Raw genomic sequence first — 43886 nt, forward strand, 5'->3', positions numbered from 1 at the left:
CCAAATATCTATTAATCTCTCATTATATAAGGATCTATCGGTCATACGGGCGTATTTTCCGAAAAGTGGGGGTGTGTGATGTGAGTTAAGGAGAGGTCAGGAGAGGGGGTGCTGACCTGTTACCTCACGCAATTGTCCTGACAATCCGCTCTTTTGAGAGCTTTCCTGCCCATCTCCTTCCAGACAGAAGCAGCACGATCCCGAGAACCAAAAAGAAGAGTTCGGTCTGGATTGTGATCCCGCCTTCGGGGGAGATGAATGCCTGGAGCGAAAAGATCAGGAAGATGAAGAGAAAGACAAAGCCCATCCCGAGGAACTGGTTCTCCCGCATCCCGAGGTAGAGCTGTGCAGATCCGATTATGCCAGCGGATGCTCCGGCATATAGAGGGAGGATGATTACGAGATGCACCAGAAGAAGCCAGGGAAGGGTGATCCCGATAGGTGAGAAGGCGAAGGCGACTGCGAAGGTGATCAGGACAGAGAGGAGGGTCATCCCATATGCAGCTGTTGCGACGCCGAGGACTTTCCCCTCCCAGATCTGCCGGAGGGAGACGGGGGCACAGAGGAGGGTCAGGATTGTTCCGTCCTTCTTCTCGCGGAAGAAGGCGTCTGAAGAGAAGAGGTATCCCATAAAGATCGCAAGCACAACAGAGAGATTTGCGAGATGGCCGGCAAGCGCCGTGCCGGGATCGCCGGAGATGCCCGCCAGAATACCAAGGGTGGTGAAGACCGGGAACCAGATCGCAAAGATGAACGCAGCAATCAGTACCCCTTTGTTGGTGATCGCCTGGAAGAACTCCTTCCGTGCGATCGTGCGCAGTTCGTTCATGATGCCTCCTCCCCCGAATGGACATACCTGAGATAGATCTCCTCAAGGTTCGCAGATCGCTTCTTTGCCTCCTCGATCCGGTACCCCGCCGCAACCAGGGCGGAGATGAGATCGGCGGCACTCCCCTCTCCGGTTAGGGTGCAGGTGACTCCTCCGTCTTCGGGATCTGCCCTCCGAACCACCGGGTTTGACCGGATGGACGCAAGGGCATCACCAGGTACCACTCCCCCTTCAAAGGCGATCCAGACAGTACGCTCCTTTCCGGAGGCAGTGAGCCGTGCAATAGAATCCTCTGCCCGGATCCGCCCTCTGGCAAGGATCGCGACACGGGTGCAGATCCGCTGCACCTCGTCGAGATGATGCGAGTTGATAAAGACGGTCATCTGATCCGATTCAGAGAGGGAGAGGATCAGGTCACGCACCATCCGCTGGGCATCCGGGTCGAGGCCGGATGATGGCTCGTCAAGGAAGAGTACCTCGGGCTTGTGGAGGATCGCACGCGCGATCCCGAGCTTCCGCTTCATCCCGGTTGAGAATGTGCCAACCGGATCATATGCACGGTCGCTCATGCCGATCATCCCGAGCAGCTTATCGATCCTCCCCTCAGGATCTTCGATCCCATAGAGATTCGCAAAGTACCTGAGGTTCTCGTAGGCACTCTGCCGTTCTGAAAAGCCGTTATTCTCAAAGAGCACCCCGATCCGCCGCCGCGCCTCGTCATCAGAACCGAGGTCGGCGCCGTTTACCGTAGCGGTCCCGCCATCGGGGGTGAGGAGTCCGAGGAAGAGATTGATCGTGGTTGTCTTTCCTGCACCGTTTGGCCCGAGATACCCAAAGATCTCTCCCTTCTCAACAGAGAATGATACATTGTCCAGAACCGCCCGTCCATCAAAGGATTTGGAGAGGTTCTCTGCCCTGATCGCCTGCATGGTGCACCTTGATGTAAAAAAGTATTTACATTATTTCATTATGAATTCATCGGATCTGGTGCTTTCAATAGTGTCCCGCAGGGTTTGGAGCAGCACAGCCGCACCACTTTTATCGAGCGGCTGATTGTCGTTCCCGCACTTTGGCGAGAAGATGCAGGCGGGGCAGCCGTCTATGCACCGGCACTCGCTTAGAATCGCTTCTGCAAGTGAGACGACCCGGAAAACGAGATCATATGCCTTCTGAGAGAGCCCTGCTCCCCCGATGTAGCCGTCATAGATGATGATCGCAGGCCCTCCGGTTGCAGGGTGGCAGGCAGTAGAGATACCGCCGATATCATACCGATCGCAGATAACAACACCCGGCATTGCCGCAATCAGTGTGTGTTCGGCTGCATGGAGGGTGCCATCAGGATCACCGATGCTTCCATCTGCTAAGATATTCTCATCAATTTCGATCAGAAGCCCCTGTGTCGGGAAGGAGAGAGGGGGTGCATCGACCTCGGCAGATCCGATCACCCGGTCATACCTGACGATCCGGTAGCCATAGAGCTCTTCGGTGACGGTCACTTCGGCAGATGAGATCGTGAAGCCTCGGTATGAAGTGCTCCTTTCGATTGTACCGACGTCGACACTTTTCTTCATCAGGGGGCGGGTATGATAATCGACATCGGCTGCCTCAACCCGGATCAGGCGATCCTCATGGTTCACCGACCGCACGATGTAGCTCTCTCCCTGGTGGAGGATGATCGCACCCGGATATCCCTCGCGATATGCCTGTGAATCATCCATCGTCTCGATCAGATGCCCGTTATGGGTGATCCGGTATCCCCCTGATGCCGATCCCGAGAGGGAGACGAGCTCAGATGCCCGTGATGATCCGGCATAGACGATCCCACTCTTCGTTTTTGCCAGGATCTCCTGAGCAGTAAGGGCTGCAAGATAGTCGTTCATTTCTGCTCCGAAATACCGGCTGTCAGAGTCCCGTATCGGCACCTCCGCTGCCGCACAAAGGAGATGTCCCGAGAGGGCGATCGGGTTTCTACAGTCGATTGCCGCATGCTCATATGCGCTCTCAAAGAACCGTTCCGGGTGGTGCATGTAGTACTGGTCAATTGGATCATACCGGGCTACCATCGCAACGATGCTCTCCTTCCCGCTCCTTCCTGCACGGCCCGCCTGCTGCCAGAAGGAGAGGGTGGTTCCGGGGTACCCTGCCATCACCACCGAGTCGAGTGTGCCGATATCCACGCCGAGCTCAAGTGCATTTGTTGATACAATGCCCCTGATCTCACCATTTTTTATTGCAGCTTCCATCTCCCTCCGCTCTTCAGCAAGATACCCTGCACGGTAAGCACAAACCGCCGTCCCCTGAGATTGATCTGCCGTGAACTCCTCACGTGCCCTCAGTGCGATCACCTCGGCAAGCCGCCGGGACGGTGAAAAACAGATCGTCTGGTATCCGTGCCGGATTGAGGCTGAGAAGAGATCCTTTGTCTCGGAAACAAGAGATGCTGTCGGATCGCGGGCATAGGGGTTATAGAAGAGGATTGTACGCTCATTCTGCGGGGAACCGTCCTCGGCGATGAGGCGGCAGGCTCTTCCGGTCAGCTGCTCACCGAACTCCTCCGGGTTTCCGAGTGTGGCTGTTGCCAGGATGAATGCGGGATCTGCATCATAGAATGCAAGGACACGCAGAAGACGCCGGATCAGGAGGGCGATATGCGAGCCAAAGACGCCTCTGTACCGGTGCGCTTCATCGATCACAATGAAGGAGAGCCCTGCGAAGAAATCGGCCCACTGCCGCCGCCAGGGTAGGATATGGTGTATCTCATGCATATTCGAGATGATGATACGCGAATGTGCCCTGATACCGGGACGGGCATCGCGCGGAGTATCGCCATCATAGACTGCGGGCCGCATCCCCGCTCCTGTTGCCGAATCGATCTCCTGAAATGCCCTGAGCTGATCGCGGGCAAGCGCCTTTGTAGGATAGAGCAGAAGGGCACGGGCGTCGGAATCGGTGAGGAGGCGGTCGATGATCGGGAGGGCAAACGCGAGGGTCTTGCCTGATGCGGTTGGTGTGGCAAGGATGATATCCTCGCCATCAGCGAGGGCATCATATGCAAGAGCCTGGTGGATATAGGGTTTGATCCCCGATCCGGCAAGATACTCTTTCAGGCGGGGGTGAAGCCGATGTGGCACCTCCGCATACTGCGCCTCCCGTCCCGCCAGCGTTTTGATGAAGAGTGCATCATCCGGGTACCCGTACCGTTCCTGAAAGGATCTGAGGAGCGGGGATGTACTCACCCTGCCATCTCCCGGTAGAATCGGAGGAGTTCGATGAGCGAGAGGACATCCTGCCGGTTATGTTTCAGCACCGGGAGAAGGGGGCCCGGATTCTTTGTCCTCCGGTAGATGTCGTAGAATTCGGGAACAAGCGCCCCCGGAAGATCAGATTCCCTGCATATCCCGAGCACCTCCTCTTCAACAGTGGCGAGGCGGCAGTCGGTAAGCCAACTCCTGTGTAGCCTTCGGGTGATATGGAGGAGATCGATCTGATCGGAAAAGATCCCAGAATCGATCCCGTAATAGGCGAACCGGTCTGCCAGGTACGGAAGGTCAAAGGATCTCCCGTTATAGCTGATGATAGTCGCATCCGGGGGTACCGAATCTCTCCAGGCAAGGAGAGCAGGGAGTTCCTCATCGATATCGCGGGCAAGGAACTGGTGGAAGCGGATCTGCCCACATGTCAGCTCAGCCGATCCGATCAGAAAAACCGGACGGGAGAAGACCCCGAGCGTCTCGATATCCAGAAAACAGAACCGCTCATCCGGCGAGAAGGCGGATGCCGTGATGATATCGGGGTGTGCCCGCCCCATCCGCCCTGCAATCAGTGCTGCAACAGATCCAAAGTCGCATCCTTCGATTACCTGAAGCACCTCTCCCGCACTTTTCTGAAACCGCCTGATATGGAGGAGATCATGGATTGTCCTGCACCCCTTCCTGAAAAGCAGCCGCTCTGTGGCAGGCCCTATTCCTGGCACGAGCCTGAGCCTTCTGATCAACACCCCTTCTGCCTCTTCCGGCTTCAGAGGGAGCTGCCGATGTTCCCGCTCTTCAGTGATCCTGAGGCATATCCCCTCTTCTGTCTCCACCTCGGTTCCATGGCAGATATCCGTAAGCGCTGATCCGGCATAGGTATGCATGAGCGTGTTGCGAGCGTCGATACAGTTCTGGTATGCGGATGCAAAGACCGAAGATCGCGCGACATTCGCCCGGAACCGGTTATCATGTCTGATGACAGAATAGCCGGGTGCGTCATTGATCCTCTGCCGCCAGAAGGTACCTGCATCCAGAAAGGCCCCCGCAGATCGTCCCATATGTACTCATCCGGGTGATCTCAGATAAATCCCGTGAGCGGAGCGTGAAAGTGAACGGGAAACGGCTTATTGGAGAAGAGGGAAAGAGTATCTTCATGGCATTTCTCATCTCTTTCCGTGAACAGAGAGGTACAGGGGGTATTTCATGCCTATACAGGCACTTCTCATAGATATTGACGGGGTGCTGGCAGTTGGCGGAGTGCCGATCCCCGGTGCACCCGGAGCGATCCGGTGGATTGAAGATCAGGGAATCCCTCATCGTTTTGTCTCAAATTCAACCCAGCGGAGCAGGCGGCAGATTGCGGAACGGCTCAACCAGGCAGGCTTTGCAATCAGCGAGGATCAGATCACAACACCGATCGTTTCTGCGCTACGGCTTCTTGAAGAGAAAGGTATCAGCGTATGCCGCCTCCTGATGACTGATGCCGCCAGATCGGAATTTTCTGAAGCGGGTATCACCGAATCTTCGGGTGGCGCAGAAGCCATCATCATAGGGGATGCGGGATCGGGTTTCACCTTCAGCGTGCTGAATGAGGCGTTCCGCCAGATCAATGACGGCGCCCTCTTCATCGCCCTTGAGCGGGATCGGTACTGGATGTCTGGAGATGGCCTTACTCTTGCTGCCGGGCCGTTTGTCGCGGCACTTGAGTACGCCACCGGAAGAGATGCGGTGGTTCTGGGGAAGCCCTCGCCTGACGCCTTCCTTTCAGCCTGTGCGATGATGGGTGTAGAGCCGGAACATACTGCAATGATCGGGGATGATATCAGGACAGATGTTGGGGGTGCACAGGCTGCGGCCCTCGTCGGGGTGCTGGTGAAGACAGGCAAGTATTCCTGGTCCGCCCTGAAAGAGTCAGGGGTCAAACCGGATATGATCCTGCCTTCAATAGCATCTGTGAGAGAGTTATTCGGGTGATTAGTCCTATAAAATAGTATATATACTCAACTCTCCTTATCCCTCATCATGCCCGGTGATGTCTCAGGCGTTCCACAGGTCTGCATGAGCTTAGTCCTTCGACATCAGCAGCTTGTGGATTCCCCTCATGCCAGAAGAGTGGTGAAGAGAGGTGAAAAAGATCCTTCTCCATTCCCTTCCCAGGATGAAGAGAGACGGATCCGGCACCTTTCGGCCTCCTGCTATACACCGGCAACAGAATGCCTGATCCGGATGATGGATGAAGGCTTCAGCTGTGGCCTGCTGTTATCCGGTGTCCTCCTTGAATGCCTGGAGGGATATGAGCCGGATCTCTATGATCTTATCCGTGAGGCAGCCACCCACAGGCATGCAGAACTCCTTACCGAATCGTACTTCTGCTCAGTTGTAGCTCTATTCGGGGAAGCTGAGGAGTATCAGCACCAGGTTGAGATGCACCAAAGAGCGATGGAGGATCTCTTCGGGCGAAGGCCTTCGGTCCTGGTTGCAACCGATTCGATATTCAACTGGACTGTGATCACAGCAGCACGGAAGATGGGCATCTCCGCTGTCTATACCGATGTGTTTGGGAAAAATACTCCCTTAATAAATCCCCTGAAGAGCTACCAGGCAGGCGGTCTGCCAGTTTTCATCAGGCACTGCGAACTCTCCGATGATATTGCCCTTCGGTACGGGGAAGTGGACTGGGTACATCACCCTCTCTCTCCTGGCACCTATGCCGGCTGGCTCTCTGCAATCAGGGATGGCATCGCCCATGTTATGATCAATATGGAGGTTTTTGGCGGCCGTTTCCATCAGGAAACCGGTATATTGTCATTCCTTGAAGGCCTGCCCGCTGCATTCCATGATACTGGCGTCTGCAGTATCCTGCCTTCTGAGGCGGCCGTACAGGCCAGTTCACCTGATCAGATCCCGGATGAACTGATCGAAAGCGCATCGGCTGCATGGCCGGTGAATATGATGCAATGCACGGCTCTTGAGGCTCTCAAGGCAGCGGGACGGTGGGTTCCGGACAGAACAACCCTCCGGCGTTTCCAGGCACGGGATCACTTCTCGCAGATGGCAGCCACATCAGGATCATGCGGGATGCTGACAGATTACAGGACACAGTCAGATGCATACCAGTACTTCTCTGATTATTTTGCGGCTCTTTGCAGGTTTGAGGGTGATCAGATCGGTTCTGTCAGGGCAAAGAGCGCAGCCCGAATTCTCCGCTGCATTCCCCCAAAACTTGCATTCCATTTCTGCACTCCTTATCACAGGGAGGGATTCTCTGCCCATTCACTGGAAGAGTTTGTCAAGCTTCTCAATGTGGCAACTGATGAATGCATTCTCCACCATTGCAAACGCCTGGATTTTGAACACTGGATACGGGATGTAATCAATGATCCAAAACTTGCTGACGAGATTCACCCCCTGACGGATCGTGAGGATATACAGAAAGCAGTTATAAAGAGGGTTCAGTTCTTATGGAATCGCTTAAAATAGCTTTTTTTGCCTGGGAATCCGTGTATACGGAGAAGGTTGGGGGGCTTGCTCCGGCTGCAACATACCTTGCCGAAGAGCTCGCTAAGACGCACGAGGTTCACTACTTTACAAGGGGTAAAGAGGATTTTACAAGGAATGGCGTACACTTCCACTGCCTCTCCCCTGAACAGACAGAAATCCTCTCTCTTTGCAATGAGATGAGCGAAGAGGCAATAGGCCGGTTTCACGAGTTTGACGACCCCCCCTTTGACCTGCTCCATTTCCATGACTGGCATTTTTACCTGGCACTTCGGCAGTTCCAGGATCGCGTAACTGTTCTCACGTTCCATTCAACAGAGTATGGAAGAAATGGGGGTTATTATGGCGAATGGAAGGAATTTATTGAGATATCCGGGATCGAACGTTCGATGGCAGCCCTTGCCCGCGAGATCATAACCGTCTCAAAAGTGATGAAAGTGGAGCTGATGTGGCTCTATGATGTTCCTGATTGGAAGATATCTATCATCCCGAATGGAACAGATCCTTCTCTGTACATGCTGGATGTCGCACCCGGGCTTATCAAGAAACGGTATGGAATTCATAAGCTTGCTCCTCTCGTCCTCTTTGTCGGCCGGATTGGATGGCAGAAAGGCCCTGACATCCTGCTTGATGCAATCCCGCATGTGCTTGCCAGGAGGGAGGATGTGCGGTTCATCTTCGCAGGCAAAGGCGATATGCTGGCTGCCCTGCAGGAACGATCACGTGGGCTTCCGGTACAATTCACCGGCTATGTCTCTGATATAGAGCATCTTGAACTCCTGAATGCAGCGGATCTGATCTGTATCCCGAGCAGAAACGAACCCTTTGGTCTCGTGCTCACCGAGGCATGGAGTGCTGGCAAAGGAGTGGTTGCGTCTGATGTGGGCGGGCTCTCGATGAATATCGAGAACCTTGTCGACGGGATCAAGGTCCCCCCGGCACCCGAGCCGATTGCATGGGCGATCTGCTACTCACTCAACAACCCGGACTTCCTAACTTCAATGGGGATTGCCGGCAGGCAGAAGGTGCTGGATCAGTTTAACTGGAAGAAGGTTGCAGAGAAGCTCAATCATGTCTATGTGAAGGTGCTCAAGCCTCCACTCTGCTGATCCTGGGAGGACTATGGTCATGGACGGGAGAAACCTGACCGATTATGATATCTACCTCTTTAAGGAGGGATCACATGCACGCATCTATGAGTGCCTCGGCTCTCACCCCTCACAGGATGGGATGCACTTTGCCGTCTGGGCTCCAGAAGCCCGTAGTGTCTCAGTTGTAACAGATAAGAACAGCTGGATACCCGGGATTGATCCCCTTTTCCCTCGCTGGGACAGCTCGGGAATCTGGGAAGGTTCTGTTGATGAAATTGAGATCGGCTCGACCTACAAGTATGCAATAGAAACGCCCTCCGGGAACATGCTCTTCAAAGGCGATCCTTTCGCGTTCCAGTGGGAAGAGCCCCCAAAGACTGCTTCCAGGATCAACACCCTCTCCTATGTCTGGGGGGATCGGGCATGGATAGAGGAGCGCATCTCCGCAAATGCTCTTGATGCACCCCTCTCAATCTATGAACTCCATATTGGATCATGGCGGCGTGTTCCCGAAGAAGGTGGGCGGATGCCAGGGTACCGGGAGATTGCCCCTCTTCTTACTGACTATATCCATGAGATGGGTTTTACCCATGTCGAGTTCCTGCCGGTAATGGAGCATCCGTTCTATGGATCGTGGGGATACCAGACAACCGGATACTTCGCGCCAACAGCCCGATATGGCCCACCCGAGGATCTGATGTACCTGATTGATATCCTTCACCAAAACAGAATCGGCGTCATTCTGGACTGGGTGCCATCTCATTTCCCTTCGGATTCACATGCCCTTTCCCTCTTTGACGGGTCACACTGTTATGAACATGCCGACCCGAAACAGGGTTTCCACCCGGAATGGAAGAGCTGCATCTTTAATTATGGCCGGAACGAGGTTCGCTCGTTCCTCCTCTCCAGTGCCGGATTCTGGCTTGACTGCTATCATGCGGATGGCCTGAGAGTGGATGGGGTTGCATCCATGCTCTACCTCGATTATGCCCGGCCTTCAGGCGAATGGGTGCCGAATACCTTTGGCGGAAAGGAGAATCTGGAGGCAATCCGGTTTCTGCGATCACTGAATGAGACGATCTATGCCGCGTTTCCTGATGTACAGGTGATCGCTGAGGAATCAACTGCATGGCCGATGGTCACCCGTCCAACCTTTGCAGGGGGGCTTGGGTTCGGCCTGAAATGGAATATGGGATGGATGCATGATACGCTTCAGTACATGAAGCGAGATCCGATCCACCGGCGGCACCATCATGATAACCTGACATTCTCTATCATCTATGCATTCACTGAAAATTATCTGCTCCCGCTCTCGCATGATGAGGTGGTCTATGGCAAGGGGTCGCTTATCAAAAAAATGCCCGGAGACTGGTGGCAGCAGTTTGCTAATCTCAGGCTTCTCTATGGGTATATGTATACGCACCCGGGTCGAAAGCTCCTTTTTATGGGAGGTGAATTTGCACAGTGGAGTGAATGGGATCATGAATCAAGCCTCGACTGGCACCTCCTCTCTGGTGAGATGCACAGGGGGGTCATGAAACTGGTGGCGGATCTGAACCATCTCTACAGGAGTGAACCCTCGCTTCATCGTGCTGATGACAGAAGCGAAGGATTCACATGGATCGATCACGGCGACTGGGAGCAGAGCGTGATTGCATATCTCAGGCGGGCCGATGGCGGATCTTTGGTTGCCTGTATCTGCAATTTTACACCTGTTCCCAGGTACGGATACCGGATCGGCGTGCCTCAGGAGGGATTGTGGGATGAGGTGATCAACACTGATTCCGGCTGCTATGGTGGGAGCAACTGCGGGAATAACGGTTCTGTGATAGCAGAAGACTGGCCGTGGCATGGTTTTGCATACTCACTCTCCCTTACTCTTCCGCCACTTGGAGCCATAATCCTCAGGCAACAGAGAGGCAGATCATGAGCCACTTTGTCTGTATCCATGGACACTTCTATCAGCCCCCACGCGAGAACCCGTGGTTTGAGAAGATCGAGGTCCAGGATTCAGCGTATCCGTATCATGACTGGAACGAGCGGATCACTGTTGAATGCTATGCCCCGAATTCCGCTGCAAGAATTCTCGATGAAGAAGGCCTGATCACGAGTATAGTGAACAATTATTCCATGATCAGCTATAATGCAGGTCCCACACTCCTCTCATGGCTTGAGGATAATCACCCAAATACCTATCTTGCATTCATTGAAGCTGATCGAATTGGTTCGAACCGTTTCAGGGGGCATGGCCCTGCAATCGCCCAGTGCTATAATCACATGATCATGCCGCTTGCAAACGAGCGCGATAAAAAAACCCAGGTCCGCTGGGGCACAGAGGACTTCCTTGACCGGTTTGGAAGGGAGCCTGAAGGGATGTGGCTCCCTGAAATGGCGGTTGATATGGAGACGCTCCGTATCATGGCAGGAGAAGGCATCCGGTACGTGATCCTGGAGCCCCACCAGGTGGCCAGGGTGAGGGGACTGGACGGCATGTGGACCTCTCTTCCAGATGGATGGATCGATCCGAAGGTGCCTTACCGTGTGGATCTGGGTGAAGGGCAGGATATTGCGGTTTTCCTCAATGATGTTGGCATTGCCCATGAGGTGGCATTTGGCAACCTTCTTGTGGACGGGCACTGGCTTTCGGCCCGTCTTGCCGGGTCATTTGACGGAAGGGAAGAGGATCAGCTCGTACACTTTGCAATTGACGGGGAGACCTATGGGCATCACTTCCGTTTCGGCGAGATGGCGCTTGCTTACTGCCTTTCACGGCTCAGGGAAGAGGGCGTACATCTGACAGTCTATGGCGAATACCTCTCACTGCATCCCCCTCTTCAGGAGATAGAGATAAAGGAGAATACCGCATGGAGCTGTCCGCATTCACTCTCCCGATGGAAAGGTGGATGCACCTGTTCAACGGGCGCCCATCCCGGCTGGTCATTTGAGTGGAGAATGTATCTCCGACGTGCATTCGATCTCCTCCGCGATCGTGCCTGCATCCATTATGAGCGTGTTGCATCCCCGCTCCTCCAGGATCCCTGGGTTGCGAGGAATGAATACATCAGTATCATCAATGACCGGAGCCCGAAGATGCGGGGGTATTTCCTTGAAAAACATGCTTCCCGCTCCCTGGATTGCGAAGAGCAGGTTCTTCTGCTCGAACTCCTTGAGATGCAACGAAACCTGATGCTGATGTATACCAGCTGCGGTTGGTTCTTTGATGATATCGCCGGAATAGAGGCGGTACAGGTGATGTGGTATGCGGCACGTGCACTTCAGCTCTATCGTTCAACAGGAGGTGACGATCCCAATGATGATCTCCAACAGATCCTTGCTGAAGCGAAATCGAATACCACCGGCTTTTCCGATGGTGTTTCGGTATGGCAAAGCCGTGTTCTTCCGCATGTAACGGATCTGAGAAAGGTGTGCGGCCAGTATGCACTCACGTCGCTCTTCTGCCCCTATCCCGATACAAGTATGCACGCAATCTACAGGGTAGATCGGTTTTTGGATTGCCAGGAGCAGGAAGAGCGGCGGCGTATTGCTGTCGGTGCAGCCAGAGTACAGTCACTCCTGACATGCGAATCAAAGGAATTCATCTATGCGGCAGCCTATCCCGGCGGCCCGAATCTTCTTGCAGGTGTTTTGCCATATAAGAGCGAGAAGGAGTTCTGCGAGATCCGCGATGCGGTATGTGCTGCCTGGCATGATCCGGCATCTTCATTCTATGATGAGCTCACGCGCTGGTTTGGCGAGGGGTGTATCCGGGGGACAGATCTTCTCCGCGATGAAGCCCGCACAATAGTCAGTCTGATCTTAAAAAATAGTATCGGGAGGATTGAAGGTTCATTTCAGGATATCTACAGCCGCTATCTCCCGCTGATGGAGGCGATGCATATGCTGGAGATGCCAATTCCTCCCGCAATAGCAGTTCCGGTAGGGCATATTTTGAACCGCGATCTTATCGTAGCCCTTGAGAGCGATTTCCCTGATCCAGTGGAGATGTCCCGCATCTCCGATGCCATGCAACGTTTTGCAATCCCTCCTGAAAAGGAGAAGATATCCATGGTTGCTGGATCCCGCCTCTGTATTCTCCTTCAGGATCTCCTGGGCAGTCCCGGAGATGCCTCCATTATGGCATCGATACTTGGCATTCTGAATGTCATTGTGTCCCTCTCCCTCTGCCCGTCTCTCTGGGAGGCTCAGAACGCTTTTATTCAATTGAGGGATGCATATATGCCGATACGGAATGGAAAACCAGGAGATCGCCGTTACCATTCGCTTCCCGAACAGATAGAGGATATCGGGCGGTTCCTCGGGGTGAAGATATGAACTCCCGCCGAAGAAGCGGAGTACTCCTTCCGGTATCTGCTCTCCCTTCCCCACATGGTATCGGTGACTTTGGCCCTGCTGCAACCGGCTTTATCGATCACCTCAGGTGTGCCCGCATGGGGATCTGGCAGGTTCTTCCCCTGCACCCGGCTGGCCCCGATGGATCGCCATACTATGCGAACTCCTCATTTGCAGGAAATCCGCTCCTGATCAGCCTTTCGGCTCTTGCGGATCAAGATCTGATATCCGGGGAAGAATGCAGATCTGCTGCACTTCCATCTGGCCAGGTCAGTTATGGAGAAGCAGGAAGAATCCGAAAGCTGCTCCTTGGCCGGGCAGTGGAACGGGTGCTCAGAGAAGGATACAGGGGAGACGTGGATGAATTCGCAGCCCGCAACAGTGAATGGTTATCTGATTATGCACTCTTTTCAATCCTGAAAGAACGCCACAATGACCTGCCCTGGAACCTGTGGGATCGCCCGTACCGGTTAAGGGACATCTCCTCACTTAAGGAGGCAGAATGGAGGTATAGAGATAAAATACAGGAGATAGAGGTTATCCAGTGGCTATTTAACAGGCAATGGGATGCGCTTCGTTCTCATGCAGGATCAAATGGGATCCAACTTCTGGGAGATATGCCCATATACCCGACCCACGACAGTGCGGATGTATGGGCACATCAACACCTCTTCTGCCTGGATGCGGATGGTACACCGATCGATGTTGCCGGTGTTCCTCCCGATTATTTCAGCAGAACCGGGCAGCGCTGGGGCAATCCCCTCTACCGCTGGGAAGAACACCAGCAAGAGGGATTTTCCTGGTGGCTATCAAGGATTGGGCGGGCGCTCTCCCTCTACGATCTGGTGCGGATTGATCACTTCCGTGGGCTTTCGGCATACTGGGCAATACCGAATGAGTACCGGACTGCTGCAGGTGGCCGCTGGATAGCTGCACCGGGAGAAGCGCTCATTGATGCCATCAGGAAGAGATTTGGGGGTGACAATCTGATCGCTGAGGATCTGGGGGTGATCGATCAACCGGTTCGCACGCTGATGGAGAGGGCGCAGATACCGGGCATGCGGGTTCTCCTCTTTGCTTTTGGCGGAGACACGGACAATCCCCATCTCCCTTTTAATCATCCTGAGAATGCGGTTGTCTATACCGGCACCCATGATAACCCTCCGGTGAAAGGCTGGTTTATTGATGAGGCGACTGTGGCTGAGCGTTCATACCTCAAACGCTATGCAGGCAGGGATATTGGAAAAGATGAGGTATCAGATCTCTTTATAAGGCTCGCATTCTCGTCAGTTGCCAGATACGCGATCATTCCCGTACAGGATCTCCTCAACCTCGGATCGGAGGCACGCATGAACCGTCCCGGAACACAAACCGGCAACTGGCTCTGGCGTCTTCATAGCGACTGGCCTGCTGAAGAGGTCCAAATACGCCTGCGCCAGTATGCTGAAACTTATGGCCGTGTGGAATGAGAGGATATGTACGATCACATAAGTACATGAATCGATCAATAGAAGGCTGATGACCCATGGTGAATTGACAGGTGAGCGGCTCTTCACTCTTCCGGATCGAATTTCCGGCCTGGGGGAACTTGCCTATAATCTCTGGTGGAGCTGGCATCCCGAGGCCAGAATGCTCTTTAAACAGCTGAATCGGGAGGCATGGCGTGAAAGCGTGCATAATCCCGTCCGGATGCTTCGGGAGATTCCATACAGGTATCTTGAAGCCGCAAGTAAAAATCCCAGGTATCTTCGTGAATATGATATTATCATGGCCAGGCTTGGCTCTTATATGCGCCAGAGTCAGGGCTGGTTTGGGGAACATTACCAGAAAGGCCCGTTCAATGTCGCATACTTCTCAGCCGAGTACGGGCTACACCATTCGCTTCCCTTTTATGCCGGTGGACTGGGTTTTCTCGCAGGCGATCACCTGAAGGAGTGTTCTGACCTTAATGTGCCGGTTGTCGGGATTGGGTTTATGTACTCACAGGGATACCTCCATCAGCATATCCGGGTTGATGGATGGCAGGAGGAGATTACCCTCCCAACAAACCGCGATCTCGCACCGATCAAGCGTGTGCGGGATGAAAACGGGAGGCACCTGATTGTTAAGGTGCCTGACATCGATCCGGCGATCTATGTTGCCGTATGGCGAGTCGATGTCGGGAGGGTTCCGCTCTATCTTCTTGACACCGATATATCAAAGAATGATCCAAAGAGACGCAGTATCTCCTCACACCTCTATACAGGTGACAGGGAGATGCGGCTCTTACAGCAGATTGTTCTTGGCATTGGCGGACGCCATGTTCTCAGGATGCTTGGAATTAACTTTTCAGGAATCCATCTGAATGAGGGGCACTCTGCGTTTGCTCTTCTCGAACTTGCACGTGAACATGTAGAAGAGGGCATACCTGTGCACGAAGCCTTTGAAAAAATCCGCGGGCTCACTATCTTCACCACCCATACGCCTGTTCCGGCAGGACATGATATCTACGATCCTGTGCTGGTTGAACGTCATCTGGGCCACTACATTGAGGCGCTTGGTATCACGCGGGAGGAGTTCCTGGCGCTGGGCAGGCACCCGGTTCGTTCGAATGAGGGTTTTAACATGACTGCCCTTGCACTCCGGCTCTCCAGGTTCCATAATGCAGTTTCACGGCGGCATGCCGGGGTGACACGGGAAATGTGGAGATCCTGCTGGCCGGATCGGAATGATGACGAGATACCCATTGACGCAATCACAAACGGGGTTCATCTTCCAACCTGGCTCAACCCCAGGATGGAGATGCTCCTAAACGGCTATTTCACCCGGATATGCCCTCACTGGCAGCATGAACATGATAACAGGGAGATATGGGAGGTTGTCGATGAGATCCCCGATCGTGAACTATGGGAGCTGCATATGCGGCTGAAAATAAAACTCTTCAACAGGATACGAGAATATAAACGGAGAAAATGGGCGCAGGGGGTAGAGGAACCTGAGAACCTTGTGGCTGAAGGGATGCTCCTTAACCCGAGTGTTCTCACAATCGGGTTTGCCCGCCGCTTTTCGACCTATAAAAGGGCTGATCTCCTCCTTCATGATCTATCCCGCCTTTCCAGCATCCTGAATAATCCCTGGTATCCTGTCCAGATCGTATTTGCCGGAAAAGCGCATCCGGATGATAAAGAGGGGAAGAAGATCCTGCAGAGGATCTATCAGCTTGCTGAAAAACCTGAAATAGCCGGGAGGATTGCCGTCATCGAAAATTATGGCGAGCAGATTGCACAATATATGGTACATGGCGTTGATCTCTGGCTGAACACCCCAGTCCCACCGATGGAAGCTTCAGGAACGAGCGGAATGAAGGCGGCAATGAATGGGGTGCTGCACTGCAGTATCCTGGATGGATGGTGGTGTGAAGGGTATAACGGCAGAAATGGCTGGGTGTTCGGAGCAGGCGAGATAAAGGGGGATCGCACCGTACAGGATGCAGAAGAACTCTACCGGCTTATTGAGAGCGATATAGCGCCGCTTTATTATACGCAGTCCATGGATGGCATACCTCATGGATGGGTTGCGATGATGAAGGAGTCAATGAAGACTATACCCCCGCTCTTTTCAGCACGCCGGATGGTGAAAGAATATGTCCATAATTATTACCCGCTGATGGTGGCATGTGCAGAGAAGAATCTCTGTAATATTCGCTGAATTGTACAGGAGTAGTGACAGAGATCGAATCCGGGGGATCAACAAGGCGCCTGCCTGCACTTTTTTGGACAGGCCCCCTCTTTTCCTTCAGGTCTCCTCAATGGAGGGTGCAGAGAGTGCCCAAATCAGGCGATGATAATTCTGCTGTTCTCATTCCGGTGCATTCCTGATCCTGCACCCGCTCTCAGCATAATGTTCTTTTCCTGCCGTTTTCGTCCCTCACGGAGTATCATGGCATTTTCCTCGGCTCGTGCAGTGAGGTAGCTGAATGTTCTCGATTGCATGATGAACAATTCAAAGCCTGGTATGAATACCCTTTCGGGCGCAGCGTGAAAGTGAAGGTATATCGGCAATCCTTCTCCATAGGGTGTATTATGCCATTCAAATCAAAAAATGGGTTGTTTATATCCTCATTGCTCCCTCGAAACAAGCCTTTTTCATCCTGCATACCGAATATATCCTGATTTCAAATGCTCATAATAGAAGACCTTCATGTCGAGGTTGAGGGGAGAGAGGTGCTCCATGATATCAACCTTACAATTAATGAGGGAGAGACGCATGTCCTGATGGGGCCAAATGGATCGGGGAAGACGACACTACTCCGCGCAATCATGGGGTTTGGCAGCTCACGAATCACGGAAGGCTCGCTCATTTATAAGGATCATGATATCACCCATGTCCCGATCCATGAAAGGGCACGCCTTGGGATCGGCCTCCTCTTCCAGCGCCCCCCGACTGTCTCGGGACTAAAACTCGGGAAGCTTCTTGCGGTCACTTCAGGTGGCGACAGTGAGCGTATCGATGAATATGCACGGCATATGAATATGGATACCTTTCTCGAACGGGATATTAATAAGGGGTTTTCCGGCGGCGAGATCAAGCGGAGCGAGGTATTGCAGCTGATGATCCAGAAGCCCGATCTTGTCATGCTCGATGAGCCTGAGAGCGGTGTTGATCTCGAGAATATGTCGCTTGTTGGCAACGCCATTGCAGCCCTTGTCGAAAAAGATCAGCATATCATTAACCGGAAAAAAAGCGGCCTGATCATCACCCATACCGGATATATACTCGATTATATTGATGCTGATTTTGGGCATGTGATGTGTGACGGGACCTTCAAATGCCATGGCAACCCGCGTGAGATCCTGAAGATGGTGCAGAGCAAAGGCTACAAGGAGTGTATCGCATGCCAGAGAGTATGAAAGGCTACTCTGATCTCGGGGAAGAAGATCGCAGGCGTATTGAGATGACCGGTCTTCAGACCGAATCCCTTGAAGGGCGATCCGGGAGCTTCCTCCAGGTGGATGAACATATCCACCATGCACAAACCGACTCAAAAGGTATTGAGATCCTTGCCCTGTCAGACGCGCTTGAGAAATATACGTGGCTTGAAGACTATTACTGGAAGGCGGTGCCGCGTGACAAGGATGAGATCACACAGTACATTGCTGCCCGTGAGCCGAAGGGCTACGTCCTGATCGCCCGGAAAGGCAGCCAGACAACCTTCCCACTCCAGACCTGCCTATTTTTGGCAAAAGATGACATCCAGTACGTCCATAATATCATTATCGCCGAGGAGGGTGCCGAGCTTCACCTCATCGCCGGCTGTGCCAGTTCGATGAAGACGAAGAAGGGGGCGCATTACGGCGTAACAGAGATCTATGTCGGAAAGGATGCAAAAGTCACTTCAACGATGATCCATACCTGGGGCGAATCGATCGAGGTCTATCCCCGTAGTGTGACGGTCATCGAGGAGCGGGGGATCTTCCTCTCCAACTATGTCTGCATGGTACCGGCTAAAAAGGTGCAGATGTATCCGACAGCAGAACTGAGGGGAGAAGGGGCGGTTGCACGGTTCTCAAGCATCATACTTGCCACACCCGGCTCATATCTTGACACCGGATCGCGTGCCATCCTCTCTGCCAAAGGTGCGACGGCTGAGCTGATCACCCGTGCCATAACAACCGGGGGCACCATCATCTCACGGGGGCATATCCTCGGATCAGTGAAAGATACAAAAGGCCATATCGAGTGCCGGGCGCTCATCCTGAAGGATGGAACCATTCATGCCATCCCCGAGATTGAAGGTCGGGTTGTTGACTGTGAACTCTCCCATGAGGCCGCAGTCGGAAAGATTGCACGGGATGAGATCGAATACCTGATGGCACGGGGCCTCTCTGAGGATGAAGCGACTGCAACAATCATACGGGGATTCCTTGATGTGAAGATCAGCGGCCTGCCCGAGAGTCTCCAGACACAGATCGATGCTGCAATCGATGCGGCAGAGAAAGGATTCTGACGATGAACGACCTGTTTGTCCACCTGCGGAGATCGATGGTCAATGACCAGATCAGATCCCGTGGTATCACCGACGAACGGGTTCTTCTAGCTATGGAAGAGGTAGAGCGGCACCTCTTTGTCCCGCATGATCTGGAGAGGGAAGCGTATCATGATTCCCCTCTTCCAATCGGGCACGGCCAGACCATCTCCCAGCCGTATATTGTTGCAGAGATGACCGCGCTTCTCCGGTTGAGACCAGGCGACTCTGTCCTCGAGGTCGGCACCGGCAGCGGGTACCAGGCGGCGCTGCTTGCCATAATTTCCGGAAGGGTCATCTCAATCGAGCGGATCCCGGAGGTTGCAAGAAGGGCAGAAGAGAATCTCAGGCGGGCTGGTGTTGAAGGTGTCCGGATCTTTGTCAGTGACGGGACTGCCGGATATCCGGAAGCAGCACCCTATGATGCAATTCTGGTGACAGCAGCTGCCCCCTCCGTTCCCACACCCCTCTTCTCACAACTTGCAGACGGAGGGAGGCTTGTTGCGCCTGTTGGAGATAGAAACATACAGCATCTTGTAAGGATCACGCGCCAGGGTGATGAATTCCTTCAGGAATGTTTTGAGCCGGTCAGGTTTGTTCCATTGATCGGAGAATATGGGTGGCAGGAATGAAGATCTATGATGCAACCCATCCTCTTTCTGAAGAAATCTATACCTATCAGGGCGACCCCCCGGTTGTATTCGAACCGGAAGAGGATGGTGGCATCCGTATAACCGGAATCAGAATGGGGAGCCATTCGGGCACCCATATCGACGCACCCCTCCATTATATCCCGGAAGGAACGTCTATTGACCAGATCCCTCCGGACGCCTTCATTGGATCCTGCATTCTGCTGAATGTTCCAAAGGGTCAGGTTCCGGAGAGTGCCATGGCTGCCTCGATCTCCGTCACGCCCCGCCTGATAATCCGATCCGGATGGAAACCTTCAGTGCCGGACGAATATGGGTACCTGACCGAAGAAGAGGCCCGGTTTCTGGTGAAGCAGGGCATATCCCTGATCGGAACCGATGCCCCGTCCATTGAATTGCCGGGGAGTGATGGCTCGGCTCACCGGTTCCTCCTTCACGCCGGGGTGGTTGTAATCGAGCTCCTCTCTCTGGAATCCATCCCGGAAGGGGTATATACGATAATTGCCCTGCCTCTACCATTGAAAGGTGTCGATGGATCACCTGCACGGGTGATTTTCATTGAATCTGAAGATGTGATGCTATGACAGTCATTCACGATGCAGTAAAAAAACTCAAAGAAAGGCTTGAAGGGAGCGGATGTGACGACGGTGTCGTCTCTCTCTGGATAACCACCGATGTTCCGATCTGCCAGTATCCAAAAGGCGTCTGCCTTGAGGCTGTGTATGGCGGGAGGACTGCAGAGATGGTGACAACCACACCATTTGAGGGTAAGACGAAGATATCATTCCTCTATGGGGCTCCCCTGAAGAAACAGATGACGAGAGCCGCAGCAGCTGCGATCATCAATGTTGTCACAGGTTTTGCGTGCATCTCGCGTAAGCTGCATTCCTGTTCTCCCTCGGATCGAATGGAATGCCAGGCACTTCTCACAAGATTTTATGATAACGGTAAGATCTATGTCGTTGGGGATCTCAGTGTGATACCGGATCTCTTCCGGAACAGGATTGTTGAGAAGCCGGAGGATGCAGATATCATCTTTATCGCCGGAGACGGTTTTGTAACCGATGAGGGTATAGCTATACAGAAGGATTTCCTTCTGACAAAAGAGATTGTCTATCTCGGTCCTTCAACTGCGGGCACTGCCTCCCTCCTTGGTCTTAAGCACTGGTGTCCGTTTGGCAGATGAGTAACCATAATACCATCCCAATCACATCTTCAGTATGCTATTTGGTTCATCCGGAATCAGGATGCAGTTTGGGCGGACACTCCTCGATCTCTCCCTCCGTGTGGGAGCTTCAATCGGAGCTGGCAGAAAGAGCGTGGTTCTTGGGAGTGATACCCGAACCACACGTCATATTCTAACAGAATCCCTTATTTCAGGCATTCTCTCCTCAGGGGCAGATGTCATAGCAGGAGGTATCGCACCAACCCCGACAGTTGCCTATGCAGCACGTATCGCGGATGCGGGATGTATGGTGACCGCATCGCATAATCCTGAGCTGTATAACGGGCTGAAGGTATTCAACCCGGACGGCTCGTCATTCACCCTTCATCAGCAGAAAAATGTGGAAGAGACCCTTGAAACCCCGTGCTGGAAGGATTGGAGAGGCCTGGGATTCAGGAGAGATGCGGATATCATCACGCCCCATCGGGATGCAATCCTTGCCTCTGTCCGCCCGCACGAAGGCATGACGGTGGTGCTTGATTGTGGAGGCGGGGCAGGCTCCCTGATCACCCCCTCTCTCCTTCAGGAAGCAGGTGTCCGGAGCATCGCCCTGAACTGTGACGCAACCGGCACCTTCCCCCGCCCATCTGAACCGCTACCTGAAAATCTCTCGCATATGCCCGCAATCATCAGGCGATCGGGTGCTGCATGTGGTATTGCCCATGATGGCGATGCGGATCGCTGCGTTGCGTTTGATAATCAGGGCAGGTTTATTTCAGGGGAACATCTCCTGATGCTCTTTGCGCGATATCTCGATCTCAATGAGGTGGTGACGACTGTTGATGCCTCGATGGCGATCGAAGAGGTTGCCAAAGTCAGGCGGACACCTGTTGGCGATAGCTATGTCTCTGAAGCCCTCCTTTCATGGGGAAGCCTCGGTGGTGAGCCCTCGGGAAGCTGGATCTTCCCATCACACTCCCTCTGCCCTGATGGCATCTATGCAGCCGCACTCTTCTGTGAGATTGCCGGTGAATGGGATATAGCAGCGGAGGTCGATACGATGCCGGCATATCCGATCCTGCGTTCATCTCTAAAGACCTCAAATGGCGACTCTGCGCTTCGATTGCTTGGTGCGGAGGTGCCGACCGATGGCATCAGGGTTGAGAAAGAAGACGGCTGGTACCTGATCCGGGCAAGCGGGACTGAACCAAAGGTGAGGGTGACAGCAGAAGGAAAAACCACGGGTATTGCAGAAAAACTCCTCTCTGAAGGAGAAGATCGACTGAAAAAAGTACTAAAAGAGGTCTCATGATGGAACCGGTAACAGAATGCATACTTCTTGCGGCAGGTGAGGGGAAGCGGATGCGCCCCCTGACAACCAGCCGGCCGAAGGTGATGATTCCCCTGGCAAACCGCCCGATGCTCGAGCATCTCATCCTTGCTGGAAAGGAGGCCGGCATACAGCGTTTTATCATTGTTGTAGGCTATGGGGAGCAGGCTATCAGGGAATATTTTGGTGACGGGAGCCGCATCGGTGTTGAGATCGACTATGTTGTTCAGAGAAAGCAGCTTGGAACAGCCGATGCGCTTCGTTCGGCAGAGGGACTGGTATCCGGGAACTTCCTGATGATGAACGGGGATATGCTCCTTTCGGCTGATGAGATTGCTGAGTTCTGCAGGATGCCGATCCCTGCGCTCGCTGTCTCGGAGACGGATCATCCCGAGGATTACGGGGTTGTTCTCCTTGAAGGTGACCGGGTTGTCAATTTGGAGGAGAAATCAAAGAACCCCAAAAGCCGGTTGATCAATGCGGGTGCGTACCTCTTTTCACTTGAGATCTTCGAGCGGATACAGATGATCGGCCTTTCACGGAGGGGGGAGTACGAGCTGACAGATGCGCTTATGGGGTATATCAATGAAGGCTCTCTCTTTGCGTTCTGCCTCCGATCATGGATGGATGTCGGGTATCCCTGGGATATTCTGGCGGCACACGAGCTTTTTCTCGATGCATTGCAGGCAGAAAACCTTGGGACTGTTGAAGAGGGAGTTGTCATCAAAGGAACAGTTGCCATAGGAGAGGGGACAATTATCAGATCCGGGAGCTATATCGAAGGCCCCTGTATCATAGGGAAGGATTGTATCGTTGGTCCCCATGCATATATCCGGCCGCGGACTTCGATCGGGGATATGTGCCATATAGGGAATGCGGTTGAGATAAAGAACTCTGTTATCCTGAATAAAACGAAGATCCCCCATTTCAATTATATAGGAGACAGTGTTATCGGGTCAGGGTGCAACTTCGGGGCTGGGACAAAGATAGCCAACCTCAGGCACGATTATACGGTTGTTCATGTCGGGGGTATCCGAACCGGGAGAAAGAAATTCGGCGCGGTCATAGGGGACAATGTCCTCTTTGGGATCAACTGTTCGGTAAATACCGGGTCTCTCATCGGATCCGGGTGCAGGATTGCACCACATTCGTTCGTTGACGGGGTATATGACGACGAAACGATCATATCGAGGTGAATTGAGATGCAGGCAGTAATTCTGGCCGGGGGCGAGGGATGGCGTCTTCGTCCATTAACAAAGAACCGCCCAAAGGCACTGATACCTGTCGGGAACCGTCCATTAATCGACTATTGTATTGAAGCCCTTCTGGAATCGGGGATTCGCGATATCATCGTTGTTGTCGGATACAGGAGAGAGCGGGTGATCCGGCACTTAAATACTCTCGATCACGAGGTGAAGGTGGTTGTACAGGAGAAACAGATTGGATCTGCGAATGCGCTTGCCTGTGCATCACACCTGATTCATGACACAACGCTCGTCCTCTCCGGAGATAACTATCTGGATGCAGGTTCAATCGAAGCGATTGGAACCTCCGGGAACGCAATAATGGTGACCGGCTCACTCTCGCCCTCCCATTACGGGGTTGTTCAGGTGCAGGATGGTCTTGTTACCTCTTTGATGGAGAAGCCTGATGAAAAGGGCCCATGCATGGTGAGCAGCGGGCTGTACCTCTTCACCCCGGAGGTGATTAAAAGCATCAGGGAGTATGATATGTCAGATCTCGTCATACGCCTGATCAACGATGGTATACCGATACGGGCTGTCTATGGCGGGGATTGGTACGATGCGATCCATTCCTGGGATCTCCTCGGCCAGAACCACCACCTGCTCCAGACGAATGTATCCAAACGGAGCGGGACGATCAGCAGGTTTGTAACGGTAAATGGCAGGGTCTCTATCGGGGCCCGGAGCATCATCGGTCCCGGGTGCACTATAACCGGTCCGGTCAGGATAGGGGAAGATACGACAATTGGTCCTAATGTCATCATCGGACCTGATGTGAGTGTGGGAGACCGGGCTTCAATCGAGCCGTTTACAGTTATTGCAAACAGTATTATCCTGGATGATGTCTGTATCGGATCTCATTCAAGGATCAAAGATTCGGTTATCGGGGAAGGATGCAGCATCTCAGATCATCTCTCAACGATCACAACTGAAGGGTTTTATTCACTTGGTGAAGGAGATGGGAAGATGCTTCACCGTGGAACCTTCGGTGCAATTCTCGGCGAGCGGGTGTCATTAGAGTCATCTGTTGTGCTTAAAGGGTGTATCCTCGGCAATGATTGTCAGGTGCAATCTGGCAGGCGGCTTGAAGGAGTGATTCCTGATGGCTCCCGGGTGATCTGAATGTGCGGGATTGTAGGGTATATCGGCCGCAGGCAGGCAGCACGCATCATTATTGATGGCCTGAAGAAGCTTGAATACCGGGGATATGATTCTTTTGGGCTGGCCACTCTGAATGGCGACATATCCCTCGCTAAAAAGGGTGGCAGGATCTCTGATGCAGGATCCAATACTGCCGGGCTCTCCGGGAGGATCGGTATCGGCCACACCCGCTGGGCAACCCATGGCATCCCAAACGATCAGAACGCACACCCCCACCTCGACTGTACCGGGAAAATTGCTGTTGTGCATAACGGGATCATAGAGAATTATGCAGAACTGAGGCGCGATCTCACTGCCCGGGGCCACACATTCCGTTCAGATACCGACACGGAGGTGATCTCACACCTGGTGGAGGAACACTTCCAGGGCGATCTCTCTTCTGCGGTTGCTGAAGTGCTGCCACTGCTTGAAGGCTCATATGCAATTCTTGTGATTGCCGAGGGGGATGACCGGATCATAGCTGCCCGGAAGGCAAGCCCGCTTGTGATCGGAATTGGAGATCGGGAGTTGTTCTGTGCATCGGATGTGACGCCGCTCATTGATCATACACGAAGAGTGATCTACCTCGATGATGGTGATTGTGCAGTTCTGAGCTGCTCAGGATGTTTGATCACAACTGGAGGAGAGCAGGTTTCCCGTCCTGTGGAAGAGGTGGACTGGGATATAATGGATGCCAGAAAAGGGGGTTTTGCCCATTACATGCAGAAGGAGATCTTCGAGCAGCCTCAGGTCTTCTATAATACTGTCCATGCAGTCAGGGAATCTCCTGAAGCCCTTGCCTATTTTGTTGGAAGCAGGATGAGCTTAATGATAGTTGCCTGCGGCTCGTCCTATCATGCCGCACTTCTGTATAAATATCTCATCGAGTCATACTGCGACATCCCCGTGAGGGTGGAGATCGGATCTGAATTCAAATACTACGCCCCTCCTTTAACAGTTCCGGTGATCGGTATCACCCAGTCGGGAGAGACTGCAGATACCCTGGCAGCCCTGAAGATGGCAAAAGCATGGGGGTGCCCGACGATCGCCATCACCAATGTGGTCGGATCGTCAGTGACGAGAATTGCCGATGCGACGATTTATACCCGTGCGGGTCCTGAAATGAGTGTTGCTGCGACAAAATCGTTCATCGCACAGCTGGCGGCAGGTCTGCAGATCACCGCATTCCTCTCTGATAATACTGCACTTGAGATGGAACTCAACCGTGTTAATATCATGATCGAGGATACCCTGACTATTGAGGTTGAAGATGCGGTTGCACTCTGTTGTACGGCACAATCAATCTTCTTCATCGGCCGTGGCCTCTATTATCCTGTGGCACTTGAGGGTGCGCTGAAGATGAAGGAGATCTCCTACATTCATGCAGAGGGATATGCGGCTGGGGAGTTAAAGCATGGTCCCTTCGCCTTACTTTCACCGGATACTCCGGTGATTGCTCTGGCAATGCCCGGAAAAACGTATCCTGTCATGATCTCGAATATCAAGGAGATCAAAGCCCGGGGAGCGCCGGTGATAGGAATCGGGATTGCCGGGGATAGTGAACTGCCGGAGATCGTGGATCTCTTCATCCCGCTTCCCCCCTGTAATGAGGTGGCGGGGATTGCTATGGCATCAGTCATGCTCCAGCGGCTTGCATACTATGTTGCAGATGGACTTGGATGCGATATCGACAAGCCGAGAAATCTTGCCAAGAGCGTTACGGTGGAGTGAGTAATCTTACTCACTTTGCAGTAGAGATGGAAAGTTATTATCATACAATGAGAGAGATTGTATCATAATGCCGAAAACCTCCGCGGTATCAGGGGAGATCTTCTTCCTTCACCACCTCGATAACCATCCGGAATGTGCTATCCGCCTTGATACGCTCAGGGACTGTATTCCGGAGGGGGTGGTGATTCATTCCCCGGTTCTGGCGGAAGTAAACGATCTCGAGCTGGTCCATACTCCTGAACATGTGATGATGATCCGCCAGCTCTCCGAATTCGGGGGGGTGAGGTTCATCAATCCGGATACCTATGTCACCTCGCATTCATATGAGGTGGCATCGTATGCGGCTGGTTCGGCGATCTTTGCCGCGGAACGCGCTATGGATGGTGAACGGTCGTTTGCCCTTGTCCGCCCCCCGGGACACCATGCCGAACCGGATCGTGCAATGGGGTTCTGCCTCTTCAACAGCGCCGCTATTGCAGCAGCCTCCCTTCTTAAGGAATGTGATCGGGTTGCCATTCTAGACTGGGATGTGCACCACGGGAACGGGACACAGAAGGCGTTCTATACCAGTGACCGGGTCCTGGTGATGTCAATCCATCAGAGCAACAGTTTTCCAAGGACCGGGTGGATTGATGAGATCGGCTCTGGTGCCGGGAAGGGATATAACCTGAATGCGCCAATCCTCCCGGGCTGTGGATTAACCGATTATCGCTACCTCATCAGTGAGGTATTCATCCCCGCAATGCTCCGTTTCAGGCCGGAAGCCCTGATCATCTCTGCTGGACAGGATGGGCTGAGCGATGATCCACTCGCAGGGATGCGCCTTCTCCCCGGAGATTTCGGCCTGCTGACACGAACAATTACCGATGCTCTCGATCTGCCGATCGCCCTTGTGCTTGAAGGCGGATATGGCCCGTCTATGGGAAAGTCCATATATTCGATCTTCTCAGCACTGAAGGGCGATACGCTCCATGAACCTGGGATCACTACCCCGCATGCGGGTACACTCAGGATAGCAAAACTCCTGCAGAGGGTACAGATCTGATTGGAACTGCCAATACCTTTATGGGGGATGGTATCAACAATCGGCTATGGCAAGTGAGATCATGCCGGGGCAGGCAGTGCGGTATGGGAGAACCGGTACCGTCGGCACTGTTACCCGGATAGAGGATATCGGGGGCATTCTTTTTGGCTGTATTGATACAACCAATCTCCTCTACCGGATTGATCTCCTCACTCCAGTGGAGCTGAGAGAAGGGAAGGTTGTGAAGGTGAAGAGAGATGCACGAGACGCCATTACAGAAGAACGTCTTCGTGAAACTGTCGCCGCAGAAAGTGCCTGGCTCAATGTTGATGGTGCCTGTGAAGGCGGAGGATGATTTCCCTCTTAAACTCTGTCTTTTACGGGAATCGTTGTCAGTTTCACTGACTCTACACCTTTCTGGGCCATCAGCCGTTCAGCGATGGCTTTGAGATTTCCGCCATCCCCTCTGACCAAAATGACCTCAAGGCACCGTTCATGGGTGACATGTGAGTGCAAAGATGCCTGAATCACATTCATATATTCATGCTGTATCTCGGTCAGCGTCTGGATCAGCCCCCGGTGTTCATGATCGTACACCATGGTGATGACGCCCTGCCGCTCCCCTTTTACATCCGACATCCACTGGTAATAGGTGATGTAGCTTCTGATCGCATCCCTGATCCCTTCAGATCTGGATGAGTATCCACGCATGTTAATGATGTCATCAAACGTGTCGAGAAGATTTTTTGGGAGCGATATTCCAATTCGGGATAATTCAGAGTCTCCTGTCATAATGTTCCTACTTCTATCTATTGCATTCAACGATATTACTATTTCGGAAAAAAACCCATAGTACTGGCATACATTGTATCTACATCCGCCCGGATACAGAGGAGTGTTTCTGTGATGAGGATTCCCCGGTGCACTGAGATATTATCTATGAGAAGAACGATTATATAGGCTAAGGAGGTTTGAGTTTCTTTGCATGATCCAACAATACCAAGTGTCAATATAGGCGTCGTCGGCCACGTCGACCACGGGAAGACGACGCTCGTCTCCGGGATTACCGGTACATGGACCGATCGCCACAGTGAAGAATTAAAGAGGGGGATATCGATCCGCCTTGGGTATGCCGACGCGACCTTTTATCGGTGCCTTTCCTGTGCTGAGGGGGATTCATACTCCGTATCAGCAACATGCCCTGAATGTGGCGGGAAAACGGAGCCTGTTCGTTCGGTCTCTTTTGTGGATGCACCGGGTCACGAGACTCTTATGGCGACGATGCTGTCTGGTTCTGCTATTATGGATGGTGCCATGCTCATCATCGCAGCCAATGAGCCATGTCCTCAACCCCAGACAAAAGAGCACCTGATGGCACTTGAACTGACCGGCATTACGCGCATCGTGATAGTGCAGAATAAGATTGATGTCGTCACACAGCAGGCGGCTCTTGAAAATTATAAACAGATAAAAAAGTTCATTAAAGGCACTGTTGCAGAGAATGCACCAATCATTCCGGTATCCGCCCAGAAAAAAATTAACTTTTCATCCCTGATCGCTGCCGTAAATGAGACGATCCCTGAGATTGAAGGGGATCCAAACAAACCTCCGGTTCTCCTTATCGCCCGTTCATTTGATATCAACAAGCCGGGCTCGAAATGGAAGGATATACGAGGCGGGGTTATCGGAGGCTCCCTTATCAGGGGTCTGCTTCATGACGGCGATGAGATTGAGATCCGGCCCGGACGTCAGCATACTATCGAGAATAAGACAAAATGGGAGCCTATCCGGACAAAGGTCAGTTCAATGCACATGGGCTCGAAGAAGATTGCTGTTGCAACGCCCGGCGGACTGACCGGCATCGGAACAAAGCTTGATCCTGCGATCACGAAGAGCGACACCCTTGTCGGGCAGGTCGCCGGCCATCCTGACCAGCTGCCTCCGGTCTGGGACAAACTGAAATTTGATGTCACCCTGATGGAGCGTGTCGTCGGCGCCACCTCTGAACAGCTGATCGAGCCGCTGAAGCATAAAGAGCCACTGATGCTCTCTGTCGGAACTGCGGTCACTGTGGGTGTTGTCACCGGGACGAAGAAGAACTCCGTCGAGGTAGTCCTCAAACGGCCTGTATGTGCGGAGGTCGGGTCCCGTATTGCTATCTCAAGACAGGTAGGTGGACGGTGGCGGCTTATCGGAATGGGGGTTCTGACAGAGTAATAGTCCTCCTTGATACGAATGCACTTCTTATCCCTTCACGATCAGGTGTTGATATCTTCAACGGCCTGCAGGAGATCTTCGGTGCATTCGAGCCGGTTGTGCCGGCCGAGGTGGTGGATGAATTGCGGGCACTTTCGCAAGGGAGGGGTAAATCTGCGGCAGCAGCCCGTTTTGGTCTTGCCCTCCTGCCACAGTGTCGTATTCTTCCGGCACAGGATACTCCGGCGCCGGTTGATGAGATTGTTGCCCGTTCGGCGGAAATTCTTTCTGCTCCGGTTGTAACAAATGACAGGAAACTAAAAGATGATCTCCTTCACAAGGGCATCCCGGTATTAATATTAAGAAACCAGAAACGATTGGAACTGATCAGAAAGTAGGTATGGGATATGTATTACAAGCTGAAACTAGCCGATAAGGTTCGGGTCCCCGCTAACCGCCTTGGTGAGGATCTCCGTGTTGTTCTCCTTGATGTACTTCAGGAGCAGCTCGAAGGGAGTATCGATAAGGAGATCGGGATATTCATCGTCGTCACTGATATCGATGAGATCGGGGAGGGAGAGATCATCCCCGGTGATGGGGCGGTATACTATGACGTCACCTTCGAGGCGCTTGCGCTCCGGATTGCCCTTCAGGAGATTATCGAGGGTATTGTCGTCGAAACGACAGGATTTGGTGCGTTTGTAAGCCTTGGCCCGATTGATGCGATGTTGCATGTGAGCCAGATCTCGGATGATTACATCAACCACGATGAGAAAAACTCACGTCTGGTCTGCCAGCAGACAAACCGGACGATTGGTGTTGGCGATGTTGTCAGGGCTCGTATCGTCTCACTCTCATTAAACGAGCGCGAGCCTCGTGAGAGCAAAATAGGGCTGACGATGCGCCAGGCAGGCCTTGGAACCGCACAGTGGCTCGAAGACGACCATAATAAGGAGATCGGCCAGAGGAGTGTCGATGCCCGTTCGTAAGAAGCAGGATCAGGTCTGCAGGCAGTGCCACCGGGTGCTTGATGGAGATAAGGAGGCATGCATCATCTGTGGTGATGCCAACCTCTCCACAGACTGGCAGGGATATGTCGTCATCATCGATCCGAAACATTCAGAGATCGCAGAAAAGATGAATATCGACCTTCCCGGACGATATGCACTGAAGGTTCGTTAATGCTCCGGCTCCAGGATGAGTTCCGCGACCTCTTCAGGAGGCCGTTTGGAACACTCTTCTCTGATATAAGCAAGGTAATCCCACTCCTCCCGGGGAAGGTCGTTTATTCTGTCGGGGACGTTGTCACCGACTCTCTCCTCTCGCGCGGCATCTATCCTGATATTGCTGTTATTGATGGTTATACGATGCGGTCGCCTTTTCTTAAAACGCCGCTCTATGCAGGAGCGCGGCAGATCAGGGTCGTAAATCCTGCTGGAATGATCACAGCAGATCTCATCTCCGGACTCAATGAAGCGATCACACATCCGCCCGCACTGGTTTTTGTCGAAGGTGAGGAGGATCTGGCGGTGATACCGCTTGTCATTGCAGCCCCAAATGGCGCTCTTGTTCTCTATGGGCAGCCGGGCGAAGGGGTTGTACTCAGGGAGATTGATGATTCTGCCAGGGAAGATGCGCGGATCCTCCTCTCGTATTTCACCAGTGAGAACGCCAGTATTAAATAACTACCCTGATAATAATTCTGGGATACCGATGGAGATTCAGATTACAGCCAATACAAGAAATGAACTCTTGCTCCGAAATGAAGTAGAGTTTACCCTGACGTTTGAAGGCGCAACCCCTTCAAGAAAAGAGATCATTGGAAAGCTCGGTGCTCTTCTGAATGCACATGAAGAGAAGATGGCGCTTGATTCCATCAAAACCCAATACGGTTCACGTATCGGAAAGGGTCTTGCCAGAATCTATGACACGCCTGAAGCGCGTGCACGAACCGAGCGCGAATACATCATCTCCCGTGGCCAGCCAAAGGCAGAAGCGGAGGAGTAATAATGGCAGACGGACGCTTTAAGCATTATACAATCGAAGGCGATAAGGCGGTTTCCCAGAAACGCCACTGCCCGCGTTGCGGACCAGGCGTTTTTCTCGCAACACATGCGGATCGCGTATCGTGTGGCAAGTGCGGATTTACTGAATTCAACAAGTAATTGATACATGCCTCGTGTCGGGCAGGTACTGGGGATTGAGGGGACAGCATGGAACCTCAGTGCCGCTGTTTTTGATGAGGATCTTGTTAGCCTGTCGTCATCTGCCTATTCGCCCCCAAAGGGGGGTATCCATCCCCGTGAGGCTGCCCAGCATCATGCAGCAGTCCTGAAGGATGTGATTACATCTGCGCTTGCAGATGCGGATGAGATCGCCGGTGTGGCCTTTTCACAGGGTCCGGGACTTGGCCCCTGCCTCCGGACCGTTGGAACCGCAGCACGCTCACTGGCACTCAGCCTTGGTGTTCCGTTGATCGGTGTCAACCACTGTGTTGCGCATATCGAAATCGGGCGATTTGCTACAGGTTTTGCCGATCCGATTGTGCTCTATGCGAGTGGTGCCAATACGCAGGTGCTCGGGTATCTCAATGGAAGATACCGGATCTTTGGGGAGACACTTGATATCGGGATAGGAAACGCGCTGGATAAGTTTGCGAGGCACCATGCCCTCCCCCATCCCGGAGGGCCTGTTGTCGAGGAACTGGCACGGAAAGGGTCGTATATTCCCCTCCCCTATACGGTAAAGGGAATGGATCTCGCTTTTTCAGGGCTTGTATCTGCTGCAAAAGATTCCGCTGCGCCGCTTCCCGATGTCTGTTACAGCCTGCAGGAGACGGCATTTGCGATGTGTGTCGAGGTTACCGAGCGGGCCCTAGCCCATACCGGCAAGGATGAGGCGATCCTGGTCGGTGGTGTAGGGGTAAATTCCCGTCTTCAGGAGATGCTCTCGGTGATGTGCGGAGAGCGCGGTGCATCGTTTTCAGTGCCCGAGCGAAAATATATGGGTGACAATGGTGCGATGATCGCCTATACCGGGAGGATCATGCTGGAAAGCGGGCAGACAATTTCGATCCCGCAATCCCGTGTGAACCCGGCATACCGATCAGATCAGGTTGAGGTTACCTGGAGGAGGGAAGCAGGATCGGTCTTTGATCGAAGACAGTCCGATGAGATGCTTCGGGGAGCAGAAGCAGAGGTGGAGCTCTCCGGGGATGGTGCCCGTAAACGCCGCCTGAAGAAGGGGTATCGCCATCCTATCCTTGATTCCGAACTGATTCGGGAAAGGACCCGTGCCGAAGCACGCATAATCGCTTCAGCACGCCGCGCGGGTGTTCCGACCCCGGTGATCATGGATGTTACCCGTGATACCATCCTGATGGAGGAGATCAGGGGAGATATCCTGAAGTATGTCCTTGATCCCGCTTCTGCTGAAGAGGTGGGTGCGACGATCGGAAAGCTGCATGGTGCAGGGATCGCACATGGCGACCTGACGACAAGCAATATGATCAAGAGAGGGGATCAGATCGTCCTGATTGACTTTGGGCTGTCACAGATCACCTCTGAGATTGAGGCGCGGGGTGTGGATATCCATGTGATCTTCCAGACACTTGAGAGCACCCGGCCGGATGCTGACTTATTGAAGGAGGCGTTTGTGAAGGGGTATTGTAATGCGTTCCCCGGAGCAGGTGATGTCCTTGTCCGGGAGCATGAGATTGAGCTGCGGGGGCGGTATCTCTGATCATCACGGTCGTAACCGGCAACCCTCACAAGGTAGATGAGATCGCCTCCTTCTTCACCGGAATTGCAGAGATTGAGCACCTCGATCTTGATATTCACGAGATCCGGCATGACGATGTCTCTTCTGTTGCCTATGAAAAAGCAAGCGCTGCATGGGATAAACTGAAAAAACCGTTGATCGTCGATGATACGGGTTTATTCATAGCTGGGCTGAACGGGTTCCCCGGTACCTGTGCTGCATACTGCATGAAGACGATCGGGAATGGCGGGATCCTCAGGCTGATGGAAGGTATCACCGATCGATCGGCATATTTTGAGACAGTGATTGCCTATGCATCGGATGAAGGGATCAGGGTTTTCTCAGGCAGAATCGAGGGGAAGATCCTGGAAGCTCCACGGGGGAGTGAGGGATTTGGGTATGATCCGATATTTTTTGTTGGTGACCGGTCGCTTGCTGAACTTCCACTTTCTGAGAAGAGCGCTGTCTCACACAGGGGAAAGGCACTTGCTGCATTCCGGGACTGGTTCGTCTCTTTGAGATCCTGAATACAACAATGGTTAAGAGATCAAAACGTCCACTAATAAGAAGCATATCTCTTGGTGTTTACTATGGCACGTTTTCCAGAAGCTGAAGCACGACTGCTTAACGTCAAAATCTGCATGAAATGCAATTCCCGAAACGCAATCCGCGCAACTACCTGCCGGAAGTGTGGTTCAAACCAGCTTAGAACGAAGAACAAGGAACGGAAGGCATAATCTCTTCCGCTCTCACTATTTTTTTATGCATTATAATACGTGACTCTTTTTCCGGCAGAGCTGTACTCTCCGGCAAATGTCTCGATATTACGCTTGTACCCTATCCTGTCGGTGATACCGAAGCTCTTCAGCCTCTCACGAACCCGCATCACCTCGTCGACGTCTTTCCAGTCTCTTGTATATACATAGATGACGAGCCGCTCATCCCGTGACTGTGGATTCTCTTTGATAGTGCTCACTTTTGCAGATATGCCGAGAGTTCCTTCCCAGGTGGCATCCCGGATCTGTGACCAGACTGCATCTGCCTGATCCTGTGGAAGGAAGATGAGCCATTTTCCGGCCTCCTCCTCATTGACAGAATCCGGATGGATGCCAGGTGCATCCTGGATGATCCAGTGCATTTTATGGGTTTCTGATGGAAGGATGCCCTCTCCCATCTGGTAATGGCAGCATATCTCATCGCACCCTCCAATACTGGAGTGGATCGCCCCGGCAAGCGGCGGGTATTCTTCACAAAACCGGGCAAATGTCTCCTGGCAGGCCTTTAACAACTCGCTTTCATTGGAAAGAAGCAAAAAAAGAGGTCTCTTGGTCTCTTCCATGGCTTTTCCAAAGTATATTGTAAAGATGCCAAAGGCAAGATCTGCAATCTCCTCGTCTATTTCCGGTTCTGTTAACTCCATAATTTCATACCTCCCTCACAACCGCCCAAGAGATTCACGGGCAAGCACTGCTGCATGCTCCCCTGAGAGTAGCATCCCTCCAAAAACGGGTCCCATACGCGCCTCGCCTGCAACCGCATTCGCCGCCATTCCGCAGGCGATGAGGCCAGGGAATATCTCACGGGTATGGCTGATGATGTTTGTCTCTGCCCGTTCAGCCCACATGAATCCCTCTCCGTGGATGAAAAGATCGCCTCCCTTGTTCCGGACACAATGGGCTACAATCGCATCATGGCCGGTTGCATCGACGGTGATCTTTGCTGCGAGCGTCAGTGGGTCCACATGGAGCCCTGTCATTTCCACAGGTGATGAGGTGATCACAAGGCCCGATACCCGTCCATCCCCCTTTACGACGACATCCTCGACAGAGGTGAGGTTAAAAAATTCTGCTCCTGCATCACAGGCTGCGGCGGTCAGTTTCGCAACCGCCTCAATTGAACTCGCGACGAAATAGCCGGATCCGTACTCAGTGTAGCGGATTCCAAACTGATCCAGAAGGCGCCGTGCCTCCTCCTGAACTACTATTCGTGGAAATGTCATTCCACCTCCCCACATGCCTCCGCCGACAGAGAGTTTCTTCTCGATGATGGCGACCTTCCTCCCGTCTCCCGCAGCGAGGGCGGCACAGACAAGGCCGGAGGGTCCGCCACCTACGATGGCAATGTCGAGATCGAGGTATCCCGAAAAGATCTCCGCATGTGTTTTGAGGATTGCCCTGCTGATCGTCACTTCATCGAGTTTCATCTGATTCCTCAATCGTATTAGGTGCGCTGATCTTACTAATATTCTCTTTATTTATAGTACGGATAATGGTGTTGTTCGCAGGTATTATGAATGCCAAAGGCAAAGATAAGGGTATGAAATGGAAGCGCGACTATGGCCTCACCATGAGGATGATCTTCACCTGGGCACTGCTGCTCCTTGTGTACCTCATCTTCCTCACCGTGCTACAGGCGGTTCTGGGGCTGTCCCTTCAGCTTCTGATCGGGATTGCCTTTGTAATGGCCTTCTCACAGTATTTCTTCTCAGACAAGCTGGTGCTGATGAGTACCGGTGCAAGGGTGGTTGCAGAAGATGAGTACCCCGAACTCCACCGGATGGTTGAGCGGCTCTGTGCGACAGCTGATCTCCCAAAGCCGAGGATTGCCATTATGCAGTCTCCCGTGCCAAATGCGTTTGCAACCGGGCGAAGCCCAAAGCACGGCGTCGTTGCGGTGACTGATTCGATCATGCGAATTCTCTCAAAGGAGGAGCTTGAAGCGGTTATTGCGCACGAACTCTCACATATCAAGAACCGTGACGTGATGACACTGACAATTGCCAGTTTCCTTGCAATGGTGGCTTCCCTGATCGTCCAGAACGCACTCTTTGCCTCCCTCTTTGACAGGCGGGACGGAAACCCCTGGATCATCGCATGGATCGTTGCTATCCTGGTATGGGTGGCGGCAACGCTCCTTATCAGGACGCTCTCGCGGTACCGTGAGTTTACCGCTGACCGGGGTGCGGCATATATCACGAATAATCCAAAAGCACTCCAGACTGCGCTGCTGAAGATCAGCAACAGGATGGATACAGTGCCACGGCAGAAGAAGCAGGAAGTGGAGGGTGCAAATGCCTTCTTCATCATCCCTGCCCTTTCAGGTCAGTCCTTAATGGAGCTCTTCTCGACCCATCCGCCTCTTGAGAAGCGGATTGCGGCATTAGAGAAGCTGAATGAGGAGATCAGGGGTGGCTGGTAGCCCCTCTGTTTCCTCCCCAATTGGGATGCAATTACGTAATCCTTAAATCTCTTCAAAGAGAACATAAAAGACGCATCGCATCGATGGTCTAGTGGTATGACTTTGGCCTTCCAAGCCAATAGCCCGGGTTCAATTCCCGGTCGATGCACTTCGTTCTCCTTTTAAAATCGTTATCTTTTTCGCTTCTTCTCCCCGATCATCATATAATGAAATACTGGATAGTGGGTCTTTGTTTGGTGTTACTGCTCGCCTGTGCGGGCTGTGTTGCTGAAGAGGGTGCGAAACCTTTGGTTGAATCTCCCGGCGATGAGCCCACTCCTCCATCTGAAGAGGAGCGGTATGCTTCAATGGTGATGGCGGCATTGGAGTCATATATGCAGGATGCAGCTTCCTATGCGGCAGTCGCTGGGAAAGAAGAGGCGCTGGCCGCATTTGGTGATCCTTCCGGTGATTTCACTTTTGATGGATACTACATCTATGCCTATGATAACGACTGTATTCTGCTTGCCCATCCGTATGAGCCTGAAAGTATCGGGCTCAATCGATCCGGGTGGACAGACAGCCGGGGTATGCCGGTGATCCGGATGGCCCGCGATATCGCTCTTGCGGGTGGGGGATTCATCACCTATCTCTATCCAAAGCCCTCTGATGGCGGAATTGATGAGGCGGCATATGCAACCTATGAGCCGAAGCTTGGATATGTTATACCGGCAGGCGAGGGCTGGTGGATCGGATCCGGTGTTGCCCTCGCCGATCTCAGTCCGGTTGAGGGGTATCCGGGGGTTGTTGGCGATATGATTGACCTTGTCGGGGACGGAGTTGCGTATGCACTGGCTGAGGGAGATGAGGCGGCCCTTGCAGAAATCTCAGACCTTGATGGACGGTTTGTGAATGCCAACGGCCATTATCTGTATGCATACAAGTATGACGGCACCCTGATTGGGCATCCCTATCTCCCTGAGAAGATCGGATCGAACCTCTATGATCGTGTGGATATGTACGGGATGCGGAATATCGAAGCCCTTGCCACAACTGCTGCTCGGGGTGGCGGCTTTGTCGTCTTCATCTGGCCAAACCCTGATGAAGGGAACCGCGAGGAACTGAAGATAGGGTATGTCCTCCCGGTGAATGATGAGTGGTGGCTGGGATCAGGCGTGTACCTGAGCGAGGTAACCGGAGAGTATACGCCGCTCTGAGGGGTGGCATCCCCTCTCTGTTCCGGGTTGAATCTACTCCATCTCACTTTTGAAAAGCCTTATCCCCGAGGATGAAGAATAGATTAAGGGTACAGGGACTCGTGGTCTAGCTGGTTATGACGCCGCCTTCACACGGCGGAGATCTCGTGTTCGAATCACGACGAGTCCACTCATTTTCAGCTTTTTTTTTGAATTCTATACTCATTGTGAGGTTTATATGCAGGCCAAAATCCATTTTCATAGAGTTTGATCGATCTCAATTGCGGTTACGTCTGCTTCACAAGATCTGACCATTCCGGGTGAGCCATGTATAACATGGAATGACATGAATTCTTCTTCCGTCAGTTTCGATCTCATCTGACTCATACTCGGTAATGATGGTTCCCTCCGGCAGGCCGTAGGTCTCCATCGCTTCTGAGAGACCCCTGATCTCCCTCTCCCTTGTTTTTGGTTCTTTCAGGGATTGTGTCACCTGAACGGCATGGGTGATCTGCCTGTCCACACTCACCAGGAAGTCACATTCGTACTGGCCTTTATGATAGTATATTGATTCATACGCTCGTTTGAGGGTCATGAAGATGACATTCTCAATCAGCCTGCCTCTGTTCTCTGAGAACGCAAACGAAACAGCGTTGATAAGACCCGGATCTATCGCATAGATCTTCTTTGGATTTGCAAGCTGCTTCTTTAGTGAGTAGTCATACTTCATCAGTGTGGAGAGGAGGAACGCGTTCTCCGCATACTCGATATATTCCCGGACGGTGTCTGTGGAGATCTGTAAGGTTTCTGCGATTTTATTGTACGAGAGGAGGGTTCCGGTATGTGAGATCAGATAGTAGAGGAGATCGATGATCTCGCTATTCTTCCGGATTCTGTTTGGAAAGATGATATCCTTGAGATAGATCGTCTCATAGTAGTTCTTCAGGATCTCCATCTTCATGCTCTCATCGGGTTCAAGGACGACACGAGGAAAACCGCCGTACTTCAGGTATTTACCAAATGCCTCCCTCATCTGCATAATGGTGGGGTACTCAGTCTTCTGAAAACCGAGGCATTCCGCAAATGTGAGGGGATACACAGTTATGGAGAAGTGACGCCCGGAGAGGCGCGTACTCATCTCCTGTTTGAGAAGTGTTGATACCGAACCGGTAAGGATACACTTGATAGTGCTCTTTGTATCATACAACGTCTTTATGGCAGGAGCCCAGTAGGAATAGTTCTGGATCTCATCAATACAAAGATAGAGGCGTTGTATCTTTCTTCCATGGCGGGCGAGATGTCCTTCAACAATAGAGCTGAGCAGGGTTGGGTCATCTGCCATTGAGAGGAAGAGGGGCTCATCAAGATTGATGTAGAGGATTGCTTCTCTCCCGACACCCTGATCAAGGAGAGATCGGATTATCTGATAGACGAGGGTCGACTTTCCGGTTCTTCGTGCACCGACGATAAGAAGAACCTCCTGTATATTCAGATATCGCTCGATCTGAGGGAATCTGAAGAGGCGGTCGACTCCTGTTTCAAACTCTCCAGAAGACCACCATGGATTCTGGCTCTCCAGTGCGATCTCCATTCTCTCATCCATCTGTCGATTATAGTAGATGATATATGATAAAACTGTCGACTATAATTGACATATATGGCGTTTAGACAATCCGGAATCTCTTCCAATGAAAGATTAAGAGAGGGGATATCTTCTTCCCTCTCCCAAAACGCACTTTGAAAACTCAGTTCCGGAGGACGATCTGGCCCGGTTCGATATACTGGCCGCAACCGATCAGCCAGGTGCCATCGACATCTGTTACATAACTGATCTTCAGATCGGTCTTGTTCGTGAACGGGTTCACTGAATAATAATCTACCATTCCACCGCCCCGACCAGCCGTATCGATGAATGCCTGTATATGGTGGCTGCCCATCGGATCGGTGGCATTGATCCGGTTTACGCCGATCATATCGGGGCGATATGGCCAGGCAAGGACTGTCCCGTCATAATCGTAGGCGAAGATGTACAGTTCACCGTCAATAAACTCCCCCTCTTCGCTGTTGAATGCCGCCAGGGCTTTGTCTTTCCCCCTTTCAAGTGCAAATTCTTTAGCCACGTCAACGAATCTCCGGAGTTCGGGAGTGATGAGGAGATTCTCATCAGTATAGACTCCTGCCCCGATCCAGTAGGTTTCATCGACCGGACGGACATAGCTGATCTTTTGCCTGCTCGGCTGATCCCCGGCAGGATAGGGATAATGGTACAGAATATATCCGCCCCCCTCTTTTGCAAGCATAATCTCAACCTTTGTATAGGGCTTCCCGGAGGCGTCCAGAATGGGCATGAAATCTTCACCGACCATCTCCGGCTGGAAGGGGAGGGCAAGAGCGATACCGTTATAATCGAGTGCATAGATGTAGATGTCCTCGTTCACAAACGGGCCGGAGGGATCACCAAATGCTGAGAGTGCCGTATCCTTGCCATTCTCCAATGCCCAGGCGGCCCCAGAATCGACATATTCTTTAATTTCAAGTGATGTCTGCGGTGTCTCAAGGGTCGGATAGGCTGTTTTATGTATTTCGTTCTCCGGTGCCGCTCCAGTACATCCGGCTCCAAGAATGAGGATGGCAAGAATTACGATCACTGATACTTTATGATGCATATAAGCTCAATTCTCAACTCAACATCTTTAATCTGCCGAATTGATGTCATATCTTCTGTGCTTCTGTTTACAATGGTTCAGCCGGCACCTGTTCTCATGCATCTGGATGAAACCAATCCGGCCGGTTATTGATCTGTTGAGATTTTAATGAATGCGGGTTCTTTTTGTTGTATGTCATCTGTGTCCCACAATCTGATTTGTAGGACATATTATTCTTTTTATGTCCCACTAACTTCTTTATGGATCGTAGATGACCCACAACGTATCCCGGCGGCTGGCTTTTCGAGATAATCTGGTGGCTGAAAAGGTGTCTGGGATAAGAACTGTTTCATTCTGTATACAAGCAGGTACGGTGATCGTGAATACTATCATTCTCTTTTTATAATCTGTCTCCTTCGGTGATGGCAATAAGCCGGGGGAAGAGATAGGTTGTAGCGCGACGCCCGCTTCCCTCAGCCAGGATGGTAATGATCTCCTGTTCCCGAAGTTGTTGTAATATCCGATTCCCTGTCTTCTTTGGGATCCCTGTTTGATCATAAAATTCAGATGGAGTGAAGATGGGTGTTCTGAAGAGGGCATCGATTGCGGCAACGGCATACTGCGATCGTGTTATCTCCGGAATTGTCTGTTTCATCTCATTATGGAGATCCAGAATTTCCCTTGCTTTTCGGCCGTTTGTTCCCGCCTGCTCCTCAATGGCATGGAGAAAGAATGAAATCCACCCGTTCCAGTCCCGATCCCGTGAAATGGCTAGGAGCCGTTCATAATAGAGTGGTCTGTGTATCTCAAGATAGTCACTGATGTAGAACATAGGATTTCCTATGAGCCCTTTCTTGTAAAGAATCAGCGGGACAAGCATTCGTCCAATACGTCCGTTCCCATCGGAGAATGGGTGTATGAGCTCGAATTGCGCTTTTAGTAGTGATAACTGGACCAGAACATCCTTCTCTTCATGTTGCAGATACTCTACCCAGTCGGCAAGGGCTCCCGGTACACTATCTGCTGAAGGTGGGACAAAGATCGCATGCTCAATATGTGCGTCCCGCCCGATGAAGTTCTGGATTGCGCGGATACATCCCGGTTCACGGTTCATGCCACGGCTGCCTGTTAAGAGTATCTTGTGCAGCTTGCAGATAAGCGGGAGATCAAGACGTTGGGATTTGAGGGCATCCACCGCTGTGCGAAGTGCTTCCCGATAATTGATGATCTCCTGGATATCAGCAAGGCTTGCATCGCTGATCGGATCTTTTGGGTTTGCCTCAAACTTCATGACATCCTTAAGCGATGCCTGTGTGCCCTCGATTCGCGATGAGATCACTGCCTCCTGTGTCAGGAGTGGGGAAAGGAGCAGTTCCGGATTTGGGATCGCGTTAAGAATGCCGTCGTACCTGGCAAGAGCACGGTTTGCTGATGCTATCTGCGGGATATGGCTCTCCCAGTTGATTGTATCGGGAGGCAATTCTTCGGGGATATATGGCTGGACTGTCATCATCTCAAGGGGTTATCTACAATAGTCCAGATGCCGGGGGTGATTGCAATTGCCGCTCGACGGACTTTGTATTCTCTAATGCTGAAGATACTTGCTAATTGTTATTGAAAACCTTTATGTTTTTGCTGTATTCAAAGGAGTGGTTTCACCCATTCCTGCCCTACCTCCTTCACCCCCGCCTACACGCAAACACCGCCATGACAAAAAGAGCCGCGAGGCTTGCATAGAGGAGCGGGCTCTTCTCAGGCTCAGGCTCAGGTGTAGGTGTCGGGATCTCCGGCTCGTCTATGGATGGCGTTGGTGCCGGGGGTACTACAGCCGGTTCTTCTGCCGGCGGCTTCCCCTCGATCACAGTGAGGGTGGTGGTGGCCACCTGATCTGTCTTCAGCGACGTAATCTTGATCGTATACTCATCAGGGAGGAACGCAGCCGGGTCAACCTCAAAGAAGAACCTCTGTGAGAAGGCGTCGCCCGGAACCACCTTTGTTATCCCGGAGGCTCCTGAGAATGGCTCCGGTTTTGTCTTGCTGGTGTGTCCAAATGCTGATGATACAACCTCGACGAGGAGATCATTTCCAACAGCCAGGTTCGTTCTTCCCGTGATCATAAACCTCTCTGCAGTGTATGTAGTACGTATCGTATCAATCTCAATCCGGGGTTCTTCGATGAGAAACGTCGTTCTCATGTACGTATCGTCGATATTCTGGCTGTCCAGAAGGCGAATGAGGGCCTCAGCTGCATTGGATCCCTGGAGCCGCCCGGGTCCTGCAGCTATGAAGACATCGGCACCTGATGTTGCCACACTGCCTCTCATCCGCACGTAGGTTGTCCCGGCTGTCGTCGTTGTATCCTCGATCACATCGAACCGGTTATTCGCCATCGGATGCTGGACAACTGCAAAATACTGCCCCGGTGCCATCAGGCTTGTTCGTGAGCCGGTGAGTTCATACGAAAAGCCTGCATCGGACTCAACAGACTGTGTATCCCGGAAGTAGTAGTTGTTCCCGAAGATCCAGACTGCAACGCCCGCACTCGGGCTCCCATACGCATATCCTTCGATGAAGACGCTATCGCCCTTTGCTGTCGAATGGAGTGATCCCGACATGGAGGCGGCGGCAGCTGCGGGTATGCCCAGGATCGCAATCAGCACGATCAATATGGTAAGTATTCTCTGCTTTCCTCTCTTCTTTCTCATTCTGGATTCTCCTTTCAAGCCGGATATCATCGATTCAAAGGTTTCGTGAGCGCAAAAAATTTCCTCTCCCGGATCTCTCATCATAAAGAATGTTGTTAAGTGTCTGGAACCGAACTGACTGAATGTCTTCAGCAGGATTATCTCCATCCACTCAAAAACGGGATCTGCGGAGGCGTTCATATCAATCCAAAGGTGCTTCAGAGAAAGATCGAACGGGCTGAGATCGCCCTGAATGCAGGGAAATATGTAGAGGCTCTTCTTATTTATGATGAAATCCTGAAGAAGAGGCCGGATCATGCCGGATTCTGGATGAAGCGTGCGGCCGCCCTTGTCTGCCTCGAGCGTGATCAGGAGGCGCTTGAGTCGTTTGACCGCTCAATTGCGATACATCCGCTTGATGCCGCGGCCTGGATCAGCCGTGGCGTCCTCCTTCATGAGATGGGCAGGGATGAGGAAGCGGAAGCCTCACTTGCGAAGGCAGAGGAGATCGATTCCGATCATCCTGCCCTTCGAAATGCAACGGAACGGCTGAAGAAACCAGTAATCTCTTCACTCTCTCCACCACAAACCGATCAGGATTCACGAAATTCCAGGAGAGAATACCTTCTCCGGTGTGATTCCCTGAAACAGGCCCGGCGTTTCGAGGAGGCGCTCAGGGCGGCAGAGGAAGGCCGGAAGAGATGGCCGGGCGATCTGAATTTCCAGAATCCCAAACTTTTCCACACATAGGGCATAATCTCTTCACATAGCACTCTTTTCATCAAACCAAGGCCGCACGACCAAAAGATCTATATATTATTATTCCCTAATATTATTACATGGAAGACTGGGCGGAAGAGTGGCTTGCTAAACAGCGCGAGATGGGAAAGAAGTGCCTTGAGATCAAGTACATCCAGGGGAA

The 43886-nt window shown here is 52.4% G+C and carries 43 protein-coding genes and 2 tRNA genes; 33 read left to right on the forward strand and 12 right to left on the reverse strand.

Annotated elements, in window-relative coordinates; translation table 11 throughout:
- Positions 1-124: 124 nt before the first annotated feature.
- The 4 genes from FTO68_RS09260 to FTO68_RS09275 are packed head-to-tail and all read right to left on the reverse strand — an operon-like array spanning position 125 to position 5138.
- Positions 125-829: an ABC transporter permease gene (locus tag FTO68_RS09260; protein WP_255333117.1), complete on the reverse strand. Its 705-nt coding sequence runs from the start codon at positions 827-829 to the stop codon at positions 125-127.
- Positions 826-1758: an ABC transporter ATP-binding protein gene (locus FTO68_RS09265; protein ID WP_255333118.1), complete on the reverse strand. Its 933-nt coding sequence runs from the start codon at positions 1756-1758 to the stop codon at positions 826-828. The genes FTO68_RS09260 and FTO68_RS09265 overlap by 4 nt, the downstream gene beginning before the upstream one ends.
- A gap of 30 nt (positions 1759-1788) precedes the next feature.
- Positions 1789-4065, reverse strand: a complete 2277-nt coding sequence (locus FTO68_RS09270; RefSeq protein WP_255333119.1) for a DEAD/DEAH box helicase — start codon at positions 4063-4065, stop codon at positions 1789-1791.
- Positions 4062-5138 (reverse strand): ribonuclease H-like domain-containing protein, encoded by a 1077-nt coding sequence (locus tag FTO68_RS09275; RefSeq protein ID WP_255333120.1) that lies wholly within the window; start codon positions 5136-5138, stop codon positions 4062-4064. The genes FTO68_RS09270 and FTO68_RS09275 overlap by 4 nt, the downstream gene beginning before the upstream one ends.
- 145 nt (positions 5139-5283) lie before the next feature.
- On the opposite strand from FTO68_RS09275, the gene FTO68_RS09280 reads away from it, so the two are divergent.
- The 7 genes from FTO68_RS09280 to glgP are packed head-to-tail and all read left to right on the forward strand — an operon-like array spanning position 5284 to position 16706.
- Positions 5284-6054, forward strand: a complete 771-nt coding sequence (locus FTO68_RS09280) for a TIGR01458 family HAD-type hydrolase (protein WP_255333121.1) — start codon at positions 5284-5286, stop codon at positions 6052-6054.
- A gap of 48 nt (positions 6055-6102) precedes the next feature.
- Entirely contained in the window at positions 6103-7560 is a 1458-nt protein-coding gene (locus FTO68_RS09285) for a hypothetical protein (protein WP_255333122.1), read from the forward strand.
- Between the two features lie 20 nt (positions 7561-7580).
- Positions 7581-8687 (forward strand): glycosyltransferase family 4 protein, encoded by a 1107-nt coding sequence (locus FTO68_RS09290; protein ID WP_368659894.1) that lies wholly within the window; start codon positions 7581-7583, stop codon positions 8685-8687.
- Between the two features lie 19 nt (positions 8688-8706).
- Complete coding sequence (gene glgB, locus FTO68_RS09295) at positions 8707-10599, forward strand: 1,4-alpha-glucan branching protein GlgB (protein WP_255333124.1); 1893 nt, start codon at positions 8707-8709, stop codon at positions 10597-10599.
- Positions 10596-13001, forward strand: coding sequence for a DUF3536 domain-containing protein (locus tag FTO68_RS09300; RefSeq protein WP_255333125.1), 2406 nt, complete (start codon positions 10596-10598; stop codon positions 12999-13001). The genes glgB and FTO68_RS09300 overlap by 4 nt, the downstream gene beginning before the upstream one ends.
- On the forward strand, positions 12998-14488 hold the full coding sequence (gene malQ / locus FTO68_RS09305) for a 4-alpha-glucanotransferase (RefSeq protein ID WP_255333126.1): 1491 nt from the start codon (positions 12998-13000) through the stop codon (positions 14486-14488). The genes FTO68_RS09300 and malQ overlap by 4 nt, the downstream gene beginning before the upstream one ends.
- Positions 14489-14537: 49 nt before the next feature.
- Complete coding sequence (gene glgP / locus FTO68_RS09310) at positions 14538-16706, forward strand: alpha-glucan family phosphorylase (RefSeq protein WP_255333127.1); 2169 nt, start codon at positions 14538-14540, stop codon at positions 16704-16706.
- Between the two features lie 125 nt (positions 16707-16831).
- On the opposite strand, the gene FTO68_RS09315 is transcribed toward glgP, so the two are convergent.
- Complete coding sequence (locus FTO68_RS09315; RefSeq protein ID WP_255333128.1) at positions 16832-16990, reverse strand: hypothetical protein; 159 nt, start codon at positions 16988-16990, stop codon at positions 16832-16834.
- Between the two features lie 186 nt (positions 16991-17176).
- On the opposite strand from FTO68_RS09315, the gene FTO68_RS09320 reads away from it, so the two are divergent.
- The 11 genes from FTO68_RS09320 to FTO68_RS09370 all read left to right on the forward strand — a co-directional run bounded on the left by FTO68_RS09320 (position 17177) and on the right by FTO68_RS09370 (position 27662).
- Positions 17177-17908, forward strand: a complete 732-nt coding sequence (locus FTO68_RS09320) for an ABC transporter ATP-binding protein (RefSeq protein WP_255333129.1) — start codon at positions 17177-17179, stop codon at positions 17906-17908.
- Positions 17893-19005, forward strand: a complete 1113-nt coding sequence (locus FTO68_RS09325) for a SufB/SufD family protein (protein ID WP_255333130.1) — start codon at positions 17893-17895, stop codon at positions 19003-19005. The genes FTO68_RS09320 and FTO68_RS09325 overlap by 16 nt, the downstream gene beginning before the upstream one ends.
- Before the next feature lie 2 nt (positions 19006-19007).
- A complete protein-coding gene (locus FTO68_RS09330; protein WP_255333131.1) occupies positions 19008-19655 on the forward strand; it encodes a protein-L-isoaspartate(D-aspartate) O-methyltransferase in 648 nt (215 codons plus the stop codon).
- On the forward strand, positions 19652-20257 hold the full coding sequence (locus FTO68_RS09335) for a cyclase family protein (protein WP_255333132.1): 606 nt from the start codon (positions 19652-19654) through the stop codon (positions 20255-20257). The genes FTO68_RS09330 and FTO68_RS09335 overlap by 4 nt, the downstream gene beginning before the upstream one ends.
- Complete coding sequence (locus FTO68_RS09340; protein WP_255333133.1) at positions 20254-20859, forward strand: hypothetical protein; 606 nt, start codon at positions 20254-20256, stop codon at positions 20857-20859. Before FTO68_RS09335 ends, FTO68_RS09340 begins: the two co-directional genes overlap by 4 nt.
- A 34-nt stretch (positions 20860-20893) precedes the next feature.
- On the forward strand, positions 20894-22150 hold the full coding sequence (locus FTO68_RS09345; RefSeq protein ID WP_255333134.1) for a phosphopentomutase/phosphoglucosamine mutase: 1257 nt from the start codon (positions 20894-20896) through the stop codon (positions 22148-22150).
- On the forward strand, positions 22147-23364 hold the full coding sequence (gene glmU, locus FTO68_RS09350) for a bifunctional sugar-1-phosphate nucleotidylyltransferase/acetyltransferase (RefSeq protein ID WP_255333135.1): 1218 nt from the start codon (positions 22147-22149) through the stop codon (positions 23362-23364). Before FTO68_RS09345 ends, glmU begins: the two co-directional genes overlap by 4 nt.
- 6 nt (positions 23365-23370) lie before the next feature.
- Positions 23371-24534 (forward strand): sugar phosphate nucleotidyltransferase, encoded by a 1164-nt coding sequence (locus tag FTO68_RS09355; RefSeq protein WP_255333136.1) that lies wholly within the window; start codon positions 23371-23373, stop codon positions 24532-24534.
- Complete coding sequence (gene glmS, locus FTO68_RS09360) at positions 24535-26283, forward strand: glutamine--fructose-6-phosphate transaminase (isomerizing) (protein ID WP_255333137.1); 1749 nt, start codon at positions 24535-24537, stop codon at positions 26281-26283.
- Between the two features lie 67 nt (positions 26284-26350).
- A complete protein-coding gene (locus FTO68_RS09365) occupies positions 26351-27328 on the forward strand; it encodes a histone deacetylase family protein (protein WP_255333138.1) in 978 nt (325 codons plus the stop codon).
- A gap of 46 nt (positions 27329-27374) precedes the next feature.
- Positions 27375-27662 carry a DUF2098 domain-containing protein gene (locus FTO68_RS09370; protein WP_255333139.1) on the forward strand — a complete coding sequence of 96 codons (288 nt, stop codon included), beginning with the start codon at positions 27375-27377 and terminating at the stop codon, positions 27660-27662.
- Between the two features lie 8 nt (positions 27663-27670).
- On the opposite strand, the gene nikR is transcribed toward FTO68_RS09370, so the two are convergent.
- Complete coding sequence (gene nikR / locus FTO68_RS09375) at positions 27671-28099, reverse strand: nickel-responsive transcriptional regulator NikR (RefSeq protein ID WP_255333140.1); 429 nt, start codon at positions 28097-28099, stop codon at positions 27671-27673.
- A gap of 189 nt (positions 28100-28288) precedes the next feature.
- On the opposite strand from nikR, the gene FTO68_RS09380 reads away from it, so the two are divergent.
- The 10 genes from FTO68_RS09380 (at position 28289) to FTO68_RS09425 (ending at position 33999) form a co-directional block, all read left to right on the forward strand.
- The gene (locus FTO68_RS09380; RefSeq protein ID WP_255333141.1) at positions 28289-29524 is read left to right on the forward strand and encodes a translation initiation factor IF-2 subunit gamma; all 1236 of its coding nucleotides are present in this window, start codon (positions 28289-28291) and stop codon (positions 29522-29524) included.
- The gene (locus FTO68_RS09385; protein ID WP_255333142.1) at positions 29488-29901 is read left to right on the forward strand and encodes a type II toxin-antitoxin system VapC family toxin; all 414 of its coding nucleotides are present in this window, start codon (positions 29488-29490) and stop codon (positions 29899-29901) included. Before FTO68_RS09380 ends, FTO68_RS09385 begins: the two co-directional genes overlap by 37 nt.
- A 9-nt stretch (positions 29902-29910) precedes the next feature.
- Positions 29911-30492: a DNA-directed RNA polymerase gene (locus FTO68_RS09390; RefSeq protein ID WP_255333143.1), complete on the forward strand. Its 582-nt coding sequence runs from the start codon at positions 29911-29913 to the stop codon at positions 30490-30492.
- The gene (gene spt4 / locus FTO68_RS09395; RefSeq protein ID WP_255333144.1) at positions 30479-30685 is read left to right on the forward strand and encodes a transcription elongation factor subunit Spt4; all 207 of its coding nucleotides are present in this window, start codon (positions 30479-30481) and stop codon (positions 30683-30685) included. Before FTO68_RS09390 ends, spt4 begins: the two co-directional genes overlap by 14 nt.
- Entirely contained in the window at positions 30685-31188 is a 504-nt protein-coding gene (locus FTO68_RS09400) for a GTP-dependent dephospho-CoA kinase family protein (RefSeq protein WP_255333145.1), read from the forward strand. The genes spt4 and FTO68_RS09400 overlap by 1 nt, the downstream gene beginning before the upstream one ends.
- 28 nt (positions 31189-31216) lie before the next feature.
- Positions 31217-31510: a 30S ribosomal protein S24e gene (locus FTO68_RS09405; protein WP_255333146.1), complete on the forward strand. Its 294-nt coding sequence runs from the start codon at positions 31217-31219 to the stop codon at positions 31508-31510.
- Positions 31511-31512: 2 nt separating this feature from the next.
- Complete coding sequence (locus FTO68_RS09410) at positions 31513-31668, forward strand: 30S ribosomal protein S27ae (RefSeq protein ID WP_255333147.1); 156 nt, start codon at positions 31513-31515, stop codon at positions 31666-31668.
- Positions 31669-31675: 7 nt separating this feature from the next.
- Positions 31676-33244 (forward strand): bifunctional N(6)-L-threonylcarbamoyladenine synthase/serine/threonine protein kinase, encoded by a 1569-nt coding sequence (locus tag FTO68_RS09415; RefSeq protein ID WP_255333148.1) that lies wholly within the window; start codon positions 31676-31678, stop codon positions 33242-33244.
- A gap of 2 nt (positions 33245-33246) precedes the next feature.
- A complete protein-coding gene (gene rdgB, locus FTO68_RS09420) occupies positions 33247-33789 on the forward strand; it encodes an RdgB/HAM1 family non-canonical purine NTP pyrophosphatase (RefSeq protein ID WP_368659895.1) in 543 nt (180 codons plus the stop codon).
- Between the two features lie 63 nt (positions 33790-33852).
- Entirely contained in the window at positions 33853-33999 is a 147-nt protein-coding gene (locus tag FTO68_RS09425; protein ID WP_255333149.1) for a 50S ribosomal protein L40e, read from the forward strand.
- Positions 34000-34022: 23 nt separating this feature from the next.
- Here FTO68_RS09425 and FTO68_RS09430 read toward each other — a convergent pair whose 3' ends face one another.
- Positions 34023-34682 (reverse strand): putative phosphothreonine lyase domain-containing protein, encoded by a 660-nt coding sequence (locus tag FTO68_RS09430; RefSeq protein ID WP_255333150.1) that lies wholly within the window; start codon positions 34680-34682, stop codon positions 34023-34025.
- 15 nt (positions 34683-34697) lie between these two features.
- The gene (locus FTO68_RS09435) at positions 34698-35465 is read right to left on the reverse strand and encodes a sulfide-dependent adenosine diphosphate thiazole synthase (RefSeq protein WP_255333151.1); all 768 of its coding nucleotides are present in this window, start codon (positions 35463-35465) and stop codon (positions 34698-34700) included.
- Between the two features lie 113 nt (positions 35466-35578).
- Between FTO68_RS09435 and htpX the strand changes: the two genes are divergently transcribed.
- The 4 genes from htpX to FTO68_RS09455 all read left to right on the forward strand — a co-directional run bounded on the left by htpX (position 35579) and on the right by FTO68_RS09455 (position 37825).
- Positions 35579-36460: a zinc metalloprotease HtpX gene (gene htpX / locus FTO68_RS09440; RefSeq protein ID WP_255333152.1), complete on the forward strand. Its 882-nt coding sequence runs from the start codon at positions 35579-35581 to the stop codon at positions 36458-36460.
- 77 nt (positions 36461-36537) lie between these two features.
- Positions 36538-36608: transfer RNA gene (locus tag FTO68_RS09445), tRNA-Gly, on the forward strand.
- A 58-nt stretch (positions 36609-36666) separates the two neighbouring features.
- Positions 36667-37656, forward strand: a complete 990-nt coding sequence (locus FTO68_RS09450) for a cache domain-containing protein (RefSeq protein ID WP_255333153.1) — start codon at positions 36667-36669, stop codon at positions 37654-37656.
- A gap of 95 nt (positions 37657-37751) precedes the next feature.
- Positions 37752-37825: transfer RNA gene (locus tag FTO68_RS09455), tRNA-Val, on the forward strand.
- A 108-nt stretch (positions 37826-37933) separates the two neighbouring features.
- Here FTO68_RS09455 and FTO68_RS09460 read toward each other — a convergent pair.
- The 4 genes from FTO68_RS09460 to FTO68_RS09475 form a co-directional block, all read right to left on the reverse strand.
- Complete coding sequence (locus FTO68_RS09460) at positions 37934-39238, reverse strand: ATP-binding protein (RefSeq protein ID WP_255333154.1); 1305 nt, start codon at positions 39236-39238, stop codon at positions 37934-37936.
- Positions 39239-39380: 142 nt separating this feature from the next.
- A complete protein-coding gene (locus FTO68_RS09465; RefSeq protein ID WP_255333155.1) occupies positions 39381-40301 on the reverse strand; it encodes a cache domain-containing protein in 921 nt (306 codons plus the stop codon).
- Positions 40302-40680: 379 nt separating this feature from the next.
- A complete protein-coding gene (locus FTO68_RS09470; RefSeq protein WP_255333156.1) occupies positions 40681-41793 on the reverse strand; it encodes a Fic family protein in 1113 nt (370 codons plus the stop codon).
- Positions 41794-41959: 166 nt separating this feature from the next.
- Positions 41960-42985, reverse strand: coding sequence for a hypothetical protein (locus FTO68_RS09475; RefSeq protein WP_255333157.1), 1026 nt, complete (start codon positions 42983-42985; stop codon positions 41960-41962).
- Positions 42986-43084: 99 nt separating this feature from the next.
- Between FTO68_RS09475 and FTO68_RS09480 the strand changes: the two genes are divergently transcribed.
- A complete protein-coding gene (locus FTO68_RS09480; protein WP_255333158.1) occupies positions 43085-43714 on the forward strand; it encodes a tetratricopeptide repeat protein in 630 nt (209 codons plus the stop codon).
- Positions 43715-43886 lie beyond the last annotated feature (172 nt).

Origin of the sequence: Methanocalculus taiwanensis (genome assembly GCF_024372745.1) — an archaeon.
GTDB classification, from domain to species: domain Archaea; phylum Halobacteriota; class Methanomicrobia; order Methanomicrobiales; family Methanocorpusculaceae; genus Methanocalculus; species Methanocalculus taiwanensis.

Coding starts and splice junctions, on each gene's coding strand:
- FTO68_RS09300 (WP_255333125.1), top strand. CDS start 10,596: ATGAGCCACTTTGTCTGTATCCATGGACACTTCTATCAGCCCCCACGC.
- glmS (WP_255333137.1), top strand. CDS start 24,535: ATGTGCGGGATTGTAGGGTATATCGGCCGCAGGCAGGCAGCACGCATC.
- FTO68_RS09320 (WP_255333129.1), top strand. CDS start 17,177: ATGCTCATAATAGAAGACCTTCATGTCGAGGTTGAGGGGAGAGAGGTG.
- FTO68_RS09280 (WP_255333121.1), top strand. CDS start 5,284: ATGCCTATACAGGCACTTCTCATAGATATTGACGGGGTGCTGGCAGTT.
- FTO68_RS09285 (WP_255333122.1), top strand. CDS start 6,103: ATGCCCGGTGATGTCTCAGGCGTTCCACAGGTCTGCATGAGCTTAGTC.
- FTO68_RS09470 (WP_255333156.1), bottom strand. CDS start 41,793: ATGATGACAGTCCAGCCATATATCCCCGAAGAATTGCCTCCCGATACA.
- FTO68_RS09335 (WP_255333132.1), top strand. CDS start 19,652: ATGAAGATCTATGATGCAACCCATCCTCTTTCTGAAGAAATCTATACC.
- FTO68_RS09425 (WP_255333149.1), top strand. CDS start 33,853: ATGGCACGTTTTCCAGAAGCTGAAGCACGACTGCTTAACGTCAAAATC.
- FTO68_RS09365 (WP_255333138.1), top strand. CDS start 26,351: ATGCCGAAAACCTCCGCGGTATCAGGGGAGATCTTCTTCCTTCACCAC.
- FTO68_RS09315 (WP_255333128.1), bottom strand. CDS start 16,990: ATGCAATCGAGAACATTCAGCTACCTCACTGCACGAGCCGAGGAAAAT.
- FTO68_RS09275 (WP_255333120.1), bottom strand. CDS start 5,138: ATGGGACGATCTGCGGGGGCCTTTCTGGATGCAGGTACCTTCTGGCGG.
- FTO68_RS09400 (WP_255333145.1), top strand. CDS start 30,685: ATGCTCCGGCTCCAGGATGAGTTCCGCGACCTCTTCAGGAGGCCGTTT.
- FTO68_RS09340 (WP_255333133.1), top strand. CDS start 20,254: ATGACAGTCATTCACGATGCAGTAAAAAAACTCAAAGAAAGGCTTGAA.
- glmU (WP_255333135.1), top strand. CDS start 22,147: ATGATGGAACCGGTAACAGAATGCATACTTCTTGCGGCAGGTGAGGGG.
- FTO68_RS09265 (WP_255333118.1), bottom strand. CDS start 1,758: ATGCAGGCGATCAGGGCAGAGAACCTCTCCAAATCCTTTGATGGACGG.
- nikR (WP_255333140.1), bottom strand. CDS start 28,099: ATGACAGGAGACTCTGAATTATCCCGAATTGGAATATCGCTCCCAAAA.
- htpX (WP_255333152.1), top strand. CDS start 35,579: ATGAAATGGAAGCGCGACTATGGCCTCACCATGAGGATGATCTTCACC.
- FTO68_RS09460 (WP_255333154.1), bottom strand. CDS start 39,238: ATGGATGAGAGAATGGAGATCGCACTGGAGAGCCAGAATCCATGGTGG.
- FTO68_RS09435 (WP_255333151.1), bottom strand. CDS start 35,465: ATGAAACTCGATGAAGTGACGATCAGCAGGGCAATCCTCAAAACACAT.
- FTO68_RS09475 (WP_255333157.1), bottom strand. CDS start 42,985: ATGAGAAAGAAGAGAGGAAAGCAGAGAATACTTACCATATTGATCGTG.
- FTO68_RS09370 (WP_255333139.1), top strand. CDS start 27,375: ATGGCAAGTGAGATCATGCCGGGGCAGGCAGTGCGGTATGGGAGAACC.
- FTO68_RS09345 (WP_255333134.1), top strand. CDS start 20,894: ATGCTATTTGGTTCATCCGGAATCAGGATGCAGTTTGGGCGGACACTC.
- FTO68_RS09430 (WP_255333150.1), bottom strand. CDS start 34,682: ATGGAGTTAACAGAACCGGAAATAGACGAGGAGATTGCAGATCTTGCC.
- spt4 (WP_255333144.1), top strand. CDS start 30,479: ATGCCCGTTCGTAAGAAGCAGGATCAGGTCTGCAGGCAGTGCCACCGG.
- malQ (WP_255333126.1), top strand. CDS start 12,998: ATGAACTCCCGCCGAAGAAGCGGAGTACTCCTTCCGGTATCTGCTCTC.
- glgB (WP_255333124.1), top strand. CDS start 8,707: ATGGACGGGAGAAACCTGACCGATTATGATATCTACCTCTTTAAGGAG.
- FTO68_RS09325 (WP_255333130.1), top strand. CDS start 17,893: ATGCCAGAGAGTATGAAAGGCTACTCTGATCTCGGGGAAGAAGATCGC.
- FTO68_RS09450 (WP_255333153.1), top strand. CDS start 36,667: ATGAAATACTGGATAGTGGGTCTTTGTTTGGTGTTACTGCTCGCCTGT.
- FTO68_RS09405 (WP_255333146.1), top strand. CDS start 31,217: ATGGAGATTCAGATTACAGCCAATACAAGAAATGAACTCTTGCTCCGA.
- FTO68_RS09465 (WP_255333155.1), bottom strand. CDS start 40,301: ATGCATCATAAAGTATCAGTGATCGTAATTCTTGCCATCCTCATTCTT.
- glgP (WP_255333127.1), top strand. CDS start 14,538: ATGACCCATGGTGAATTGACAGGTGAGCGGCTCTTCACTCTTCCGGAT.
- FTO68_RS09330 (WP_255333131.1), top strand. CDS start 19,008: ATGAACGACCTGTTTGTCCACCTGCGGAGATCGATGGTCAATGACCAG.
- FTO68_RS09390 (WP_255333143.1), top strand. CDS start 29,911: ATGTATTACAAGCTGAAACTAGCCGATAAGGTTCGGGTCCCCGCTAAC.
- FTO68_RS09260 (WP_255333117.1), bottom strand. CDS start 829: ATGAACGAACTGCGCACGATCGCACGGAAGGAGTTCTTCCAGGCGATC.
- FTO68_RS09410 (WP_255333147.1), top strand. CDS start 31,513: ATGGCAGACGGACGCTTTAAGCATTATACAATCGAAGGCGATAAGGCG.
- FTO68_RS09415 (WP_255333148.1), top strand. CDS start 31,676: ATGCCTCGTGTCGGGCAGGTACTGGGGATTGAGGGGACAGCATGGAAC.
- FTO68_RS09355 (WP_255333136.1), top strand. CDS start 23,371: ATGCAGGCAGTAATTCTGGCCGGGGGCGAGGGATGGCGTCTTCGTCCA.